The 45,791-nt window shown below is 57.6% G+C and carries 47 protein-coding genes and 2 tRNA genes; 8 read left to right on the forward strand and 41 right to left on the reverse strand.

The window, feature by feature from the left end; genetic code table 11:
- Window positions 1–61 precede the first annotated feature (61 nt).
- The 5 genes from AB1772_06965 to AB1772_06985 form a co-directional block, all read right to left on the reverse strand.
- Window positions 62–430: a nuclear transport factor 2 family protein gene (locus tag AB1772_06965; protein MEW5796087.1), complete on the reverse strand. Its 369-nt coding sequence runs from the start codon at window positions 428–430 to the stop codon at window positions 62–64.
- 104 nt (window positions 431–534) lie between these two features.
- A tRNA-Ser gene (locus AB1772_06970) sits at window positions 535–622 on the reverse strand.
- Window positions 623–811: 189 nt separating this feature from the next.
- A complete protein-coding gene (locus AB1772_06975; protein MEW5796088.1) occupies window positions 812–2,482 on the reverse strand; it encodes a hypothetical protein in 1,671 nt (556 codons plus the stop codon).
- A 208-nt stretch (window positions 2,483–2,690) separates the two neighbouring features.
- Window positions 2,691–3,914 (reverse strand): right-handed parallel beta-helix repeat-containing protein, encoded by a 1,224-nt coding sequence (locus tag AB1772_06980; GenBank protein MEW5796089.1) that lies wholly within the window; start codon window positions 3,912–3,914, stop codon window positions 2,691–2,693.
- Window positions 3,915–3,979: 65 nt separating this feature from the next.
- A complete protein-coding gene (locus AB1772_06985) occupies window positions 3,980–4,321 on the reverse strand; it encodes a carboxymuconolactone decarboxylase family protein (GenBank protein MEW5796090.1) in 342 nt (113 codons plus the stop codon).
- Window positions 4,322–4,573: 252 nt separating this feature from the next.
- Between AB1772_06985 and AB1772_06990 the strand changes: the two genes are divergently transcribed.
- A complete protein-coding gene (locus AB1772_06990) occupies window positions 4,574–5,959 on the forward strand; it encodes an HAD-IB family phosphatase (protein ID MEW5796091.1) in 1,386 nt (461 codons plus the stop codon).
- Window positions 5,960–5,982: 23 nt separating this feature from the next.
- Here the strand turns inward: AB1772_06990 and AB1772_06995 are convergent, their stop codons facing one another.
- From AB1772_06995 to acnA, 7 genes are all read right to left on the reverse strand, one after another.
- Window positions 5,983–6,615: a hypothetical protein gene (locus tag AB1772_06995; protein MEW5796092.1), complete on the reverse strand. Its 633-nt coding sequence runs from the start codon at window positions 6,613–6,615 to the stop codon at window positions 5,983–5,985.
- 14 nt (window positions 6,616–6,629) lie between these two features.
- A complete protein-coding gene (locus tag AB1772_07000) occupies window positions 6,630–7,361 on the reverse strand; it encodes a TPM domain-containing protein (GenBank protein ID MEW5796093.1) in 732 nt (243 codons plus the stop codon).
- A gap of 14 nt (window positions 7,362–7,375) precedes the next feature.
- Entirely contained in the window at window positions 7,376–7,993 is a 618-nt protein-coding gene (locus AB1772_07005) for a LemA family protein (GenBank protein ID MEW5796094.1), read from the reverse strand.
- Window positions 7,994–8,531: 538 nt separating this feature from the next.
- Window positions 8,532–9,188, reverse strand: a complete 657-nt coding sequence (locus tag AB1772_07010) for a DedA family protein (protein ID MEW5796095.1) — start codon at window positions 9,186–9,188, stop codon at window positions 8,532–8,534.
- A gap of 522 nt (window positions 9,189–9,710) precedes the next feature.
- A complete protein-coding gene (locus tag AB1772_07015; GenBank protein MEW5796096.1) occupies window positions 9,711–10,166 on the reverse strand; it encodes a transposase in 456 nt (151 codons plus the stop codon).
- A gap of 51 nt (window positions 10,167–10,217) precedes the next feature.
- Window positions 10,218–11,249, reverse strand: a complete 1,032-nt coding sequence (gene fbaA / locus AB1772_07020; GenBank protein ID MEW5796097.1) for a class II fructose-bisphosphate aldolase — start codon at window positions 11,247–11,249, stop codon at window positions 10,218–10,220.
- Window positions 11,250–11,295: 46 nt separating this feature from the next.
- Entirely contained in the window at window positions 11,296–13,971 is a 2,676-nt protein-coding gene (gene acnA / locus AB1772_07025) for an aconitate hydratase AcnA (protein ID MEW5796098.1), read from the reverse strand.
- A gap of 138 nt (window positions 13,972–14,109) precedes the next feature.
- Here acnA and ispE point away from each other — a divergent pair, with 138 nt between their 5' ends.
- From ispE to AB1772_07050, 5 genes are all read left to right on the forward strand, one after another.
- Entirely contained in the window at window positions 14,110–15,009 is a 900-nt protein-coding gene (gene ispE, locus AB1772_07030) for a 4-(cytidine 5'-diphospho)-2-C-methyl-D-erythritol kinase (GenBank protein ID MEW5796099.1), read from the forward strand.
- A 17-nt stretch (window positions 15,010–15,026) separates the two neighbouring features.
- Window positions 15,027–15,296, forward strand: a complete 270-nt coding sequence (gene spoVG / locus AB1772_07035) for a septation regulator SpoVG (GenBank protein ID MEW5796100.1) — start codon at window positions 15,027–15,029, stop codon at window positions 15,294–15,296.
- A gap of 26 nt (window positions 15,297–15,322) precedes the next feature.
- Window positions 15,323–15,397 (forward strand) — tRNA-Gln (locus AB1772_07040).
- 88 nt (window positions 15,398–15,485) lie between these two features.
- On the forward strand, window positions 15,486–16,445 hold the full coding sequence (locus AB1772_07045; GenBank protein ID MEW5796101.1) for a ribose-phosphate pyrophosphokinase: 960 nt from the start codon (window positions 15,486–15,488) through the stop codon (window positions 16,443–16,445).
- A 35-nt stretch (window positions 16,446–16,480) separates the two neighbouring features.
- Entirely contained in the window at window positions 16,481–17,221 is a 741-nt protein-coding gene (locus AB1772_07050) for a 50S ribosomal protein L25 (protein ID MEW5796102.1), read from the forward strand.
- Window positions 17,222–17,982: 761 nt separating this feature from the next.
- On the opposite strand, the gene AB1772_07055 is transcribed toward AB1772_07050, so the two are convergent.
- The 22 genes from AB1772_07055 to AB1772_07160 all read right to left on the reverse strand — a co-directional run bounded on the left by AB1772_07055 (window position 17,983) and on the right by AB1772_07160 (window position 34,623).
- Window positions 17,983–18,768: an electron transfer flavoprotein subunit beta/FixA family protein gene (locus AB1772_07055; protein ID MEW5796103.1), complete on the reverse strand. Its 786-nt coding sequence runs from the start codon at window positions 18,766–18,768 to the stop codon at window positions 17,983–17,985.
- Between the two features lie 141 nt (window positions 18,769–18,909).
- The gene (locus AB1772_07060; protein ID MEW5796104.1) at window positions 18,910–19,209 is read right to left on the reverse strand and encodes a hypothetical protein; all 300 of its coding nucleotides are present in this window, start codon (window positions 19,207–19,209) and stop codon (window positions 18,910–18,912) included.
- Window positions 19,210–19,535: 326 nt separating this feature from the next.
- Entirely contained in the window at window positions 19,536–20,291 is a 756-nt protein-coding gene (rnc, locus tag AB1772_07065; GenBank protein ID MEW5796105.1) for a ribonuclease III, read from the reverse strand.
- Window positions 20,292–21,539 (reverse strand): beta-ketoacyl-ACP synthase II, encoded by a 1,248-nt coding sequence (fabF, locus tag AB1772_07070; GenBank protein MEW5796106.1) that lies wholly within the window; start codon window positions 21,537–21,539, stop codon window positions 20,292–20,294. It abuts the gene before it with no gap.
- Between the two features lie 50 nt (window positions 21,540–21,589).
- On the reverse strand, window positions 21,590–21,826 hold the full coding sequence (gene acpP / locus AB1772_07075; GenBank protein MEW5796107.1) for an acyl carrier protein: 237 nt from the start codon (window positions 21,824–21,826) through the stop codon (window positions 21,590–21,592).
- Between the two features lie 41 nt (window positions 21,827–21,867).
- Window positions 21,868–22,611: a 3-oxoacyl-[acyl-carrier-protein] reductase gene (gene fabG, locus AB1772_07080; GenBank protein ID MEW5796108.1), complete on the reverse strand. Its 744-nt coding sequence runs from the start codon at window positions 22,609–22,611 to the stop codon at window positions 21,868–21,870.
- Between the two features lie 5 nt (window positions 22,612–22,616).
- Window positions 22,617–23,546, reverse strand: coding sequence for an ACP S-malonyltransferase (fabD, locus tag AB1772_07085; protein ID MEW5796109.1), 930 nt, complete (start codon window positions 23,544–23,546; stop codon window positions 22,617–22,619).
- A gap of 4 nt (window positions 23,547–23,550) precedes the next feature.
- Window positions 23,551–24,480 (reverse strand): beta-ketoacyl-ACP synthase III, encoded by a 930-nt coding sequence (locus AB1772_07090; GenBank protein ID MEW5796110.1) that lies wholly within the window; start codon window positions 24,478–24,480, stop codon window positions 23,551–23,553.
- The gene (plsX, locus tag AB1772_07095; GenBank protein MEW5796111.1) at window positions 24,473–25,567 is read right to left on the reverse strand and encodes a phosphate acyltransferase PlsX; all 1,095 of its coding nucleotides are present in this window, start codon (window positions 25,565–25,567) and stop codon (window positions 24,473–24,475) included. The genes AB1772_07090 and plsX overlap by 8 nt, the downstream gene beginning before the upstream one ends.
- A 39-nt stretch (window positions 25,568–25,606) precedes the next feature.
- Window positions 25,607–25,789, reverse strand: a complete 183-nt coding sequence (gene rpmF / locus AB1772_07100) for a 50S ribosomal protein L32 (protein MEW5796112.1) — start codon at window positions 25,787–25,789, stop codon at window positions 25,607–25,609.
- A 15-nt stretch (window positions 25,790–25,804) separates the two neighbouring features.
- Complete coding sequence (locus AB1772_07105; GenBank protein ID MEW5796113.1) at window positions 25,805–26,326, reverse strand: DUF177 domain-containing protein; 522 nt, start codon at window positions 26,324–26,326, stop codon at window positions 25,805–25,807.
- Window positions 26,327–26,532: 206 nt separating this feature from the next.
- Entirely contained in the window at window positions 26,533–26,943 is a 411-nt protein-coding gene (gene atpC, locus AB1772_07110) for an ATP synthase F1 subunit epsilon (protein ID MEW5796114.1), read from the reverse strand.
- Between the two features lie 5 nt (window positions 26,944–26,948).
- Window positions 26,949–28,355: a F0F1 ATP synthase subunit beta gene (gene atpD / locus AB1772_07115; GenBank protein MEW5796115.1), complete on the reverse strand. Its 1,407-nt coding sequence runs from the start codon at window positions 28,353–28,355 to the stop codon at window positions 26,949–26,951.
- Window positions 28,356–28,407: 52 nt separating this feature from the next.
- Window positions 28,408–29,274, reverse strand: a complete 867-nt coding sequence (gene atpG, locus AB1772_07120; GenBank protein MEW5796116.1) for an ATP synthase F1 subunit gamma — start codon at window positions 29,272–29,274, stop codon at window positions 28,408–28,410.
- Window positions 29,275–29,314: 40 nt separating this feature from the next.
- Window positions 29,315–30,034 (reverse strand): porin family protein, encoded by a 720-nt coding sequence (locus AB1772_07125; protein ID MEW5796117.1) that lies wholly within the window; start codon window positions 30,032–30,034, stop codon window positions 29,315–29,317.
- Window positions 30,035–30,061: 27 nt separating this feature from the next.
- A complete protein-coding gene (atpA, locus tag AB1772_07130) occupies window positions 30,062–31,570 on the reverse strand; it encodes a F0F1 ATP synthase subunit alpha (protein ID MEW5796118.1) in 1,509 nt (502 codons plus the stop codon).
- Window positions 31,571–31,706: 136 nt separating this feature from the next.
- The gene (atpH, locus tag AB1772_07135; protein ID MEW5796119.1) at window positions 31,707–32,255 is read right to left on the reverse strand and encodes an ATP synthase F1 subunit delta; all 549 of its coding nucleotides are present in this window, start codon (window positions 32,253–32,255) and stop codon (window positions 31,707–31,709) included.
- Between the two features lie 5 nt (window positions 32,256–32,260).
- Window positions 32,261–32,743, reverse strand: a complete 483-nt coding sequence (atpF, locus tag AB1772_07140; protein MEW5796120.1) for a F0F1 ATP synthase subunit B — start codon at window positions 32,741–32,743, stop codon at window positions 32,261–32,263.
- Between the two features lie 58 nt (window positions 32,744–32,801).
- Window positions 32,802–33,044, reverse strand: coding sequence for an ATP synthase F0 subunit C (atpE, locus tag AB1772_07145; GenBank protein ID MEW5796121.1), 243 nt, complete (start codon window positions 33,042–33,044; stop codon window positions 32,802–32,804).
- 56 nt (window positions 33,045–33,100) lie between these two features.
- The gene (gene atpB / locus AB1772_07150) at window positions 33,101–33,961 is read right to left on the reverse strand and encodes a F0F1 ATP synthase subunit A (protein ID MEW5796122.1); all 861 of its coding nucleotides are present in this window, start codon (window positions 33,959–33,961) and stop codon (window positions 33,101–33,103) included.
- A complete protein-coding gene (locus AB1772_07155; protein ID MEW5796123.1) occupies window positions 33,958–34,362 on the reverse strand; it encodes a hypothetical protein in 405 nt (134 codons plus the stop codon). The genes atpB and AB1772_07155 overlap by 4 nt, the downstream gene beginning before the upstream one ends.
- Entirely contained in the window at window positions 34,363–34,623 is a 261-nt protein-coding gene (locus AB1772_07160) for an AtpZ/AtpI family protein (GenBank protein MEW5796124.1), read from the reverse strand.
- 259 nt (window positions 34,624–34,882) lie between these two features.
- On the opposite strand from AB1772_07160, the gene AB1772_07165 reads away from it, so the two are divergent.
- Entirely contained in the window at window positions 34,883–35,581 is a 699-nt protein-coding gene (locus tag AB1772_07165; protein MEW5796125.1) for a DUF3365 domain-containing protein, read from the forward strand.
- A gap of 244 nt (window positions 35,582–35,825) precedes the next feature.
- Window positions 35,826–36,239, forward strand: coding sequence for a DUF2784 domain-containing protein (locus AB1772_07170; protein ID MEW5796126.1), 414 nt, complete (start codon window positions 35,826–35,828; stop codon window positions 36,237–36,239).
- Window positions 36,240–36,523: 284 nt separating this feature from the next.
- Here the strand turns inward: AB1772_07170 and AB1772_07175 are convergent, their stop codons facing one another.
- From AB1772_07175 to AB1772_07205, 7 genes are all read right to left on the reverse strand, one after another.
- Window positions 36,524–37,489, reverse strand: coding sequence for a PorV/PorQ family protein (locus tag AB1772_07175; GenBank protein MEW5796127.1), 966 nt, complete (start codon window positions 37,487–37,489; stop codon window positions 36,524–36,526).
- Between the two features lie 175 nt (window positions 37,490–37,664).
- Complete coding sequence (locus AB1772_07180; GenBank protein ID MEW5796128.1) at window positions 37,665–38,270, reverse strand: cation transporter; 606 nt, start codon at window positions 38,268–38,270, stop codon at window positions 37,665–37,667.
- Window positions 38,271–38,532: 262 nt separating this feature from the next.
- Window positions 38,533–38,781: a S4 domain-containing protein gene (locus tag AB1772_07185; protein MEW5796129.1), complete on the reverse strand. Its 249-nt coding sequence runs from the start codon at window positions 38,779–38,781 to the stop codon at window positions 38,533–38,535.
- The gene (locus tag AB1772_07190; GenBank protein MEW5796130.1) at window positions 38,778–40,097 is read right to left on the reverse strand and encodes a peptidylprolyl isomerase; all 1,320 of its coding nucleotides are present in this window, start codon (window positions 40,095–40,097) and stop codon (window positions 38,778–38,780) included. The genes AB1772_07185 and AB1772_07190 overlap by 4 nt, the downstream gene beginning before the upstream one ends.
- On the reverse strand, window positions 40,094–41,827 hold the full coding sequence (locus AB1772_07195) for a peptidylprolyl isomerase (protein ID MEW5796131.1): 1,734 nt from the start codon (window positions 41,825–41,827) through the stop codon (window positions 40,094–40,096). Before AB1772_07195 ends, AB1772_07190 begins: the two co-directional genes overlap by 4 nt.
- 176 nt (window positions 41,828–42,003) lie before the next feature.
- Window positions 42,004–44,469, reverse strand: coding sequence for a thrombospondin type 3 repeat-containing protein (locus tag AB1772_07200; protein ID MEW5796132.1), 2,466 nt, complete (start codon window positions 44,467–44,469; stop codon window positions 42,004–42,006).
- Window positions 44,466–45,455: a hypothetical protein gene (locus AB1772_07205; protein MEW5796133.1), complete on the reverse strand. Its 990-nt coding sequence runs from the start codon at window positions 45,453–45,455 to the stop codon at window positions 44,466–44,468. Before AB1772_07205 ends, AB1772_07200 begins: the two co-directional genes overlap by 4 nt.
- Between the last annotated feature and the right edge of the window lie 336 nt (window positions 45,456–45,791).

Below are 45,791 nucleotides of genomic sequence, written 5' to 3' on the forward strand. Positions count from 1 at the left end.
CAATGTCGCCGTTTTCATCGCGCCGAGCCGTCAGGCGTTACACATGTCTCCCCCGCGCTGATCAGAACATCCCGCATTCATTGGGGGAGTCTTTCGGGGCCTCCTGGACTATGTCCCAGAATTCCGCAATACGGTCGCCTTCGAAGCGAGCTATATGAACCACGGCCATTTCGGGCATGTTCGGGTTGAGCCGAATGCGTGAGTGAGCCGCGACCAAGTCACCGTCTTCCAGCACTCGCAAGACTTCAAACGAAGTATTCGGGAACTGCGCCGAGGCTCCCTCCATGCCGGATTTGAGCGATAGGGCGTCGCCTCGAAAATACGGGTTGTGGTGACGAAAGTTGGGGTGGATATACATATCGTATGCTTCTTTGACCTTACCCGACGCAGCAAGTCTCAGGAACGACTTAGTGATTTCTTTTCGGTTCATGATGACACCTGGCAGTTTTGCTGTTCTGGTATTAGTTCTTGCCTAGTCTGTCGAATGACCGGCGCGTTCCGGCTCAGGTTGGCCACCGATAGAGCGCCCCATCCTGGCGGAGGAGGTAGGATTCGAACCCACGGTACCTTTCGGTACAACGGTTTTCAAGACCGCCGCTTTCGACCACTCAGCCACTCCTCCGTCGTCGTTCGACAGCTCCGCTGCCGTCTTGTCACCTCCAAAATCTAACTTTGTACATCGGAAATCAAGGAGATTGAGTCAACGAACGCTTTGCGATTTCCCCTGGGTATCCGTGCGCTAAGGCGCAACACGTCAAGAAAAGGGCGTCATTTCGGACGCCCCTTAAATGCCTGTCGAAAGTGTTCGTCTTTACCGGCCGCTCCACCGAGGAGCCATTGCTCCGCCCCCACAGTCCACTATCGTCGTCCAATGGAAGTCGCCGCCGGTAAACGTCAGCGTGACAGTCTGATCGGGATTGACCATAGCGTTTACGGTCCAGTTACCGCTATAGTCGAAGGTGCCGGTCTCAAACTCCTCGCAATGAACGTCGAAATCGACCGTGATGACCATCTCGCCGTCGAGGGGACACTCCCCAATGCCGTTCATCGGAATTGTCAGGTTGCTGACCGTCTGATGCATGGCCACCCCGACCTCGCACCAGCCGCCGTAATCGCCGCTCTCGGACACGAACAGCGTGTCACGCACGGTGCCGGTAAGGCTCAGGGTCGTATCGGGGCCGACTGCATTCAGGTTGACTATGCTGGAGTGATGGACTCTGCCCCAGTTCGGATTCTGGCTGCCCTCGAAGCCGGCGTGGACCCGCTCGCGTAGTTGATCGATTCCCTGCATGTCGCCGGGATACTGCACCAGCTCACCGGAACTGTAGACCTGAACCGAATCAATGCCGCCGATGAACACGGTGTCGTTCCAGACGGTATCGACAACCAGGGCGCTGAAATCGAAAATGTGCCAGCCGTTGGAGTACTCATAGCTGTGAATGGCCGAGATGACGATGTATTCACCGTCCTGGGCCGCCGATGGCAATCTCACCGGTTTCGGTGCGCCCGGAGCCGGTATCGAATCCAGGAGCATGACAGAGACGTCCACGGATCGATATGCCATCATGAAGTTATCCGGTCCATCGAAATACCTCACAACAAAGGCCGAATCCGCTCCCGACTCGAAACCGCCCGTGCCGCACGGATGCGACGCTGTCCAGGTGTTGGTGCCATTACTGAACACGAAAGTGACCGTACCGTCATGGAAGGTTTCATTGACTGTCCAGGTTCCCACCACCGAACCGGCGTTGGCTCCGGTGCAGGCGATATTCACGCTGCCGGTGTAGCCCAGCGAGCCGGAGATGGGGCAGTTCAGTTCTTCGTTTTCCCACATGTTGTTCAGATCGAGGGTCAGGTTGTTCGCGCTGAGCGTGAAATTGACGCTGCCCGAGCAAGACGTAGTATCCGTTTCGACTATGTCGGTGTAGCTGAAATGCCCTTCGATAGCCCCGCTGCCGTCGACCACCAGCACCTCATGCAGGTCGCCCTGGCGCTCGATCGTGACGAAGATGTGGCCGCTGCCGCCGTTATCGCCTGTCCCTTCGGCAGTCATCCATAGGCGGCTGGTCACCCGGGTGAGCGAATCGCCTTTTGGATATTGCACGGCGGTCGTGCCATGCCAGAACTTGATGGTGTCGACTACGGTGAAGGTCAATTCCTCTTCCTGGTTGAGCTCTACGATCGTGAAGATCCACGACTGGGTCGCCTCGTCCCAGACCGCCGTGGTCGCCGCGGGCATGGGTGCGCGAGCGGGCGCTCCCTCGCCGGACATGATGCTGTCCATCAGGATAAAGGTCCTCTCAAACATGTCGCCCGCGATCTCGTCCACACCCTCAAACTGAGCCGAGAACATCTGATACGTGGGAGACTCCGGATCACCCGGTTCAAGCGGTTTGGTGTCTTTGCCGCTGCTGCAGCCGACAAGATTCAGGGCTGCGATAGCCATCGCCGCCGTCAGCCAGAATAAAACTACCCTTTTCAATCTGCACCTCCTGCCAGAAAGTAGCTTGTGTTCGTTCGTATCTTCTAAAGATCGGACGAACGGACCATTTTATTAGGGAGGTGTTATTGTGCCCGGCATAGAGCCGAAGAGGTTACAGCGGGTTCTTGCTCGGCTGTCGGGCAGGGTCGCCCGACAGCACGGAACGGACCGCTTTCTCAGGAGAGTTCGGTGACGCCCGCCCTGCTGGTCAGCGGGCCGCCCGCGGACCGCCCTGGAGGCCGATATGCGAGCGCGTACCGTCGCGATTAAATATGGTCGAATCACCGGCGTTCCAGGCCGGGGATTCCGGCTTGAGGCGGAAGTCGTTTTCGCCCATGAACATCGGATCGGCCTTGAGATTGCCGTTGATGTCCGTTTGATCCCAGATGTCTTCGTAGTCGCGGGCTTTGTTGTCCCAGACGATGTTGTTCCGGAACACCCATTTGGCCCAGTCGCCGTAGTTCCAGACCCCGACACAGGGGCAAACCCATTGGTCCCGCCAGCCGTTGGAGGTGATTATGTTGTTAACGAACCGTCCCCGGCTGCTGGTCGACCACGGAGCGACCCCGCAGTTACCGTTATGGTGCACCACGTTGTTGGTCGCTTCCATCGTGGACTCGCCGGTCCCGATAATGCCCCAACCGAGATTGTCGTGGACGAGGTTGTTCGATGCCACTACCATTGATGTGCCGAATGAACCGACTCCCTTCCAGAAGCCGGTTACTTCGTTGCGAAAGGCTAGGCAATAAGCGTCCCAGGTGACACCGATCCCCGCGCCCCGTCCCTTATTAATCTCGCAGTCGCTGATAAGTGCGGTCGCCCCACGATAAAGCGCGATACCGTCCCATCCACCGTTGAGGATCCGGCAGTCGCGAATGGTAAGATCGGCTCCCTCGCGGCCGAAAATCCCGCCAATACCGACCACCACGGACGAATCACTGGAACGATCGGTATTATCTTTGATATCAACCTGCTCGATTGTCACCCTCGAATTGCGTACGACTATTGCCGCATCTGTGGCGTTGCCGTCGTCGTCGCGCACGCCGCCGGTGATAGTCAGGTTGCGAATCTCCGTCCCATCGGCGTTGTCGACGAAGACACCGTAACCGGCGTTGGTGACCAGGCGGGTCTCTCGTCTATCCGCGCCGAGAAGTACCAGGCCCTTCCCTCTTATAATATAACCGTGGCTGGCGGCGACATCCGTTTGCGGATCCTCACAGTTTCCGCAGAGCGGATCGGTGAATTTGGTGCGTTTGGCTTCGAAAGTTTTCGCGCCGAGCTTAATCGTGTCGCCGTTGGCCGCATGGTTGATAACCGATTGCAGGTCTGATCCGCGCTCCACTGTCAATGTAGCAGCAGGTGTGGTAGACGCGAGGAGCAGCAGGAGGAGGATGGTTGCACGAGCCGGCAGATGAGGGCATCTGCCGGGCATTTTTAGAGCGATTCCAGTGGGCGGCAGACCTCCCGGTCTGCCCCAGAGAGTGCGACCGTCGACCCTCACTCCGAGAGTTCCTTCCACATCCGATACGCTCTACGAATGTGCGGAATCGTAATCGACCCGCCAACCACCAGTCCGATCGCCATGACCTCGTCGAATTCCGGGTCGCTCACCTGATGTTCTTTGGCCTTAATAACATGGTAAGTGATGCAGTCATCGCAGCGAAGCACCAGCGATGCGGCCAGTCCGAGTAGCTCTTTTGTCTTAGCGGGCAGGGCCCCGTCGCGATAGACCGCGCCGTCGAGCGCGAAAAACCGCTTGATATTGATGTCATCGCGGGCGAGAACTATCTCGTTGAGTAGCTCGCGTTCCTTCCTGAATTCGTCAACACGCTTGGGCATGAGCTTACTCCTACAGTTATCGAACCCAATATAGAACAAGCTGCCACCCGTCACAACCGTTTTGGAGTCCGCCGGCCGCCAATCTGTGGCGCCTATTTCCTGGGTGGTTGACATCGGTGCGGTCCGGGGTTATTCTCCGTTAAAGTAAACTCGATTCCGGTTCGGATACGGAACCACCGCTCCCCCCTGCCCCTCTCGCCACGGAGGTTGGGTTCTCGAACTCCGAAGCCTCGACAAAGGTAGTGATTGAGAATGGGCGATAAACTGATAACAGTAGTTATTCCAACTCTGAACGAGGAAGAGACCATCGCCAGCGTGGTCGGCATGGCCGCACGGTCGCCGTCGGTTCTCGAGGTGCTCGTGATCGACGACAAATCGGTGGACCGCACGGTGCCCAATGCCAGGGAGGCCGGCGCGACGGTAATCACCAGCACCAAACTCGGAAAGGGTGCTTCCATGCGAGACGGTCTCCTGGTAGCCAAAGGTGAAGTACTGGTTTTCCTTGACGGAGATATTGGCGACTATTCCGACGACATAGTCGAGCGGCTCGCCGAGCCGATTCTCACCGGCCGGGCCGCTTTCGTCAAGTCCCGTTTCACGCGGCAAGCCGGACGTGTGACCGAACTTGTCGCCCGGCCGCTTCTGTCGCTGCTGTTCCCCGATCTGCTTCACATCCGTCAGCCACTCAGCGGTATGATCTCGGCCAGGAAGTCACTCCTTGCGGGCATCAATTTCGAGGAGGACTACGGAGTAGATATCGGCTTACTCATAGACATGCACTTGCAGAGAGCTGTGATCGAGGAGGTGGACATTCAATATATCACTAACCGGATGAAACCCTGGCCGGAGCTGGGCAAGATGTCGCGCGAAGTGGCCCGCGCAATTCTCAAGCGCGCGTCGGCCTCGCACTATCTGCACCTCGAGGACATGCAGAGCATAAACGTCATCCGGGACCAGATGGAGCATGCCATCCAGGAGTCGCTGCTCACGCTCAAGAAACTGGCCGTTTTCGATATGGACAATACCATCCTCCGCGGCCGCTTTGTCGAAACCGCGGCCAAGCGGTTTGGAATGGAGAGGGAATTGATCGAAATCCTTGCGGCCAACCACGAACCCTGGCTCAGAACCAAGCAGATCGCCCGCCTGTTCCGTGGCCGGAATATTGGCGAGCTGATTGAGATAGTTGACAGCATCCCGTACACCCCGAATTCGTCGGAAATTGTCGCCGCAATGAAAAGTCGGGGCTATATCGTGGGAATCATCAGCGACAGCTACGATTTCGCCGCCAACCACGTCAAGACGAAGATCGGCGCCGATTTTGCCCTGGCCAACGAACTGGAATTCTCTCAGAGTATGGCCACCGGCGAAGTCAAGATACCGTCATTTTTCGCTCGGTCCGCCGCGAGCATATGCAGCCACAGTGTGTGCAAAACCCACGCTCTGGTCGACATCACCGCGCGCTACGAAGTGGGACTGTCAGACGTCATCGCGATCGGCGACAGCGAACCCGATGTGTGTATGATAAAGCACGCCGGTATTGGCGTATCATTCTGCTCCCGCAACGAGCTGCTGAACGCCGTGGCTGATTTCAGAATAAGCGAACCGAGTTTCAAGGGGCTGCTCGACGTTGCGCAGTAACCGGAGGGGCCGCGCCCCGGCCCTCACTCCGATACCTTCGGCCTGTCCGGCAACTCATTGACATCATCGCCGGTGCGTGGGAAATGAGCGGCAAGCTCGACCCCAATCATCTCAATCGCCTGAATGATCCCCTCGGCGTGCCTGTCCTGTTTCATGGCGTCGATAATAATCCCGTGCGGTTTGTCCCAATAATCAGACGAGACTTTCGACGCTATCCCCTTATCGGCAACAACCGCCGCCTGCTCCTCTTCGAGTGACACAAAAACCAGCACACCGGTCAGACCGCGAGTGGGTGTGATCTGATGAAAACGGCTGAGCGCCTGTTTCCAAACTGCCCGGCGGCATCTTCCGCTGCGCTTGAGAAAGCGCCCCCAGCCGAACCAGGCGACTACAAAGCCGACAGCGCCCCACAATAGCATTTGAGTAGTATCGTAATAGACGCCCCAGTCGATATCGCGCGTGAAGTAGAGCGCCGCCAGCATGCACACGAGCGTAAACAGCAGTGCATGAATCAGGCGTTCGGTGTTCCAGTGGCGCGAATGCGCCGACAGCTCCACCACGATCTCGCCGTTAGTGGACGATTCGGCTTTCGTGACAGCCGCTTCGATGGCGTCGAAGTCGGCCTGCGAGAAGTACTTGTCAACAAGTGAAACCATATTCAATCCCGCTCCTACCATCCTCCGCTCGCGCCGCCGCCGCCCGATGATCCGCCGCCGAAACTGAATCCGCCCCCGCCGCCACCTCCGCCGCCGAAGCCGCCGCCAAAACCACCGAACCCACCGATAAACGGCCCGCCGAACCGTCGGCCGATCGAACTCTTCCGCCGCATAAGCGAGAGCAGCGCGAAAAAGATGATGAATCCAATTGGAATGAGCAGCGGAATACCGGGCGGCACTTCATCGTCGGCCTCGGGAGGATCATATTCGCCGCCGATCGCCTGCACAATGCCGTCGAGTACCGCGCCAACCCCACCTGCGAAATCTCCTTCACGAAAACGCTGTGCCATCGGTGAGTTTTTGTTCACGAGACGGCCGGCCTCGAGATCGGTCAACGCTCCCTCAAGACCGTATCCGACCTCGATCCGCGCCTTCTTCTCCTCGATAGCCACCAGAAACAGAACCCCGTTGTCCTTGTCCGCTTTGCCAATACCCCATTTGTTGAACACGTCGTGCGCGAAGTCCTCGAGCGCTGCCCCGTCGAGAGTCGGAACAATCAGCACGCCGATTTCGCTGCCGGACTGCTGCCGATAACTAAGCGCCTTTGCCTCGAGCCGCCGGATCTCAGCGTTGCTAAGGATGTCTGCCAGATCGTTGATCGGGCCTTTGTAGTCGGGAATCTCGGCGGCGATCAGGCAACCTGTCGCCGCCAAAAGTACGAGTATTGCGGAGAAAACCTTTTTCAATGTGGCTTATCCGCCTACTGATTCTGGAAAGCCTCTTTCACACTGGGCGCGGTCTGGGCCTCGGGCTGGGCCGCGAAGAACTGCTTTTCGTACGGGAATCCGAAAATGCTGCCCGCGATTAGCGCCTTGATGCCACGCTGACGATAGACGTTGTACTCGCGCACCACTTCGTTATAGACGCGTCGCTCCTGGGCGATCCGGTTTTCGGTTCCTTCGAGCTGAGTCATCAGATCGGAATAAAGCTGGTCACCTTTGATTTCCGGATACCGCTCGACAACCACGTTGATAAGCGAATTCAACTGGCGCGAGAGCGCCCCCGCCAGCGAATCGAGCAGCAGCGGACTTTGGCCTTCGAGAGCCGACTGCGCTTGCCCGGTCAATTCAATCACCCGCTGGCGCATGGCGATAACCTCGGTCAGGGTCGCCTGCTGGCGCTGCATGAAATTGTCCACGCTGGCCACCAGGTTGGGGACGAGATCGAATCGACGCTGATAGACATTCTGCACCTGCGCCCATTTTTCATCGACACTCTGCGTGCGGTCAATCAGCCCGCCACGGCCGGACCATATCCAGAATCCGGCCAGCACGACAATTAGCACAATTGCGATTAACGCAGCTCCGACAACTTTCATAGAATATTCCTTTCTCACAAAGCTATACTAAGCAGCGGCACGGGTATTCACGAAAATCGGGATTGAATACCTGTAGCACAAGGGGAAATGCTCGTGATTTCCGGCAGCAGGTGCTGATGCCTGACCATCGGAAAAGACTGACATGCGCGACGAGTCTCGCGATGACGGGTCCGACTGTATCCCAACGACTAATACTTGCTAATTCCGTGCGCGGCAGACGTCCTGAGGCTGTCTCAGAAGCCAAAAGAAGTTGCGGCAGGTCCTTGTCCCGGCCCGATGAAAGAGGGACGGAACTGAGACTTGACGCAACAGATCAATTCCGTGCGCGGCCCGCCGACAGTGGGTCCTCGTCTGCCCGTGTATCGAAGAATGATCTGGGTGGGGCAGACCGGGAGGTCTGCCGCCCACGATTACAAGTTACTAGTTGGGAAGGCACTAGATAACCCGTATATACTAACTCCTGGTTTCGGGCGATCCTGCCCGACAAGCAGCAGCGCGAGCGACATACTGAACACTTCCCCGGGTTGCTTTTCCAGCTTTAGCTGTTGTTCGCCGCCTTGTGTTGTCGCCGGGCGCGGATATACTCGATAACCCCCGGCATTATGGACAAAGCGATAATCACGATAATCACCAGGGAGAAGTTGCGCCTTACAAAGGGCAGGTTGCCGAAAAAGTACCCGCCCCAGACGAAAATCAGTGTCCACAAAACCGCGCCGACTACATTGTAGGTGAGGAACTTCCGGTACGACATCACCCCGACCCCGGCCAGAAACGGCGCGAAAGTGCGGACAATCGGCACGAACCGGGCGATCACGATCGTCTTGCCGCCGTACTTTTCAAAGAAGCGGTGCGTCTTTTCCAGATATGCCGGCTTGAGGAAGCGGTACCGCCCCGGTTCGAAAGCCTTGTCTCCGATCCGCTGGCCGATCCAGTAATTGACCGTATCACCGAGTATAGCCGCGAGTGTGAGCAGCAGGAACACTATCCACGGATTCAGCACGCCCGTCGCTGCAAACGCTCCGGCGGCGAACAATAGCGAATCGCCGGGGAGAAACGGCGTGACCACCAGGCCGGTCTCGCAAAAGATGATGCAGAACAGGATGGCGTAGGTCCACGCGCCGTAGGCATCGATAATCTCCTTGAGATGCTTATCCAGGTGGAGGATGAAATCTATTGCGGTTTCGACGAATTCCACAGTTGCTTCCCAAGATTGGGGTGCCCGAGTGCTGGGTGCCCCAGTGCTTGCACTGGGCTTATTATAAAAAGTACCCCACCCAACGGGTGGGTTTAGTGGGAGAAGATCGGGTAATCATGATGAGGCGGCAAGGAATTTAGTGGGTGGTCCGCCGAAGGCTTATCCTCGTCTGCCCCCATTCTAGTCAGAAGCACAATCTCAACCCTCCGTCCGCAGACGGCGGAGCTGGGCACCGGATGTCGAAACCGCAGGGGTTTCGACCTACGATTACTGCTCATGTGCGTACTCCCCTAATCCAATCAGTCCGAGTCACCCTTCGACCCCGCATAAAATGCGGGGCAGGCTAGGCTCAGGGTGACATATGTCCGTCGAAACCGCAACTGGTAGCAACTGGTAGCCCACAGCTTGCTGTGGGTTATTCGATATGGCAACTGCCCTATTGGTTTATACCACCGATTACTTGCTCCATGGGGCAGACGAGGAGAGGCTGTCCCATAGGTTGATTTGGGACGGCCTCGTGTGCTACGAGTGTGTTGTCCTGACACCAAAGCACCCGGGATCTCGCCAAATCGTCTCCAAGAACGTCTGGATGAGCCTTGTCAACCCCAAATAAGCTTGTAATAGGCGTCGCCTCGCCCGGCGGACAATCGGACCCCAGCCCGGGAACCGGGCCGCCAACTTCCTGATGTTGTGAGCCAGACAGATCAACTGAAACTCACCAGCTACTTTCGCCAGAGTCCGCAGATGAAACCGATCAAACCCCAAATTGAACTTTATGTTTCCGAACACCGGCTCCACCAAGTGGTTGCGCCGCGCATAGCCTTGTTGACCTTCCGCGCTGGACGATTTCTCCCGCATCTGCTGCTCCAGACGGGCCACCCCTGAAATGTACAACTCCCGCGCAACTCCCCTGGTAGCAACTGGTAGCCCACAGCTTGCTGTGGGTCGTTCGACTTGGCAACTGTCAACATAGTTCATGCCACCGATCACTGACTACAAGGGGCACACGAGGACGTGTGCCGCCCACAATCACTTCCCAAACAACGTCTTCCCGTCAGACTTCAGGTCCTTGCAGGCCTGGGTCACACGCGCGGCCATGTCCTTCTCGGCCAGTTTCAGATACGAGCGCGGATCGAACTTCTTCTTGTCCGCCATCTTCTCTTCGGAGTGGACCAGGTCCTTCTGATTCTCCACCATGTGCTTCAGAATCGGCTGCGTGAAATGATACTGCGTGTCGGTGTCGACATTCATCTTGATCACGCCGTACTCCAGAGTCTCATGAATATCGGATAGCTCGGAACCGGAACCGCCGTGGAAAACGAGATCGAACATCGCCTTGGCACCGAACTTCTTCTTGAGCGCCTCCTGGCCGTCGCGGAGGATTTTCGGCTTGAGCACCACATTGCCCGGCTTGTAGATGCCGTGCACGTTGCCGAATGTCGCCGCCACCATGTACCTGCCACCGATCGGATTGAGCGCCTCGTACACTTTGACCATATCCTCAGGCGTGGTGTAGAGCTTCTCCTTGCCGACACCGGTGCGGTCCAGACCGTCTTCCTCGCCGCCGACCACGCCGATCTCGACCTCGAGAATGATCTCCTGCTCCTTGCACGCTTTGAGCAGTTCGATCGCCATCTTCATGTTTTCGCCGATCGACAGCTCGGAACCGTCGAACATGTGCGACTGAAACAGGTTGTTCTGCCCGGCGGCGCGCAGTGCGGCGGTGGCCTCGATCAGCGGCTTGACAAACCCGTCCCACTTTTTCGGCACGCAATGATCCGTGTGCAGCGCGACATAGACATTGTAGTGCTCGGCCATACGGTGCACGTGCTCGGCGATTGTCATGGCGCCATCGGCCATGTTCTTGACATTGAGCCCCGACGCAAACTCGCCGCCGCCGGTCGACACCTGAATGATGCCATCGGAGCCGCAGTCGGCGAAACCCTTTAGCGCGGCATTGGCGGTTTCGGTCGAGGTTACGTTGATCGCCGGGTAGGCGTAGTGTTTTTCCCGGGCAACATCGAGCATCCTGCGATATATCTCTGGCGTGGCTACCGGCATAGTTCGATCTCCATCTCTATGCAAAAGTCTCTTATTGTTTGCATCCTCAGGCTTTGGCCAACTGGCGGAGCACCATCGAGAGGATTCCGCCGTGGCGATAATAGTCTATCTCGATTTTCGTATCCAGGCGGGCCTTCATCTTGAATTTCTTCTCGCCCTCTTTGTTGAGCGCCTTCACTGATACGATCTGTCCCGGCTTCATGTCTTTCGAGAGGCCATCAATCGTGAAAAGCTCATCGCCCTTCAGGCCGAGCGACTCTCGCGTCTCGCCGTCGACAAACTCCAGCGGCAGCACCCCCATACCGACCAGATTCGAGCGATGTATCCGCTCGTAGCTTTGCGCCATGACCGCCCTGACCCCGAGCAGCATTGTGCCCTTGGCGGCCCAGTCGCGCGACGAACCCATGCCGTAGTCTCTACCGGCGATAATCACGAGCGGGGTGTCTTTCTCGGCGTAGCGCATGGCGGCATCGTAGATCGACATCGTCTCGCCGGTCGGGAAGAACTTCGTGACTCCGCCCTCGGAGCCGGGGACGAGCTGGTTGCGAAGCCGGATATTGGCGAACGTGCCGCGTGTCATCACGCGGTCGTTGCCCCGGCGCGAACCGTACGAGTTGAAATCCGCAAACTGCACGCCGTGCTCAAGCAGATACCGACCCGCGGGAGAGTCGGCCTTGATCGAACCGGCGGGCGAAATATGATCGGTGGTGACCGAATCGCCGAGCATTGCCAGGCAGACAGCATCGTGAATCGGCCGGACATCGCCCGGTTCTTTCTTCATGCCGACAAAGAACGGCGGGAGCTGGATATAAGTCGATTTTTCGTCCCAGGCGTAGATTTCGCCTTTGGGCGATTTGATCGCGTTCCAGACCTCGTTGCAGTCGAACACCGAGGCGTACTGTTTCGCAAACAGGTCACTGGTGACATGCCTGCCGACAATGTCGAGCACTTCTCTTTCTGATGGCCAGATTTCGCGAAGGTAAACCGGTTTGCCTTGGGAGTCCTGGCCGAGCGGTTCGGAAGTCAGATCGATATCGACTGTTCCGGCCAGCGCAAACGCCACCACCAGCGGCGGCGATGCCAGGTAATTCGCTTTGGTATTCTGATGCACACGCCCTTCGAAGTTGCGATTGCCTGACAGGACAGCCGCCACTACGAGATTCCCCTGGTTGATCGCCTGCAGCACTTCGTCGGGCAGCGGGCCGGAGTTGCCGATACAGGTGGTGCAGCCGTAGCCGACATTGTGGAAGCCGAGCTTCTTGAGCGGCTCGATTAAGCCGGACTTTTCGAGGTAAGCGGTAACAACACGCGAGCCGGGCGCCAGCGAAGTTTTGACATACGGCTTCGATTTGAGGCCGCGCTCGACCGCTTTCTTCGCCAGCAGCCCCGCCCCCATCAGCACAAACGGATCCGACGTGTTCGTGCACGACGTTATCGCGGCAATTACGACTGCACCGTGGCCTATCTCCGCTTTGTAGCCGTCGCTGATAAACGCCTTGCGATCCAGATCGCCCGCCGAAAGCTCGTAGCCGCGCTCTTTGATTGGCCGGGTCAGGCCGGCATCGAAGTCAGCTTTCAGATTCGCCAGGGAGACACGGTCCTGCGGCCGTTTAGGACCTGCCAGCGAGGGCTGCACCGTAGAGAGGTCAAGCTCTACTACCGATGCGAACTTAGGCACTTTCGAATCTCTTGTGCGGAACAGCCCCTGTTCTTTGCAGTAGCGTTCGACCAAATCGACCTCGTTCGGAGTGCGGCCGGTCATGCGCAGGTATTCGAGTGTGCCCTGATCCACCGGGAAGAACCCCATGGTCGCGCCGTATTCAGGCGCCATGTTGCCGATCATCGCCTTGGTGGGCAGTGACAGTTCGTCCATCGCAGGATCGAAGAACTCAACAAACTTCCCGACCACGCCATGCTTGCGGAGCATCTGCGTCACGGTTAGTACCACGTCAGTGCCGGTGACACCCTCGGAAAGCTGGCCGGTCATCTTGAACCCGACCACTTCAGGCATCAGCATATACAGCGGCTGGCCCAGCATGCAGGCCTCGGCCTCGATCCCGCCCACGCCCCAGCCGAGCACGCCGAGACCGTTGATCATGACCGTGTGGCTGTCGGTGCCGACCAACGTGTCCGGATAGGCGGTGCCGTTGCTGGTCCAAACCACTTTGGCCAGATACTCGAGATTGACCTGGTGACAGATTCCAGTAGCGGGAGGCACAACGCGGAAATTGTTGAACGCGCGCTGTCCCCAATGAAGGAACTCGTATCGCTCGCGGTTGCGCTCGAACTCTTTTTCCATGTTTATCTGGAGCGAATCATCCGTCGCAAAAGAATCGACTTGAACCGAGTGGTCGATTACCAGGTCGACCGGTACGAGCGGATTGATCTTCTTTGGATCGCCCCCCATGGTTTTCATAGCCGTACGAAGGGCAGCCAGGTCGACCACTGCCGGCACACCGGTGAAATCCTGCAGGAGTACACGGGCCGGCTTGAACGGGATAGTGATCTCGCCAACTTTGGCAGGGTTGTAGTGGGCCGCCGCGATAACATCGTCTTCGGTAATAAGACGGCCGTCGACATTTCGCAAAAGCGTCTCGAGCAGAATCCGGATTGAGTAAGGCAGTTCGTCGATCTGGCCGTGCCGGGACAAGCTGTCCAAGCGGTAAATCATGAACTTGCCGGCTTTGGCGTTGAGAGTCGATTTCGCGTCGAAGGGATCCATCTTAGTTCTCCTGCAATGTTGGCTTTTCTTGAATCATAGGCAGTCCATAAGTATAGAACCGCCGTCAGGGGAATTCAAGAGTCGGTCCGCGATTTCTCCCTGACTGGTGCTTGACTCCGGCCACGGACTGTCGTTCATATGGTCATGTTTATCAAGCGGTTATCGGCCGACCGTGTGGCGATCGGCGCGCCGGCCAAAATCAACCTCGATCTCCGGGTGCTGGGAAGGCGGACGGACGGATATCACGATATCGATTCTCTTTTTCAGGCGGTTTCCCTGTTCGATCGACTCAAATTCCGGCGACTGGACGAGTCAGCAGACATCCGGATTTCGCTGGCCAGGCAATCGAACCTGGCCACCGACGAATCCAACCTTGTCGCCCGTGCTTTTCGCCTGATGCAAAGCCGTTTCCGCCTAAGCGGCGGGCTTGAAGTCGAACTAGAGAAGAACATCCCAGTTGCGGCCGGACTCGGGGGAGGATCGTCGGACGGCGCCGCGGCCATTCTGGCCTGCAAGGCGCTGTTTGGTTTGCCCTTAGGCACGGCAGAAATGGCCGCACTGGGAGCGGAAATCGGCTCCGATCTGCCGTTTTTCTTCTCCTCAGGTCAGGCCCATGTCACGGGGCGGGGGGAAATAGTGGAAGATATCGAGCTCCCCCTCGATTATTGGCTGGTGCTGGTTACTTTGCCGATGGCCGTTTCCACCGCCCGGGCGTATGCGGACCTGAGATTGCCCTTGACAAGGGATGTCCGGCCCCGTAGTTTTCGGGGCTGGAAAGTGCCCAGGGACATCGTTAAGTGGTTGTCGGACACCGGTAATGACTTCGAGCCCGTTCAATTACGAGCTTTCCCGCACCTGCAACAGGTAAAAAACGGCCTGGCGGACTCTGGAGCCTTACTCACCCGTATGAGCGGCTCCGGGCCCACGGTCTTTGGAATATATGGCAACGCGCCTGACATGGAAGGCGACAGGGTACTGGGCAGGAGTGACTGGACAGTTTCCGTGGCGAGACCTATCCGGTTGCCTGCGCGACTTTAGACCACGGGGGCAACAGCGTGGAGATCACTGAGATTCGAGTAACCCTCCGCGACGAGGAAAAGCTCAGAGGTTTCGCCAACGTTACCTTCGACAATGCGTTCGTGATACGGGGCATGAAGATCATTCAAGGTAACAACGGGTACTTCGTATCGATGCCGAGCAGGAAGCGTCCCGACGGTACCCACCAGGACATCGCGCACCCGGTCAACCGGGACATGCGCAATGCGATTGAAAAGGCGGTGCTGGAAGCTTACGAAAAGGAACTCCGGCAACAGAGCCCGGAGTAGTTCCGGCCATGGCGGACCAGGTATACTGGGGCGTCGTCAAGCGGTAAGACACCAGCCTTTGGAGCTGGCAATCCCAGGTTCGAATCCTGGCGCCCCAGCCAGAATATGTGTGTATCGAACAGGCCTGCTTTGCGACCGACCAGAGCGGTCGTGAAACAGGTTTTGTTTCGGATAGCGTAGGTTGCAGAAATGATCGTTAGAAATGACATCAAAATCGTCACCGGCACATCAAATCCGGGCCTGGCCGAGAAGATCGCCGCATACCTGGGTTTGGGACTGGCCGACTGCTCGGTTACCCGTTTCAGCGACGGTGAGATTTTTGTTCAGATCAACGAGAACATCCGCGGCGCCGATCTTTTCATCGTTCAGTCCACCAATCCGCCGGCCGAGAATCTGATGGAGCTCCTGATGCTGATCGAGGCCTCGCGAAGGGCCTCGGCGATGCGAATCACGGCGGTAATCCCGTACTATGGTTACGCCCGCCAGGAGCGCAAAGATCGCCCGCGCGTGCCGATTACCGCCAAGCTGGTAGCCAACCTGATTACAACCGCGGGGGCCGACCGCATCCTGACTTTCGATCTGCATGCCAGTCAGATTCAGGGTTTCTTCGATCTGCCGCACGACCACCTGTATTCGTCCAAGCTGTTCATCCCCTATTTCGCGGACATGCATCTGACGAACCTGGTGGTGGTGTCACCCGATGTCGGCTCACTCAAGATGGCTCGCAGCACTGCCGAACAGATGCAGGCGGATTTAGCGATCGTAGATAAACGTCGTCCCAGCCCGAATCAATCAAAGGTGATGAACCTGATCGGCGAGGTCGCCGGTAAGAATGTCCTCATCCGCGACGACATGGTCGACACGGGCGGCTCGATCTGCCAGGCGGCCGACTACCTCAAAGAGCGGGGCGCACAAGAGATCTACAGCGCCTGCACGCATGGCGTACTTTCCGGCAATGCGATTGAACGGATTGAAAAATCGCCGGTTCAAAAAATGGTGATAACGGATTCAATCGATCAGAGCAAGAAACCGCTTACTGACAAGTTCGAGATAATCTCGTGTGCGCCGCTGATCGGCGAGACGATTAAGAGAATTGCCGAAGAGGAATCGGTATCGGTTCTGTTCGACGAGCCGGCCCAACCCCTGTAAGACAACAAGAACGTGTTTTTGGAGATGACGAGAAAATGAGAGAGATTCCTGTAAGCCTCCAGCGACGCTCCGGAGTCGGTAAAGGTGTCGCGCGGCAGGCCAGAATGGCGGGCAAGATTCCCGGCGTGGTCTACGGCCCGGAGACTGATCCGATGCCGGTGGTGGTCGAGGAGCGGGCCTTTCGCGCCGCGATGCGCCATGCCACCAAGAGTTCGATTCTGAATCTGAACCTCGATGGTCGTGAGACCAAGGCGGTGGTGCGTGAACTGCAGCGGGATCCGGTCACCAACCGGGTGCTACATGTCGATTTCCACGCCATTTCGATGAACAAGCCGATTCACGTGGCCATCCCGATACATTTCGTGGGCACACCGGTAGGAGTCAAGGTCGACGGCGGCATCATGCAGACGACAATGCGTGAGATCGAAATCTCCTGCCTGCCGACTGCAATCCCCGAGCACTTGCAGATTGACGTGTCGGAACTGCATATCGGCGATTCGGTCCACGTGAAGAATATCCAAGTGCCGGGCGCGACGATTCTGTCTGACCAGCAGCGCACCATCGTGGTAATATCCGCGCCGACGATTATCAAGGCTGAAGAGGTCGCGGCTGAGGCTGTCGCTGCCGAGGGCGAAGCTGCCGAGGGTGCTCCTACCGAGGGCGCCGAGGCCGCTCCGGCCGAAGGCGAGGCCGCGAAGAAAGAGGAAGGCAAAGGCGCCAAAAGCGAGACCAAACCCGCCAAGGGCGAAGCGAAACCGGAGAAAGAAAAGAAGTAGCGCTTCGTCTCAATTCGAAGTGCACAGCGAGGCCGTCCCGGTGGGACGGTCTCTTTTTTTTGGACAAACATGTACATGTACCACACCCACGGGTGGGAGTGGGATGATCTTGGGTGGCCCACCATGCGGTGGCACACCCACTTGCGGATGGGTTTGAGAGAACCCTCGCACGGCACACCGTCGGTGACAACGCCACTTATGGTGGGATCGATTTAACACTCACATAAAGACCCTGATGTCGAACGGCCCCAGGGGCCGTCACCCCCGACGCCGATCGGGGGTCCATGGGCTGCCGCGTTGGCTACGGATGATCGACAACAAGTGGGAAGGCGGGCCGGTCGGAGAACCGTTACAAGAGTCGACCCGCCCAAGGCGAAAGACAAGCAAGGTCAAGCGGTTATCACTCCAGTGATCGTCTCGCCTCTTGCCGTTGCGAGTAGCCGCAGATGCCCGACTGGATCGAGCATGACGGCTTATGCGCTTGGTGGTACGTAGCGTGCATTGTCGGGAATGGCGTACTTCCTCGTGCGCCAACACGACGACTGCAAATACCGCTGCCCGGTGCCCTACCTTTTGGGTGGGATTAAAATACCTCACGCACGAAAATGACCTCGGCGGCCCACTATCCGCCGCGGCGGGGCCGACAGCACGAAAAGTGCGGTTTGATTGCAGGGAATGAGGAACCCACCCGTTGGGTGGGGTACCGATTGATTTACAGACCCCTCGCGCAAAAACGACCTCGGTGGCCCACCCGCCTGGGGTCAAATCACCTGATTTTCCCGGAGCTTCTTGAAAAGCTTATCAGCGATCTCTTCGGGTGTGTCGCCCGTAATGATCTCCCCTTTGGGGCGCGGCGGAGGTGGCGCGACACTCAGGCGGACCGTCCTTGAATTGGCGCCCACATCGCTGCCGTCGAGACCAAGATCAGCCGCAGTCCACTTGGTGATCGCTTTCTTCTTCGCGGCCATCTTCCCTTTGAGTGACGGCAGCCTCGGTTCGTTGATTTCTTTCACGACTGAAACCACCGCCGGCAGTTTCAATTCCACCACGTCGTAGCCGTCCTCTGTGGCCCGATATACCACAGCCATGCTGTCGGTGATCGATTCGAACTTCTTCACAAACATCGCCTGCGGAACATTGAGATTAGCTGCTACAGCAGCCGGCACCTGGGCGGCGTCCGAATCGATAGCCTGACGACCCGCCAGAATCAAATTAATCCCGCCCAGCTTCCTGATACCGGCGGCCAGAATCCGCGCGATCGCCTGCTGATCGGAACCGTCGAATTTCGGATCGCAAAGCAGCCAGGCGTCGTCGACACCCAGCGCCAGACAGTCCCGCAGCGCGGATTCGGTCCGCTCGCTGCCGACCGACATCACCAGGCACTTGCCGCCGACTTTGTCCCGGATGCGAAGGCCTTCCTCGATAGCGTATTCATCCTGCGGATTGACCACGCCCGGTCCCTCGGGCAGTACAATCTGATTATTGGCGGTATCTACTTTGATCAGCGCGATTTCCGGAACTTGTTTGACTAATACCAGGATGTTCATAGCGGTACTTTCTACTTACTGGCGGTCATAATCAATTGGGCGGGAATATCGGGCTAAGCATGGAAAGTGTCAAGTGGCGCAAAAGAAGGCGGCCCGCGAAATCGCGAGCCGCCCACTCATATAACAAACTGCGCGCGCTGCCTACCGACGACGGCGGGCAACTCTCCGGGGTGCCGGCCTCGCGGCCGCAGAGCGACGGCGAGCCGGTCTGCCCTTGGCGGCCTTTCTTTTCGCCGCTTTTTTCAAACCGAGCGTGCGCACCTTGGTCTGCACCGAGGCCTTGGTCCGCTTGAGCAGCTTGGCGATTTTGGTCGCCGACATCGTCTTGTAGCCACGGCGAAGCTGCGCGACTTCCGCGCTGCTCCACGCCTTGGCGCCCTTGCGTACCCTGCGTACCACGCGGGTCTTGCCGGCGGCTCGTCTTGTTCTCGTTTTGCGCATTGAATGTGTCTCCTTGAAAACGTTAGAGTGAAGATACAGGAATGGTTGTCTTTAGGCCGTATGTCATCATCTGTCAAACCATGTCTATCACGACGTCATGGAATATGGCAACAATCTAACGTCGGGACCATCAATGTCAACAAATAAGTAGCCTGTTTGTTCACCTAATCGGAAGGCAAATGATGACTGCGTCACTCCCGAATCGTGTGCCACACACCCCCGCACGCGTGCAAGCATGTGCGCGAATCTACATCGTCATCGCATCAAATTCACTACGGGTGTCTGGAGATGAGTATGAATGGTAATGCCAGTCGATACGCAGAGGATCAACGAGTATCCGGCCGCCGCAGCTGCTCAAGCGCCATAGCGGCGGCGCGCTGCTCGGCCTCTTTCTTGGTGGGGCCGGTTCCTTCGCCGAGACGCTGATCGCCAACCCGCACCGCCACAGAGAAAGTTTTGTCATGATCAGGACCGAATTCGCTTATTACCTCATACTGCGGCGACCCGCCCCCCTGCGCCTGGATGAGTTCAAGTAATTCGCCCTTGAAATTCCGCTGGGAGTCATCGGCGGCAATGCTGTCTCGCCGCGAGTATAGGCAACTGATGATCGTCCGCCGGGCCGCCTCGATACCAGCATCGAGATAAATCGCGCCGATTACGGCTTCGAAGGCATCGGAGATGATCGACGCCCGGTCGCGCCCGCCGCTCTTTTCTTCCTCGGACGACATCATGATGTAGTTGTTGAGGCCAATCTCGACCGCCACGCGCGAGAGCGCCGTCTCATTCACCAACATTGCTTTTACCTTGGTGAGGTCTCCCTCGGTCATGTGGGGATGGTCTCGGAAGAGTTGATCGGCAATCACCAGTCCGAGCACCGAGTCGCCGAGGAACTCGAGTCGCTCGTTCGACGGCACCAGGCCGTTGCGCACGCGGATGATGGAGCGATGAGTCAAACCCTGGCGAAGCAGGGCGCGATCGTGAAAGCGGTGACCGAGAATGTCCTCCAGCGGCGCGAGGTCTTTGGTGTGGGAAACCCGTGTCGATCCGGAGAAGACTCGCCTGATCTGGGTCCAGATGCTCATTTATCCGGCGCTGTTTACTTTGCCGACCGCCAGGCAGACGTTGTGTCCGCCGAATCCGAAGGAGTTGGACAAGGCGTGCGTGATGATGCACTGTCTCGCCTGGTTGGGAATATAGTCAAGGTCGCATTCAGGGTCCGGCTCATCGAGATTCATGGTCCCGTGGACGGTGCCGGTCTCGATAGCCTTGAAGACGGCCACGAGCTCGAGCGCGCCTGCCGCTCCCAGCAAGTGACCGGTCATCGATTTGGTAGAATTGCACGGAATCTTGTAAGCGTGTTCGCCGAAGACAGCTTTGATCGCCTTGGTTTCAGCGATATCACCGAGATCGGTGGCGGTGCCGTGCGTGTTGATATGATCGATTTGATCCGGCTTCAGGCCGGAATCGGCGAGCGCCATGCGCATGGCCTGCTTGGCCCCGAGCCCGTCCGGGTGCGGTGCGGTGATGTGATAGGCGTCGGCGGTCATACCTGCCCCGAGGATTTCGCCATAGATGTGCGCGCCGCGTTTGACCGCATTATCATAAGACTCAACCACCATCATAGCAGCGCCTTCGCCCATGACGAAACCGTCACGCCCCTTGTCGAACGGTCGCGACGCATGCTGAGGATCATCGTTGCGAGTGGACATCGCCCGCGCCTGGCAGAAACCGGCCAGCGACGACGGTGTAATCGGGGCTTCGGCACCGCCCGCCAGCATGACATCGGCTTCGCCGCGCTGAATGATGCGGTAAGCGTCGAGCAGCGCGTGCGACGAAGATGCGCACGCCGAGACCACACCGTAATTCGGGCCGCGGAAATTGAATCTCATCGAGACCAGCCCGGCGCACATGTCGATGATCATCATGGGAATGAAAAACGGCGATACCCTGCCGGGTCCCGCGCTTATCACTTTGCCCACCTGATCTTCGAACGTCTCGATACCGCCGATACCTGAACCGATAACCACTCCGGCGCGCTCGCGATCGAGCGTGTCGAGATTGATTCCGGAATCCGCCATCGCCTGCTGTGAGGCGCCCATGGCGAACTGCTGCACCAGGTCGGTCCGCTTCACTTCCTTCTTATCGAAGTACAGAAGTGGATCGAAGTCTTTCACTTCGGCGGCAATCCGGGTAGTGTAGTTGGTGACGTCGAATTTCGTGACCGGCCCGGCCCCCGACGTCCCGCGGAGCAGCGCCTGCCAGAAATGGTCAACGTCGTTTCCAATGGGAGAAACGACTCCCAAACCGGTGACAACTGCTCTTACTCGCATGGTCCTGGCCCTCCAGGGTGAATGGGGTCCCCGACAGACCCGCCTCACCACTACCTCTTTGACTTGCTTTCAATGTATTTGACGGCGTCGCCGACCGATGTGATCTTCTCGGCGTCTTCATCCGGAATCTCCAGGTCGAACGCCTCCTCGAGCGCCATCACCAACTCGACCGTATCCAGCGAATCGGCCCCGAGGTCGTCCACAAACTTCGCCCCGGTGGTCACCTGGTTTTCTTCCACGCCGAGTTGCTCTACGATGATCTCTTTGACTTTCTGCTCAACAGACATGAGTAGCTCCTTCTTATTATTTCAGACTTGACGATTGAGTTCTAAACTGTAAGGCCGCCGTCGACCGTCAACACCTGGCCGGTGATATACGCTGCTTCATCCGAAGCCAGAAACATAACCGCCGCCGCGACATCGTCCGGCGTACCCGGGCGGCTGATAAGCACCTTCTTCAGGAAGTCTTCCCGAGCCGATTCGGGGAGCGCCCTGGTCATTTCAGTCTCAATAAAACCGGGCGCCACCGCGTTGACGGTGATGCCGCGGGAGGCCAGTTCCTTCGCGGCCGACTTTGTCAGGCCCACAAGACCGGCTTTGGACGCCGAGTAATTGGCCTGGCCGGCATTGCCGGTCAGACCGACCACCGAGCTGATGTTCACAATACGGCCGTAGCGCTGCTTCATCATGATACGGGCAGCCGCCTTGGTCACAAGAAACGCCCCCTTCAGGTTGATGTCAAGCACGAGGTCCCAGTCTTTTTCGTCCATTCGAATCATGAGGGTATCACGGGTGATCCCGGCATTATTGACAACCACGTCAATTCTGCCGAACTCCTTAACGGCCGTATCCAAAAGCCGGCTGATGTCATCCTGGCTGGTGACGTTAGTCTTTATGCCCATCGCTATGCCGGGCAGACTCTGCGCGGCCTGCTGCACTCCGGCTTCGTCGACATCACACAGCACCACCGACGCCCCGGCTTCGGAGAACTTCCTCGCAATCGCCAGTCCGATCCCGCGCGCCGATCCCGTAATAAGGGCCACTTTGCCGCTAAAATTCACACTTTGCCTCATTCCGCCTATCTTGTGGGAGCCAGGGCCAAGATATCGGCCAGGGTGTCCAGATTGACAAGTTCCTGCGGTCGCATTTCGCGCCGGGCCAGACCCGTGAGCACTTTGCCGGGGCCGATTTCGATCACGCGCGTAACGCCGGCGTTGGCAAGCCAGGCCATGGTCTGTGCCCAGCACACAGGGGCCGTTACCTGCTGCACGAGAAGTGTTCTTATTTGTTCCGGTTCGGTTACCGGCTCGGCCGTAACATTGGCGATAACCGGCCGCGACGGCTTACTTATCTTGACCTGTTTGAGGTGCTCACGCAAGCCATCTCGGGCCGGCGCCATCAAAGGCGAATGGAACGCGCCGCCCACTTCGAGGCGCATGGCGCGCTTGGCTCCGGCGGCTTTGGCCAGCTCCGCCGCCTTGTCCACTGCCGCGATCTCACCTGAGATAACTATTTGTCCCTCGGAATTGAAATTGGCCGGCACGACTACCCCCGCCGATGCGGCGTCATCGCAAACCTTCTGCACCTGTTCGGGAGTCAGCCCCATGGTCGCGGCCATGGTGCCCGGGTTCTTGACGCATGCCTCTTCCATCAGCGCGGCCCGCTTTACAACCGCTCTTATCGCATCCTCGAAACTGAGTGCACCGGTCACCGCCAGCGCACCGTATTCTCCCAGCGAGTGCCCGGCCGCGAAATCAAAGTCGGGGAGATCGTCGCCCAGAATCCTGAGGACTGCGAGCGAATGAAGCAGAATCGCGGGTTGTGTGAAACGGGTCTTTTTCAATTGGTCGGCCGGTCCCTCAAATGAGAGCCTGGCGATATCGGCCGAGATCTCGCCAGAAGCCAGCTCGTACAACTGGCGCACCTCGGCGGAGCTTTCGTACAGATCCTTAGCCATACCGACATACTGCGAGGCCTGGCCCGGAAAGAATAGCGCCGTCTTGCTCATCCCATTACCACTTTACCAGAGCTGCGCCCCAGATCAGTCCGCCGCCGAACGCCACCATGACCACATGATCTCCCGGCTTGATCCGCCCCTCGCGGTTGGCTTCGTCGAGCGCGAGCGGCACCGACGCCGCCGACGTATTGCCGTATCTGTCGATATTCAGGTACACTTTCTCCATGGGGATGCCCAGGCGCTTGGCCATCGCTTCGATAATGCGGATGTTCGCCTGGTGCGGCACGCACAGCGCGATATCGTCGATAGTCAAGCCCGCATCCTGCACGACCCGTGCGGCAGCCTGACCCATTTCGCGAACGGCCACTTTGAATACGTCGGAACCGTTCATCATGATCTTGTCGGTACCGTCAAAGGTAAACCCGGCCGAATAGGGATGCCGGGTGCCACCGGTCTTTTGCCAGAGGAGCGGCCTGAGAGTGCCGTCGGAACGCATATACGATGACAGCAGTCCGGAGCCGTTGTCGCACGGTTCGAGGACGACCGCGCCGGCGGCGTCGCCGAACAGCACACAAGTGTTGCGGTCGCCGTAGTTGGTAATAGCGGAGAGTTTTTCGGTGCCTACTACCAGTGCTCGGCGGTGTTGCCCGGTCACGATATAGGAGTTGGCAATGGAGAGCGCGTTTATGAAACCGGTGCAGGCAGAGACTACGTCGAACGCCACTGCATTGGGAAAGCCTATCCGTTCCTGTAGAACGCAGGCGTTTGAGGGCAGCCGGTAATCCGGCGTGACGGTGGCGCAGATGATGAGATCAATATCTTCATGGCTGGCGTCGGACATCTCCAGCGCGCGGCGTGCCGCCTCGACCCCCATGTCGGCCGAGGACATCTCATCGGGCGCGATATGCCGCTCGCGAATACCGGTGCGGGAGATGATCCACTCGTCCGAGGTATCCACGATCTTCTCGAAATCGGCGTTAGTCATCACTGCCGGTGGGGCATATGACCCCGTTCCGGAGATCCTGGCTCTCAACTGATGGCTCATCTTTCTTTCCAAAATGGTTGGCGCTCAATTCACGGTGGATACACTCGTTTATGCGCTTGCGGGCCATGTCATGCGCCACGCTTACGGCGTTCGTAATGGCCTCGGCGCTGGACGATCCATGGCAGATAGTAACAACGCCGTTAACACCGAGCAGCGGTGCGCCGCCGGTCTGGGCGTAATCGAATGATCTCTTGAGACGACGAAGGAACGGCAGCAGCAGGGTGACCCCGATGCGCGAAAAGAAATTAGTCTGCACCTGGTGGTTAATAGCCTTGCGCACGAACGGCAGCACCGATTCGCCGAACTTCAAGATGATGTTTCCGGTGAAGCCGTCGGTCACCGCCACGTCGACATCACCGGAGAGAATATCGCGTCCCTCAATATTGCCGACAAAATTGATCTTGGACTCACTCAGCAGCTTGCGCGCAGCGAAAATGAGTTCGTTCCCCTTGCTCCGCTCCTCGCCGATCGATACCAGCCCTACCCTCGGATTGTGCGTGTCAAACAGGATCTCGGAATAGACCGAACCCATCACCGCGAACTGAGAGATGTGCTGCGGTTTGCAGTCGACATTGGCGCCGACATCGAGCACAATACACGGCCGCCCGGTGCTGGTGGGAAACGCACCCGCAATAGCGGGCCGTATCACCCCGTGAATTCGGCCCAGGATCAGCAGGGAGCTGGCCATAACCGCGCCGGTATGGCCGGGCGACACGAAAGCATCGGCCTTTTTGTGGCGCACGAGATTGAGCCCGACCGCAATTGACGAGTCTTTCACGCGCACCCCGTCGGTGGCCGACATAGTCATCGGCACCTCGGCAGGCGCATGTTCGACCGAGACATTTGACGGTCGATCGGCCACATGCGCCAGTATCCGGTCGATCAGCTCGCGCTTACCGACCAGAGTCAGGTGCAGCGAGTCGCCCAGATTACGGGCCGCCGCCAGACCGCCCCGAATTATCGTATCCGGGCCGTGGTCGGCGCCCATCACATCCAGAACTACAGACTGTCGTGAATTATCGGTCATCAATCCCTGATAAGCATGCCCTGGAAAGGCATATGAGATTTAGGCCTCCGCAGTCTCAATAACCTTGCGGCCGTCATAATATCCGCAGTGCGGGCAGATATGGTGCGGCAGTCGCCCCTGGCCACATCTCTCACAACTAATGACGTTGGGGGCATCAAGCTTCCAGTGCGTACGGCGTTTCCGGCCGCGGGTCCGGGAGTGTCGTCTTTTTGGTAACGGCATTTAGCTTGCCTCGTTTCAGCTTTGTCGATCCGGGAACAGCTTCCTCAGTCCATCCCAGCGCGGATCGAGGGTTTCGATCTTACAGTCACAGGTCCGTTCGTTGAGGTTTGCGCCGCACGTCGGGCAAAGGCCCCGACAGTCCTCCGAACAGAGCGGTTTCATCGGAATCGACAAAACCAGCGCCTGACGAACCGGCACAACAATATCGACCCTTAGATCGTTCCCCTCAAAACAGACATAATCCTCTTCGTCAACGTCGCGGTGGCGGGTCGCCTCCTCACGGGAGTAGACCACGAAATCCACCTCACCGGCGAGTTTGCTGTCAAACTCACCCAGACAGCGGGCGCACTCCACCACTACCTGGGCCTCTACCCGACCCTGGCAATAGTACTCGTCCGCGGCCTTCTGTATGTCCAGGTCAACGTGAGCGGCCCTGACTTTGACAACCAGGTCATCGAGACGGGCCAGCTCACCAGGATCGGCATAAATAGAAGTCTCCGCGGGGTACTCGTCGAACACCCGCAGGTCCAATATCACAGCTTGAAATACTAACGAAAACGACCGTCAAAGTCAAGGAGCAAAACCCCCCGACAAGCCATTCGGCGACATGGGGATACCGGCGGTTGGCGACCGGAGGTTTCGATCCCGCCCAAAGGGAGGCGCACCCGGGTATTCTGTGCGCGGGCGCTTCCCATCCCACCCGCAAGCGGTTGGGCCACCTAGGGGTAGTTTTGACCCACTGCCTAGTGTGTCTCTTTGTAGATCTTGATACGGTTGTGGGCACGTTCCAGGGCAGCCCGGGCGCGGGGTACGTCGATGTGTTTATCACCCGCCGCAGCAGCTTTCAGCATCTCCCAGGCACGGTCACGTGCCGCGGTGGCCCGCTGCAAGTCAATTTCAGCGGTCTCTTCCACAGCATCGGCCAGTAGCGTAGCTACGTTACCTGATACCTCGAGAAAACCTGACGTCACCGCGAGGAAATGTGTCAGATCATCGACGTCGCGAAATTCGATTTTCCCCGGATGCAGTGCCGTAATCAGCGGCGCATGATTGGAAAGTACGCCCAGGTATCCCTCGGTGCCGGGGATTATCAACGACTTTATATCAGCCTCGAAAAAGACCTTCTCCGGCGTGACAATGCTCAGCCGAAACACCCTGGTCATCCTTTCGCTTGTTCGTACCGTTGCAGCACCTCATCGAGACCGGCAGCCATATAGAAATGCTGCTCGGGAATATGATCCAGGTTGCCGGCTATAAGTTCGGCGAACCCTTTGACCGTATCTTCGACCTTCACATAAACGCCGGGACGCCCGGTAAACGCCTCCGCCACGAACATCGGCTGCGACAGGAATTTCTGAATCTTGCGCGCCCGGTGGACAGTCTGCTTGTCATCATCCGACAATTCATCGATACCGAGAATCGCGATAATGTCCTGCAGATCGCGATAACGCTGGAGAATCCGCTGAGTCTCGCGCGCCACCCGGTAGTGTTCCTCGCCGACCACTTTCGGATCGAGAATGCGTGAGGTCGAATCAAGGGGATCGACCGCCGGATAGATGCCAAGCTCGGCGATCTGCCGCGACAACACGGTGGTAGCATCGAGGTGCGAGAATGTCGTGGCCGGGGCGGGGTCGGTGAGATCATCGGCGGGGACGTAGATCGCCTGCACCGACGTAATCGATCCGGCGCGTGTGGAGCAAATGCGCTCCTGCAAGCCGCCAATTTCTGTACCGAGTGTCGGCTGGTAGCCCACTGCCGACGGCATCCGGCCCAACAGAGCCGACACTTCGGAGCCGGCCTGCACGAAACGGAAGATGTTATCGATAAACAGCAGCACGTCCTGGCCCTGCTCGTCGCGGAAATACTCCGCCATGGTAAGCGCAGAGAGACCGACCCGAAGCCGAGCGCCCGGCGGCTCGTTCATCTGGCCGAATACCAGCGCGGTCTTCTTAATGACTCCCGAGGCGGTCATCTCAAGCCAGAGGTCGTTGCCCTCGCGAGTGCGTTCGCCCACGCCTGAGAATATCGAGAAGCCGCCGTGCTCGGTGGCGATATTGTGAATCAGTTCCTGAATAATGACCGTCTTGCCCACACCGGCGCCGCCGAACATGCCGACCTTACCGCCTTTGGCGTACGGTTCGAGCAGGTCGATGACTTTGATGCCGGTCTCAAACATCTCGATTTGCGTGACCTGGTCCTCGAACGGTGGGGCCAGCCGATGGATAGGCAATCGCGGGCAATCGGAAGGAATCGGTTCACCCGGATCAAGCGGTTCACCAAGCAGGTTGAACAGCCGTCCCAGCGCCCGTTCGCCTACCGGCACGGTGATCGGGCCGCCGGTGTCGATCGCTTTCATACCCCGCGTCAGTCCGTCCGTGGTAGCCAGGCCGACACACCGAACCAGGTTGTCGCCGATGTGGCTGGCGACCTCGACCACCAGCGTCCGCTTCTGATGCTCCACCGGGATCTTGATCGCGTTGAGAATGTCCGGCAGGGTATCGGCGGGGAACTCGCAATCGACCGTGTTTCCGATCACCTGCACTACTTTGCCGATATTTTCAGCCATCTGTAAAACTCCGATATCGCTAGGCACTCATCTTCAAGTACTGTGGTCGCGCCTATCCGGCCAGAGCCTCGGCGCCGCTGACCACCTCAAGCAGTTCTTTCGTAATCTGCGCCTGGCGCGCCTTGTTGTATTCCAATGTCAGGGTGTTGACCATCTCGCCGGCGTTCTTGTTGGCGTTGCCCATGGCGATCATCCGGCTGCCATGTTCCGACGCAAACGACTCCAGCAGCGCCGTAATCATCTTGGTATTGGCATAGCTCGGCATCAACTGGGCGTAGATCTGCTCCGAGGTCGGTTCGAAAATGTAATCGCTCACATGAGCTTCCTCGCCGCCGTGTTCCGGCCGCGGCACGGGCAGGTACTTCTCTATCCCCGGACGATATTTGACCAGCGAAATGAACCTCGTAAAAGCCAGGTGGATTTCGTCGGTCTGGCCGGTCACGAATCTGTTCGTGAGCCACGCAGCCAGCTCACGACCGCGACCGTAATCTATCACCCCACCCCAGTCCCCATAGTATTCGACTATGTTCCCTTTCCGCCGACGATAATAATCGCGCGCCCGTTTACCGACCGCCACCAGTTCGAGACCGGCATCCTGATGCTCCCTGATCCAGCGATCCGTCTGGCGCAGCATATTTGAGTTGAACGAGCCGCACAGGCCGCGATCAGAGACGACTATGACAAGAGTACGATTCCTGACCGGGCGTTCCTCGAAATACGGATGGGTGATTTCGGTGGCCGATCCGACCGCCAGATGGCCGAGCATTTCATCGAGTTTCAGCGCATACGGCTTGGCCTGCTCGACCCGCTGCTGTGCACGGCGAAGCTTGGCGGCGGCCACCATCTCCATAGCCTTGGTGATCCTCCGGGTGGAGATGACCGTCCGAATTCGCTTTTTTACTTCACGCAGTGTTGCCATCGGTACCCGTTATGCACTCCTGCTCGTTCTCAACCACACATCAGAACTGGAAACCGACCATCAAACGAAAATCGTTGTTCTTGAATTCCAGCGCTTTGTCCTCATCATCGACAATGTTGATCTTATCGGTGCCATCGACCAGGGCGCCGGCGTCTTCGAATACAACGCCTAACCCAACTGTGTAGCGCAGATCAAAAGTGACTTTGCCCGACTGCCCGACAGCCAGACCCAGCCCGCCACCTATCGTGAGTCCAAAGTCGAGGCTCTTGGCATTGTCTATGTCTTTGTCACCAAGATTTGGGTCATCTGCGGGTGGATTCTCGACCTGGTATTTGGACGCGATATTGAACGCGGCTACCGGCCCAACGAACATAAACGGCGACGCGCTGCCTGTCGACGTGAAGTTGTATTTGACCAACACCGGGACCTCGATGTAGTCGTTCTTGAGCTTCACGGTGTAGGTATCATCGTCCGCCTCAGTAGTCTCACCTTTGGCCCCTTTGGTGACATATAGAACTTCCGGTTGGATGCTTACGCCGCTCGTTCCAATGTACATCTCGGCGGACAGGCCGCCGGCAACTCCGAAGAGGGCCTTCTTGTCGATCGTTACCGTTTCCATTTGCTCAACGGCATCCCAACCGTCGCCAGACATGTTCGCCATGGTCGCGCCGGCTTTGACTCCAAATCTTATCTGTGAATCAGCCGACACTGTCACGGCAAAAAGCAACGACACCAGAAGTAATAGAACAATTTGACGCATCACTACCTCCTTTGCAGGTTGTGTACTTTAGGCCTTGAACTGCTCCTTAAACCGCTTCACCGCTTCCTTCAGCTTCGACTCCGTTGCCTCATCTATAATCTTCTCTTTCGCGAGCGTGTGTTCGATATCCGGGTACTTCTCATCGCAGAACTTGAGGAACTCCGTCTCGAACTGGAGCACTTTATCGGTCGGCACGTCATCCAAATGCCCGTTCGTCCCGCACCAGATGATCATGCACTGGCGGGCTACCGGCATCGGGACATACTGTCCCTGTTTGAGCAGCTCGACCATCTTCTCGCCGCGATTGAGCTGCTTGCGGGTGCCCTCGTCGAGGTCCGACGCGAACATAGTAAACGCGGCCAGTTCGCGATACTGCGCCAGATCGAGCTTCAGCCTGCCGGCTACCTGACGCATCATCTTTACCTGGGCGTTGCCGCCGACTCGCGACACTGAGATACCGACGTTAATGGCGGGGCGAATGCCGGCGAAGAACAGCTCGCTCTCGAGAAAGATCTGACCGTCGGTAATGGAAATCACGTTGGTCGGGATGTACGCGGATACGTCGCCGGCCTGTGTTTCGATGACGGGCAGCGCGGTCAGCGAGCCGCCGCCCTTGGCATCGGAGAGTTTCGCTGCCCGTTCGAGCAGGCGAGAGTGGCAGTAGAAGATGTCACCCGGGTAAGCTTCGCGTCCCGGTGGACGCCTGAGCAGCAGCGAAAGTTGTCTATAAGCCTGCGCCTGTTTGGACAGATCGTCGTAGACACACAGCACATGCTTGCCTTTGTCGCGGAACTCCTCGCCCATGGCGCAGCCGGCATAAGGCGCGATATACTGCAGTGGGGCCGGATCGACCGCGCTCGCGGTGACCACAATCGTGTAATCCATGGCGCCGTTACGGCGAAGCGCCTCCACCACCTGGGCGACAGTCGACTGCTTCTGCCCGACAGCGACATATATGCAGATAACGTCAGTATCTTTCTGATTGATAATCGTGTCGAGCGCCAGCGCGGTCTTCCCCGTCTGGCGGTCGCCGATGATCAATTCGCGCTGGCCGCGGCCGATCGGAATCATCGAGTCAATCGCTTTCAGTCCGGTCTGCAGCGGTTCTTTCACCGGCTGGCGTTCCACCACGTTGGGGGCGATACCCTCGATGATGCGGAACTTGTCGGTGACAATCGGTCCCTTGCCGTCGACCGGCTGCCCCAGCGGGTTGACCACGCGCCCGATCAGGGCGTCGCCGACCGGCACCGACGCCACCCGGCCGGTCCGCTTGACCGTGTCGCCCTCATGAACGAGGCTGGACTCGCCGAAAATAGCCGCGCCGACATTATCCTCTTCGAGATTGAGCACCATGCCGACTACGTCGTTGGGGAACTGGATCAGCTCGGACATCTGAACGTCCTGCAGGCCCCAGATACGCGCGATACCGTCGCCGACCTGCAGCACCGTGCCGACCGACTCCATCTCAAGCTTGGTGTCGTACTTCTCGAGTTCTTTGCGAATAATCGATGATACTTCTTCGGGATTGAGTCCCATCACTCAACTCCTGTATAACTTCAAATCACGTTTCGTCATATCAGCGCCATGTATCGGAATCATCCGACCCCGACAAACCGTGGCAGTACTCTCTTGTGCGCGGCATAATTACAAATACCGCCTCTCGTTTCCGCTCCTAATGGACTTTGATGTGGACCAGTTGTTCTTCCAGCTTATCAAGTCCATGCTTAACGGAACCGTCGATTATCTCGTCGCCCATCAGCACGACCATTCCGCCGATAATCGCGCGGTCAATTTTCTTCTCCAGTTCGATCTTCTTACCGGTCCTGGCCGCCAGCCGGCTCACCAGTTTGGCTTCATCGACGGGCAACAGCGGCACGGCAGTCGTGACGGTCGCGCGCACTATGCCCTGGTGCTGCTCGACCAGGCGATTGAACTCATCTATCACCTCGAGCAGATACATCGCCCGGCGCTTTCGCACCAGGACCGCCAAAAACTCGACAAACAGCGGCTCCATCCGTTCGCCGAGAATCCGGCGAAGCAGCTGCAGCTTTTGCTCCTCGTCGATCTTGGGCGAGCTGAGAAATCGGGTCAGTGACGCGTCCCCAGTCAGTACCTTGCGAAGGTCACCGAACTGTGTGTAGGCCTGGTCGACCAGACCGCGCTTGCCCGTCGAGAGGAAAAGCGCCGTCGAGTATTTCTTGGCGACCTGCTGGGCGATCATTCAGCTTACGCCCTTCCCAGTTCGTCGATATACTGGCCGATCAGCTCGCGATGCTTGCGATCGTCCATCTTTTCGCGCACCACTTTTTCGGCGGCGGTCATGGTCATGGTGATCATCTCGTCGCGAAGCTGGACCTTGGCCTTGGCGACATCGCGCTGCAAGTCGGCCTTGGCCTTCTCATGAAGCGCACGCACCTCGGCCATCGCCTGGTTCTTAATATCCGCCGCGAGCGATTTGCCTTCCTTGACCGCTTCCACCAGCTTGGCCCGGCGTTCGTTATCGATCTCCTTCATGCGGGCCTCGTAGTCAGCGGTCACTTTGGCGATCTCCGCTTTCTGGTGATCGATCTTCTCGAACTCGCCGGCGATCTTGTTCCGCCGCTCTTCCATCAGCGCCAGCAGCGGTCCCCAGGCAAAGCGCTTGAGGACCCAGACGAAAACCAGGAACCCCAGCGCATGCGTGAGGATTTGTTTCAGTTCAAAATTCATAGCACTACCTGTTACGGGTACAAGTGGCTCTCCTCGGAAACCTCACCGGGAAGCGCAATCAGTGCGTGCCGATCTTGCCGCTGGCCAGAATGTAGACGATGAACACGTAGATCGTCAGGGCCTCGATAAAGGCAGCGCCGATGATCATAGCGGTCTGGATCTTGCCCGCCGCTTCCGGCTGCCGACCCATCGCTTCCATCGCCGAACCAACCGCCCGCCCGATTCCCAGACCGGAACCTATAGCCGCCAGTCCAACCGCGAGCGGAGCCGCCAATCCCAACATTGCCTGATAATCCATCATTTCCTCCTTAGGAACGTCGCTATGTATGTTATGCTCTTATCTTCTTTCAACATGATTTAGTGCCCGTGTTCTTCATGCGGCAGCATCAACAGAATGTAAATCGTGGACAGCAGTGTGAACACCAGGGCCTGGATGGTCGAAAGCAGCAGTCCAAGAAAGTAGAACGGCAACTGCAGCGGCACCCCGACCGGTGAGAAAGCCAGTATCGCGATCCCCAGCCCCACGAAAACTGCCACCAGCGTATCCTCGCCGGTGATGTTGCCGAAAAGTCGCAGCGCGAGTGAAAACGGCTTGGCCAGCTCTCCTATGATGTGAAGCGGGAACAGAAGCGGCACCATGCACCAACTGATAACGTCTCTGGGGCTGCCCGCCATGTGGTGCAGGTAGCCGAGAAATCCCAGCCGGGTCACTCCGGTCCACTGGGCATACAGGAATGTGAGTATCGCCAGGGATGCCGTGATGTTCAGACTGGTCGAGGGCGAATGCCCCAGCGGCACCATGCCGATCCAGTTCATCAACAGTATATAGAAGAAAAGCGATCCGAGATACGGCACGTATTTCTTGGCGTCGTGGCCGAGAATCGACTCGATAAAACTGTACATCCCCTCGACCATCATCTCGACCGCGTTCTGCAGTTTGCCGGGGATCATCTTCCGGCGAGCGTAGACTGTCATGCTCACACTCGAAAGAACCACTCCGATCACAAACGCGAATATGACATTGACCCAGTGATTGGCAACGCTGTCGGGACCAAACAAGAGGGCTACCAGATTCGGCAGATGAGGTGCGCCGCCATGCGCGCCCGCGCCTGCGCCCTCGGCCGCAGCTTCTTCGCCGGTGGTGACAGCGATCGAGACGATCGGGCTGAACCATGACGGCATAATCATCGCAAGTCTGTGCACAACCAGCAGAGTCATGCCATACCCTCAGCTTCTTCATTCTGCACTGTAGTGTCGGCCACACGCCAGATCGACCCGCCGATCCCCTTCAGAATTATGATCAGCAGCAGACTGGAAAAACCGTAAAGCAGGTAGAGCGGGTCAAACTGCGGCACTTTGGCCAGCGCATAACCCGAGAGGTAGAGGAGCGGGAATTTGAATATGGCGATCCCAAAAACTTTGCGTTTGTCGATCTTGCCCGGATGAATCGCCGCCCGCACCAGTGCCGAGATGAAGATCAGGTTCACCATCCCCCAAACGCCGCCGGAAAACACCGCGAGGGCAGGCCACACGCCGAGGTAATAGACGCCGAAGGGGACGAAGATCAGCAGGACAACGCCCGTTGTTCTCAGCGTGCGATCGATAAACTCCAGTCCCACTTACTTGCGATCCTCTTTCTCTTCCATCGCCTGAGCGCGCTTGATCATGATGAACAACTGTCGCGCGGCGGCTCCAAAACCCAGGGCCAGGCCGAGTAACATCAAATATGGTTCAGTTCCAAACCTGGCGTCGGCCCACTGCCCCAGAAAGAACCCGACCAGGATCGATGCCGCCAGCAGAGTCGGAACCGTGATATAAATTCCGGCCGCTCCGTACCGACCGCTCTTCTTTTTCTGAGGCGACCCGCTCTCCGGGGACATATCTAACCCTTTGGGGCGTCAGCCAGTCCGCGCCAATATATCGGCAAGCGGGTCGCTGTCAACCCCTTAATAGTACTTTTTTTCACAATCACAGCGCACGCCGGTGGAGCAGTCGCACGAATTCGTCAACCAGACACCGGGGCCGCATGATGGACGCAACTGGCGATTTCGCAAGCCCTTGCGGGGTACGGCCCTTTTTTGACTTGCCCTTACCGGCCTCTCCAAATATAAATGATACATACTTTTGGAGACTACAATAATGAAGCTTCTTATCTGTTGCCTGATGGCCGTCACCGTGATCTCAGGATGCGGCGCACAGGACACCGAAACCGCACCAGCCGCCCAGTCCCAAGCACAAGCGCCGGCACCCGACGAAGCAGAGCTGACCGCCGCCGCCCGCAATCTGGCCGGGCAGTTCGGCCGCGACCTGCAGTCTGCTCTGTTGGGTGCACTAAACGAAAATGGCCCCGCCTATGCCATGCAGGTCTGCCAGATTCGCGCCGGTGAGATCGCCGCGGCTCATTCGGCCGCCGGATGGTCGGTCAAGCGGGTGAGTGATAAGTGGCGCAACATTACGGGCCGCCCGGACAGTGCCGAGGTAGCAGTTCTGGCAACCTTCGCCGATCTGAAAACTGACAGTGAGTTTCTGACGCGATGGTCGGGACCGGATTCTGCTCGGGTCTTCAATTACTACCAGACAATTGTCGTGCGCGAGATGTGCCTGCAATGCCACGGCGACCTGCAGAGTGTCGATCTCGATTTGTGGCAACAGGTCAAGATCGCCTATCCGTACGACAAAGCCACCGGTTACAAAGAGGGCGACTTGAGGGGCATGTTCGTGGTGTCGGCGCACCTGCCCGAGGCGGAGAAGATCGCCCCAAAACTAGCCGAGGGCATCCCGATTGGCGATTTGGTAGCAAAAGATACCACGAGCGCCGACACGACTGCGAAACAGTAGGGCAGAACCCCTTGGTGGTTCTGCCGTTAGGGTGTCGGACAGGTGGCCCACCTTCCAGGTGGGTTTCTATAGAGGCTGCATCGGGAAACGTCGTTGAACTCAGGAGGTGGAAAGAGACTTCCATGTTCCCGGATCGATCAGTTACCTGTGTCCGGGTACAGACAAACCAGACAAGAAACCCACCCAAAGGGTGGGCCACCGATCGAGAGGTGTCCTGCTCGCTAAAATGTGGGATGCGAACCCGATGCGTATACCCTACCATCTTCTCGCCGATGTAATACTCGTCGTCCACCTGCTGTGGATCATCTTCATGCTCTACGGTTTCGCGCTGACCGTGCGCGCCTTCTGGCGACCGTCGTTCTGGGATCGCTGGCTGTTCCGCACGATTCACCTGGCGGGAATTATCTTTGTGGCCAGTCTCGAACTGATGGGCAAGTACTGTCCGCTTACTATCTGGGAAAACGCCATGCGGCGAGAGTACAACCCCGACGGCTCCTACCCCGGCTATTTCATTCTGGACACAATCGAACGACTCATCTACCCCGATGTCAGCCCGCTGGTGTACCTGATTCCCACTTATGGTATCGCGCTGTTCACACTGGTGATGTTCGTGGTGAAACCGCCGTCGAAGTTTCGGAGGCGACCCAAGTCAACGTAGGTCGAAAGCCCTGCGCTTTCGACATAGTGATCGCGGGCGGAAGACCTCCCGGTCTGCCACTTCCAAAGACTTATTCGATACACGGGCAGACGAAATCCCGCCGTCGGCGGGCCGCGCACGAGAATCGGGCTACGTCTTCCTGCAACCACTTCGCGATTTGCAGGAGCGAGTGGACATGGGTGCCCGACTGGATCGGGCATGACGGGGCTGGGCTGGTGGATGGTCCTGATATATTAGATGTCGAAACCGCCCGCGAAGCGGGGGTCTGGTTTCGACCTACACGTCTAAAACTGATACCCGGCGCTGAAACGAAGAGTCTCGTCGAAGGCGTCGTGGTCGAGATAGGCGAAATCGAACGATAGGCCACGGTATAGCACGCCCACGCCGGTCGTGAACCGACCGATGTCGAACCCGGCCCGACCAAACAGCATCCCCCGCCACTCGATTTCGCCGCCGAAATGAGTATCGAGCGATAGCGATCCGCTCCAGTACTGCGCGCCCGACTTGATGTTCTCAAACTTGATATCGCCCGAGCCCGTCAGCCGCCCAATGAAATCATCGTAGCTGTACTGAAACATCACCCCCGGCTTGACCGTGGGATAGATCGACTCCGTGGAGCGGTCGTACTTGATGAACCCGGTGGTGATGTCGGAAATCATAAGACCGAAACTGGTGCACTCACACGGCCGCCAGACCGCGCCGGCATCGGCGGTCAGTCCCCAGCCGGATTCGACCCCCAGGTCACGATAGATGATTTTTCCGGCGATGCCGACATGGATGTCGGGGGCGATCTGTCGCGACAGCGCTGCCGAAAAGAGCCAGTCGCCGTGAGATTCCTCGCGGACTACATAGGGGCGATCATCCTGGTCGAGATCCGTTATCTTGATTCCGTCGCCCCCCAGGTAATACAGATAAAAGCCAATGGCGTCAAAGAATCCCCGCGACGTGTCCCCCACGCTGCGGGCATCGACATACCCAATGAAATCATGGTTGAGCAACGATCCGAATGTCTCGGCATGCATGGCAGTAAAGTGGCGCGACCCGAGCAGGTTCATGCCGGCGGGATTCCAGTACGGCGCGGAACCGTCGAAAGGCCCGGCCACCACCGCTCCGCCCAATGCCAGACCGCGTCCGCCGACTCCAAGCGTAAACGCCTCTCCGGCGTACTTGGCCCCGAGCGCCGATTCGGTTCCAAACAGCAACGCTAAAGCGATGCCGAGACTGAGCAGATAGCGACCGGTGGTAATCATATCAAGTCACAGACGAACCGACTGTACGATTGTGTCATCGGCAGCCGGTTCCATCATCGGGAGCCGCATAATACTCTTTAACGGTCAGGCCGCCAACAAAGATCGAATCGACATTCTGGGCAAAAAAAAGGCGGGACCGAAGTCCCGCCTGTGATCTTCTCGAAATCGATAAGGCTTAGAGCCCGCCGCCGGTTTTCTCAGGCTTGGCCTGGGCGGTGCCAGTGGACTTGGCGCAGCTCTTGGCGCAGGACTTGGCCGCTTCCGGACCGCACGGGTGATTCGCATTTCCGGTAGCCTTTGAATCAACCGTAGTCACCGAAACGGCCGGGACAATTTCCGCCTGAAAGCCCTTGTCGCTGACAGCCTTCAGAAGTGACTCACTCTTGACCTTCTTGGGGTCGACCATGACGAAGGCGGTGCCTTCCTTGTAGCTGACCTTGCCGACCTTCACCACGCCCGGCATCTGAGCCAGCGACGCGGTCACGCTGCTCTCGCAGCCGCCGCAGGTCATGCCCTTGATCGACATGTTGACCATGGTGTATTCGCCGGAGGCGCAGAGCTTCTGGCACTCTTCAACACTCATGCCCATCTTGGCCGCGCAGGCGGCAGCCTCGCCGGGCGTGCACTGGCCATTGGCCGAGGCCATGTGGTTGTGGGCGGTCTGGCCGACCTGAGCAGTCTGTGCCGACTTCTCGCCGTCGCAGGCGAATGACACAGCCGGAACAGCCATCAGCGCCGCCAGCGCCATCAAACCGAACACTACGGAAAGCATCCTCTTCATGCGACTTACTCCTCTAAAAGTGTCCTAAAGTTGTCTATTTCTGGTCTTCAATATATCGGCTTCTATAGCCTGAGTCAACTGATCTGTTACCGTTGGTACATGTAATGTGTATTTAACACCTGGGCACGGCAGTGGGTTCCATCGGGCCTATTCAGGCATGCAGCGTAGGTACTGTCGGCGAAATCTGCTCCGTCAACTCCTTATGAGGCAACCTCGTAAGCTCCTGGACGGACATCCCCGTTGGTTCCTGTCGCCGGTCCAATCAGGAAACCGGTATGAGTTTGAAAAACGACTCGCGCTGGGTTTTCGCCACCGATCCGGACGGAATGGCAAGGACCTCCAGCGCCGCCGGGCGACTGCCCCGGATACGTATGATATCCCCGATCTTGATGTCGTACGATGGTTTGACGCGCTGACCGTTCACCTCGAGGAGACCGCTCACGCCGAGCTCTTTGGCCGTGGTCCGGCGCTTCACAACCCCAACAGTGGACAGGAAATCGTCGATTCTCATTCGCTCGGAGATTCGAGGCGGTAGTCTATGTAGGTCCGTTTCTTTAGTTGAGCCAGCCATTGGTCGACCATGTGACCGGTTTTGTCCTGGCGGGCGAGCTCCTTGATACGATCAAAATCCTCCTCGAGCGTCAGCTTCTTCCCCGCCTGATGGTCAAGCAACTGCAATAGATGAACACCGTAGCGTGATTTCACCGGGCCACGCAACTCTCCCGGCGTAGTCCAGCCGGCGACAGCGTCGGCGAATTCCTGGGGCAACTGGCGCATGGCAAACCAGCCCAGCTCGCCGCCCTGCACGCGAGAGTCGTCATCCTGCGAATAGGTTTTGGCGATCTCGCCGAAATCCGCTCCGGCGCGGACTGCTCCCAGCAGAGAATCCGCCAACTGCACGACCGCGGCCGTATCTGCCGATGACGGCTCCACTGCCAGCAACAGATGCCGAAGACGCGACTGGTTGCCTCGTTTCCCCTCGCATTTGATCACGTGATAACCGAACTGGGTGCGGACAACCCCGGAGACGTCACCTTCGTTCAACTTGAACGCCACTCGCGAAAACTCCGGAACGACATCGTCGCTCTCAACAAGCCCGAGATCACCACCATTGGCGCCGGCGCCGAGGCTGGAGTACTGGGACGAAATGGTCGCGAAATCAGCGCCGTCGAGGATCCGTTTGCGCAACTGTTCAGCCATGGCTTTGACCGAGTCCTCTATCGCCGGCGACGGATTGATTGCGAGCAGCACATGAGCCAGTTTAACCGCCTCGGGCTGATCCGGAATGGAGTCTTTGAATTTTTCAAAGAACTCCTCCACTTCGTGCCGCGAGACCGACACACTGTACAGCTTATTCTGGATGTAACGCTGGCGCAGCAGGTTGTTGCTAATATCCTGTTCGTACTGGCGTTCCAGATCGCGAAGAGTCATCCCCTCGGCGGTCAGTGCCCGAAGAAAGGCCTGCTCGCTGCCGAAATTCTCGACCATCCGCGCGATGTGTTCGTCGAGAGCCGCCTTTACCTCGTTGGGGCGAATCTGAATCGTCGTGTCCTTCTTGGCCTCTCTCAGGAAGAGGCGGTCGGATATCATCTGCTCGAGCACCTGCTGCTGGAAGCGGAGCAGCTCAGCCTCGGTTTCGGGGCGCTCTCCCGACTGGAAGGCAGCGATCTGTATCTGGTTCGCCAACTCCGAGGCCAGGATGACCTCGTCCCCGACTACCGCCGCGATCTTGTCCACGGTGTCGGCGGAGTCAGGGTCCGTCTGTGCGAATAGCAACGATCGCGCCAGCAGGACGCACATTACTGCAAACTGGAAACGGCGGTTCATGGCGTGGTGGAGGCGCTCCCCGTGGTCCGGTACAGGTCCTTGTTGATCGTGCTCCAGATGACGTCATCGTGGACTTCAATATCAGTCGATTCGCGTTTCATTTTGAGCCATTCGCGCACCGCCAGGTTCCTGTTCTCGACCGCCAGATGCTCGGCGATGTCTCCTTTCACAGTAAGAAAGTCCTGGTACGCTTCATTGGTCCACTGCACCGGCCAGATTACGGAGAACTTTCCTCTATCCGGTATCGGGCCGCCGACTGTGCCAACCGGAACACGCCGCGCGGCATGGAAGAGCACCGGGAAATGGAGCGAATCGACAAAGCCGAGATCGCCCCGTTTGACGCGCTGGCCGGCGCGCTCGGTATACTGAAAGGCCCTCGCCTGAAACTGGTTCAGCGTGGTGATTTCCCGCGCCAGTCGCTGGGCGAGCATCTGGTCGCTGGCCAGGATCTCGAAGAGACGCACCTGCGCCGGCACCAGGTATTGCTCGCGATTGCGGTCGTAGTAATCGCGCAGTTCCTGCTCGGTGGGCGTGGTCGGCGCCAGGATGGAATCATTGCGCATGATCTCGGCCAGGGTGTAGCGCTCAAACGTTTTGAATTTCATCTTGTAATAGTCGCTTTCGGCCACCTTCTGTCGTTCCGCCTCGTGGATGAGGATATCCATCCGCTTCATCTCGTAGACCACCTCGGACAGGCCGGCGTAATCGTCGAAATTCGGCCTCTCATCCTGCGGGATATACCGTCGAGTATTCATCAGGTAATCTATCACCGATATTTGGCCCCCCTCCCACGTGGCCAGGATCAGCTCTTTTTCGTCGCGGTCGAGCTGCTCGTCATCGAAATCATTCTTGGGCAGTTGATCCAGCACCTGCGGCGGATAAAGCAGCGTGCGCTTGTGGAGAATGTAGTTGGCGACTGTCGTGTCGACAGAGACCCTGTACTTGGCGGCAACACTGTCGAAATACGCTTCGGTCAGCTTCTGGCGTTTGTCGTTGCGAAGCTGCCGGTCCAGGTCGGGGCGCATCCGCGCGTACTCCTCGCGCATGTCGTTCGGTTTCTTGTCCACGACCTTGACGATATGGTAGCCGAACGATGTCTGAAACGGCGGCGTGATCTCACCCGTCTCCAGCCGGAAAACCACTTTCTCCCATTCTTCCGGTGAACTCCCGCGCACAAAATACCCCAGGTCGCCCCGGTTACGCTTGGCGCGGGGGTCGGTCGAATACTGGTAGGCCAGCTGCTCGAAATTCTCGCCGGCCTTGAGCCGCTCGAAAACGGCCTGGGCGGTGTCCGGGCTATCCAGCATGATGTGGAAGGCGCGAATCTGGTACTGGAGATCGTCGTAGATCTGGCGCAGTTCCGCCTCGGAGACGGACACCTTGCTGTCGACATGGAAATGATAGAGAGCGTCGAGCAGAAAACGCGAGCGGTTGGCCTCCATGATCCGCGCCACCTCAGGCGACTGATCGATGTGCTTGGCATAGGCCGCCTGAACAAGCAGGGTGTGATCGATCAGGCTGTCCAGTAGCGCCCGCTTGCCCTCGAACTCTTCCTCGGCCGTGCGAAATCCGACCGGGTTGCGCTGCAGGAAATCCTCGAAGTCCCGAATGGCTATTTTCTCGTCGCCGACCTCTGCGACCGCGCTCAGGTCGCTCTTGCCGCAGCCGGCGCCAAGCCCGGCCACGGCCGCAATCAACACTCCGGCCAGAACCAATCTCAAAGCGAACATCTACCAGCTTCCTCCAGTGCGTAACCGTCTATTTGTACCGGAGCCGTCCCTGGCGGTTCCGAGGGCAGCCCGGTCAGCCGGTATAGATAACAGGTGGGGAGGGATTCGCCAAGTGAATTCGGAGAGCGGAAAAGGCAGGGCAGGAGCTCGCAGCGGCGAGCTCCCGCCATCTGGAGTTACAGGCAATCTGCCAGCCCAAGTGACGGCCCGGTAATGAACAGGTAGTCAATAAGGATTGTAACATCGCCCACTGAAATGTCTCCGCAGCCGGGCGTGGCGCCCCCGGATTGGTTAACATCTGCCTCCGCAAAACAGCCTATAAGATTCTCACAGGTCAAGGAAGTGTACAGCGCATCCAACATGATAGTAATGTCGCCAATGGTTGGCTCGTCGCTGCCATCCCCGTTGGCGTCGCCCACTCGACCCACGCAACAGCAAGCATCACCGATGCCGTTCCCGTCAAAGTCCGCCTGATCGGGGTTGGGTTGATACTGGCAATTATCACAAGAGTTGCCCTTACCGTCGGCATCCGAGTCGAGTTGGTTGACGTTGGACACATACGCGCAATTATCACATAGGTCGCCCCTGCCGTCACCGTCGGAGTCGGCTTGATTGGCGTTGGCAACGGTAGCGCAATTGTCACAGACGTTGCCTTTGCCGTCCCCGTCGATATCGGCCTGATTGGCGTTAGCTACTGAAGGACAATTGTCGCACAGGTCACCTTTCGTATCCGCATCTGTGTCAAGCTGATCACTGTTGGCGACCGTAGGGCAATTATCGCACGCGTCACCATTGAAATCGCCGTCAGTATTCAGTTGATCAGCGTTTGAAACCGAAATGCAGTTGTCACATACGTCACCCACCCGATCCACGTCAACGTCGTCCTGGCCGACGTTGGAGATTTGTGAACAATTATCGCAATCGTTGGCCACGCCGTCTCCGTCGGCGTCGGGTGTGACATACCAGCAGCCGACGTCAACCGGATACGGCGCTACATAAGTGTATGAACCGCAGGAGTTGGTGACGACGATGGATGGGGTCATGAAGCCACCGCGGACATACGAATGCCTGATAGTGTCGGCCGTAGAATATGCGCTCGTTCCGTCGCCAAAACTCCATAGTATGTTGGTAACGGGGATACCCGGCGGTCTCAGATAAGTGAATTTTCGCACGCGGCCTGACACGAAAGTCCAATAGAAGTCACCCGTAGAAAGCGGGCAGGGAGAGACCGCAAACTTTTGTGATTGGAAAGTTGTTCGATTGTCCGCGTTGTCACTTGCGCGTATGCGCAGATAGCAGTTGCTCGATTGGATAGGGGGTACATCCCACAGATATTTTCCGGCCCGATCCGCAGGTGTCGATTTGCTGACATCGGTTTCTTGTGCCTGGTAGCCGTTGTTGTATGGGAGCGGGCCGGCAATCTGTGTCCACGTAGAGCCGGAGTTCGACGTGAAGTCAATATACAATGTGCAGCTATTCAAGAAACCTTCGGCTACATTCCACTCAATCCAGAAAGGTTCATCAGCCATGACTTGTGTCATAAACGAACCCGGCGAAACGAACTGACCCCCGAAGGGGCCGCCTGTGAAATAAGCAACATAGTAGTGATACCCATCCATTGCCACGCTGGTCGTAACATAGATTGGATTCTGATATGGGTCGAACGTATGCAGAACCGCCCCTGTCGACCACCACACTTCCTCCCAATGGTGCAATGTGTATTCGTACCCGTCCTTCGTAAATGGCTTGGCGTATAACGTGTATGGCTCCGCCAAATGCCAATTCTGCTCATAGGGCGTGCGGTAGTCGGCGAAGTTTACGGACACCGGAAAATGATCGCCCACCGCCCAGCCAAAATACTGGTAGTCAATACGGCCGAATCCCTGGCCCAGGATATAGCTCTGCCAAGCACCGTATATGGCTGAAGCCTCCTTTTCCGTGTGGCCAGCGACTGGCAGGGCGTACCGAAAAAGGCACTCTTCCGCGGTATCCGAGCTTATTGACGATGCCTCGGTAATGACGTTAGCCATCATTGCGTTTCGAACAAGGTATAGCCCGGAACACAGCATACAGCCTTGCATGGGATCAGGCTGGTTCATAACGAAGCATTTGTTCTTGTACTTGGTTGAATCCCCGCCACGGAAGTACTCTAATATCCGATACAACATCTTCTTTGCCAGTGTGCTGTCGTAGGCCTCGAGGTCGCGGCGCGAACCGTCATCTGCTGTGTCCTTGTTGCACCAGCGTACCTCGGTAGCCTGAGCCGCACCGGCCGGGAACCCATTGTGGTGGATACTGATAAGTTGGTTAGCGCCGAAATTCTCAGCTTCCTCGACACGCTCCGGAATCGAAATGTCTGTCGTGTCATGACATCGCGACATCATGTAATCCAGGTTTTCTTGGCATCCCCAGTACTCCAAGGTGTCGCGCAGTGCATAGGCTACGTTCAGGTTGACCCATTGCTCTGCGGTGCCGACCCAGATCCCCACGGTGCCATTATTATTATTGGATCCACCGCCGTTATGCGTTACGTCTGCACCCGGCCCGCCGTGCCCCGCGTCCACGTAAATGATCTGACCCTGAACTCGGGAGCATAAAGCTGTCAGGGCAATGAAAGTAGCAATAGCGATTTTCGTTCTCATTTAATCACCTCCCCGAAATCCAGAATCTCGATAAAATGACCATCGGCAGCGTAGTTCCTGTAGGCAATCCTCCTCATGTCAGGAGATATGACGGGATCCATTTCAGTCTTGTCTGGAGTCGAGGTGATTTGAACTTCCTTGGTCGCATTTAACTCGGACATGAAGATCTCATTGCCGATGACGTCGAATTCAGACTGGAGAGGCTTCGTGTACAAAACACGTTTGCTGTCCGCAAACCAATCTTCAAAGTCAATGCCATGGTCGAACAGCCCAACGACGACACCTGATGTGTCGATGATCACCCTCCCGATCCGGCACATGACGTACTGCCCGTTTGGCGAGAGAAGTGGAAGTCTGCAGTCCCATTCGCAACTGATACTCTTGTATTTGCTGCCGTCGGGATGGAGAAGCCACAAACCTCGATTGATCTCAACCCCCAGATAGCCAGTGAAAGCGCCATCCACAACATAGTACGCGTCTGAACGGAGGCCTGCGCGTTCCCTATGTTTCTTAAGCGGCTCCGGGCTGTCCACGCTCTCGCGTGCAAGTACAACTCCGCCCGTGTTGAGCCGCCTCGGTCGGGTTCTAACCTGTGAACCCCAGTTCATTGATTCAGAGTAGATGACATCTACTTTGCCATCCGAGCGGATGGACAGATAGTCCCACTGGCTGTAACTCCCTTTCTCAGCCTTCACTTTTCTGTTGCGTGTGAACAACAGTTCGTCAGGGCTGGACCATTGGTAGGTGGCCTCGTTGAGTCCGTCAATCTCGGTTGGCGGAGCTATTGTTCTTACCGTCCCCGAATCAACCACATAGAGTTGCAACCCCTTTGCATTCGCGAACGAAAGATACTTTCCGTCGGGCGACCATTTGCAGAACCTGCCGGGGCCCACCTCGATTAAAGTTGGCTGCTGTAGGTCACCAGCCTCTGCGAGCTGAGCCAACACAGCCCAGACCACAAACACCCTGATTACGACATCTCTCATACCCACCTCCATCGCTTGGGAATTGGTTTGATCTGGAATACTATCATGCACCCATCTTATACACCCCTGAACTACGTAAACCCGCGTGCCGCCCGGGCCAAACCAAACCCGGCAGCGCAGTCCCAACAATTTCTGGTGCTTATAATACCTGGACTCAGGCTAACCTGTCAAAAGTCCGCTGTCAAGCGAAATCTTGAGAAAAAAGTCTACCCTACTCGTAGTCCGACTCGAGATAGTCCTGCACGGTCGATTGGCGGCTCAGGCGCTGCGCCAGTTTCTTCGAGAGCTCCACCGCCGAGTTCTCCCCATAGACTTTCAGCATGTGGTTCATCGCGA

Source organism: Candidatus Zixiibacteriota bacterium, assembly GCA_040752815.1.
GTDB lineage: Bacteria > Zixibacteria > MSB-5A5 > GN15 > FEB-12 > JAGGTI01.

What these genes read in the sequence shown, in the direction of transcription:
- AB1772_06965 (MEW5796087.1), bottom strand. Translation starts at nt 430, where the DNA reads ATGAACCGAAAAGAAATCACTAAGTCGTTCCTGAGACTTGCTGCGTCG.
- AB1772_06980 (MEW5796089.1), bottom strand. Translation starts at nt 3,914, where the DNA reads ATGCCCGGCAGATGCCCTCATCTGCCGGCTCGTGCAACCATCCTCCTC.
- AB1772_06985 (MEW5796090.1), bottom strand. Translation starts at nt 4,321, where the DNA reads ATGCCCAAGCGTGTTGACGAATTCAGGAAGGAACGCGAGCTACTCAAC.
- AB1772_06990 (MEW5796091.1), top strand. Translation starts at nt 4,574, where the DNA reads ATGGGCGATAAACTGATAACAGTAGTTATTCCAACTCTGAACGAGGAA.
- AB1772_06995 (MEW5796092.1), bottom strand. Translation starts at nt 6,615, where the DNA reads ATGGTTTCACTTGTTGACAAGTACTTCTCGCAGGCCGACTTCGACGCC.
- AB1772_07005 (MEW5796094.1), bottom strand. Translation starts at nt 7,993, where the DNA reads ATGAAAGTTGTCGGAGCTGCGTTAATCGCAATTGTGCTAATTGTCGTG.
- AB1772_07015 (MEW5796096.1), bottom strand. Translation starts at nt 10,166, where the DNA reads ATGAACTATGTTGACAGTTGCCAAGTCGAACGACCCACAGCAAGCTGT.
- fbaA (MEW5796097.1), bottom strand. Translation starts at nt 11,249, where the DNA reads ATGCCGGTAGCCACGCCAGAGATATATCGCAGGATGCTCGATGTTGCC.
- acnA (MEW5796098.1), bottom strand. Translation starts at nt 13,971, where the DNA reads ATGGATCCCTTCGACGCGAAATCGACTCTCAACGCCAAAGCCGGCAAG.
- ispE (MEW5796099.1), top strand. Translation starts at nt 14,110, where the DNA reads ATGGTCATGTTTATCAAGCGGTTATCGGCCGACCGTGTGGCGATCGGC.
- AB1772_07045 (MEW5796101.1), top strand. Translation starts at nt 15,486, where the DNA reads ATGATCGTTAGAAATGACATCAAAATCGTCACCGGCACATCAAATCCG.
- AB1772_07050 (MEW5796102.1), top strand. Translation starts at nt 16,481, where the DNA reads ATGAGAGAGATTCCTGTAAGCCTCCAGCGACGCTCCGGAGTCGGTAAA.
- AB1772_07055 (MEW5796103.1), bottom strand. Translation starts at nt 18,768, where the DNA reads ATGAACATCCTGGTATTAGTCAAACAAGTTCCGGAAATCGCGCTGATC.
- AB1772_07060 (MEW5796104.1), bottom strand. Translation starts at nt 19,209, where the DNA reads ATGCGCAAAACGAGAACAAGACGAGCCGCCGGCAAGACCCGCGTGGTA.
- rnc (MEW5796105.1), bottom strand. Translation starts at nt 20,291, where the DNA reads ATGAGCATCTGGACCCAGATCAGGCGAGTCTTCTCCGGATCGACACGG.
- fabF (MEW5796106.1), bottom strand. Translation starts at nt 21,539, where the DNA reads ATGCGAGTAAGAGCAGTTGTCACCGGTTTGGGAGTCGTTTCTCCCATT.
- acpP (MEW5796107.1), bottom strand. Translation starts at nt 21,826, where the DNA reads ATGTCTGTTGAGCAGAAAGTCAAAGAGATCATCGTAGAGCAACTCGGC.
- fabG (MEW5796108.1), bottom strand. Translation starts at nt 22,611, where the DNA reads ATGAGGCAAAGTGTGAATTTTAGCGGCAAAGTGGCCCTTATTACGGGA.
- fabD (MEW5796109.1), bottom strand. Translation starts at nt 23,546, where the DNA reads ATGAGCAAGACGGCGCTATTCTTTCCGGGCCAGGCCTCGCAGTATGTC.
- AB1772_07090 (MEW5796110.1), bottom strand. Translation starts at nt 24,480, where the DNA reads ATGACTAACGCCGATTTCGAGAAGATCGTGGATACCTCGGACGAGTGG.
- plsX (MEW5796111.1), bottom strand. Translation starts at nt 25,567, where the DNA reads ATGACCGATAATTCACGACAGTCTGTAGTTCTGGATGTGATGGGCGCC.
- rpmF (MEW5796112.1), bottom strand. Translation starts at nt 25,789, where the DNA reads ATGCCGTTACCAAAAAGACGACACTCCCGGACCCGCGGCCGGAAACGC.
- atpD (MEW5796115.1), bottom strand. Translation starts at nt 28,355, where the DNA reads ATGGCTGAAAATATCGGCAAAGTAGTGCAGGTGATCGGAAACACGGTC.
- atpG (MEW5796116.1), bottom strand. Translation starts at nt 29,274, where the DNA reads ATGGCAACACTGCGTGAAGTAAAAAAGCGAATTCGGACGGTCATCTCC.
- AB1772_07125 (MEW5796117.1), bottom strand. Translation starts at nt 30,034, where the DNA reads ATGCGTCAAATTGTTCTATTACTTCTGGTGTCGTTGCTTTTTGCCGTG.
- atpA (MEW5796118.1), bottom strand. Translation starts at nt 31,570, where the DNA reads ATGGGACTCAATCCCGAAGAAGTATCATCGATTATTCGCAAAGAACTC.
- atpH (MEW5796119.1), bottom strand. Translation starts at nt 32,255, where the DNA reads ATGATCGCCCAGCAGGTCGCCAAGAAATACTCGACGGCGCTTTTCCTC.
- atpF (MEW5796120.1), bottom strand. Translation starts at nt 32,743, where the DNA reads ATGAATTTTGAACTGAAACAAATCCTCACGCATGCGCTGGGGTTCCTG.
- atpE (MEW5796121.1), bottom strand. Translation starts at nt 33,044, where the DNA reads ATGATGGATTATCAGGCAATGTTGGGATTGGCGGCTCCGCTCGCGGTT.
- atpB (MEW5796122.1), bottom strand. Translation starts at nt 33,961, where the DNA reads ATGACTCTGCTGGTTGTGCACAGACTTGCGATGATTATGCCGTCATGG.
- AB1772_07160 (MEW5796124.1), bottom strand. Translation starts at nt 34,623, where the DNA reads ATGTCCCCGGAGAGCGGGTCGCCTCAGAAAAAGAAGAGCGGTCGGTAC.
- AB1772_07165 (MEW5796125.1), top strand. Translation starts at nt 34,883, where the DNA reads ATGAAGCTTCTTATCTGTTGCCTGATGGCCGTCACCGTGATCTCAGGA.
- AB1772_07170 (MEW5796126.1), top strand. Translation starts at nt 35,826, where the DNA reads ATGCGTATACCCTACCATCTTCTCGCCGATGTAATACTCGTCGTCCAC.
- AB1772_07175 (MEW5796127.1), bottom strand. Translation starts at nt 37,489, where the DNA reads ATGATTACCACCGGTCGCTATCTGCTCAGTCTCGGCATCGCTTTAGCG.
- AB1772_07180 (MEW5796128.1), bottom strand. Translation starts at nt 38,270, where the DNA reads ATGAAGAGGATGCTTTCCGTAGTGTTCGGTTTGATGGCGCTGGCGGCG.
- AB1772_07185 (MEW5796129.1), bottom strand. Translation starts at nt 38,781, where the DNA reads ATGAGAATCGACGATTTCCTGTCCACTGTTGGGGTTGTGAAGCGCCGG.
- AB1772_07190 (MEW5796130.1), bottom strand. Translation starts at nt 40,097, where the DNA reads ATGAACCGCCGTTTCCAGTTTGCAGTAATGTGCGTCCTGCTGGCGCGA.
- AB1772_07195 (MEW5796131.1), bottom strand. Translation starts at nt 41,827, where the DNA reads ATGTTCGCTTTGAGATTGGTTCTGGCCGGAGTGTTGATTGCGGCCGTG.
- AB1772_07200 (MEW5796132.1), bottom strand. Translation starts at nt 44,469, where the DNA reads ATGAGAACGAAAATCGCTATTGCTACTTTCATTGCCCTGACAGCTTTA.
- AB1772_07205 (MEW5796133.1), bottom strand. Translation starts at nt 45,455, where the DNA reads ATGAGAGATGTCGTAATCAGGGTGTTTGTGGTCTGGGCTGTGTTGGCT.